General features: G+C 61.9%; 52 protein-coding genes (2 of these 52 only partly in view). 36 read left to right on the forward strand and 16 right to left on the reverse strand.

The window, feature by feature from the left end:
- On the reverse strand, window positions 1–925 hold the 5' portion of the coding sequence (locus AC1DTQ_RS18060; RefSeq protein ID WP_477851372.1) for a Glu/Leu/Phe/Val family dehydrogenase. 176 nt of this gene lie to the left of the window's left edge; 925 of the gene's 1,101 nt are visible here — the first part of the coding sequence; the start codon lies at window positions 923–925; its stop codon lies beyond the left edge, outside the window.
- 409 nt (window positions 926–1,334) lie between these two features.
- On the opposite strand from AC1DTQ_RS18060, the gene AC1DTQ_RS18065 reads away from it, so the two are divergent.
- The 3 genes from AC1DTQ_RS18065 (at window position 1,335) to AC1DTQ_RS18075 (ending at window position 6,546) form a co-directional block, all read left to right on the forward strand.
- Complete coding sequence (locus AC1DTQ_RS18065; protein ID WP_477851373.1) at window positions 1,335–1,934, forward strand: TetR/AcrR family transcriptional regulator; 600 nt, start codon at window positions 1,335–1,337, stop codon at window positions 1,932–1,934.
- 50 nt (window positions 1,935–1,984) lie between these two features.
- Window positions 1,985–2,926, forward strand: a complete 942-nt coding sequence (locus AC1DTQ_RS18070) for an alpha/beta hydrolase (RefSeq protein WP_477851375.1) — start codon at window positions 1,985–1,987, stop codon at window positions 2,924–2,926.
- Window positions 2,927–3,045: 119 nt separating this feature from the next.
- Window positions 3,046–6,546 (forward strand): methylmalonyl-CoA mutase family protein, encoded by a 3,501-nt coding sequence (locus AC1DTQ_RS18075; RefSeq protein ID WP_477851376.1) that lies wholly within the window; start codon window positions 3,046–3,048, stop codon window positions 6,544–6,546.
- 119 nt (window positions 6,547–6,665) lie between these two features.
- On the opposite strand, the gene AC1DTQ_RS18080 is transcribed toward AC1DTQ_RS18075, so the two are convergent.
- Window positions 6,666–7,679, reverse strand: a complete 1,014-nt coding sequence (locus tag AC1DTQ_RS18080) for a hypothetical protein (RefSeq protein ID WP_477851377.1) — start codon at window positions 7,677–7,679, stop codon at window positions 6,666–6,668.
- Between the two features lie 97 nt (window positions 7,680–7,776).
- Window positions 7,777–9,060: a S8 family serine peptidase gene (locus tag AC1DTQ_RS18085; protein WP_477851378.1), complete on the reverse strand. Its 1,284-nt coding sequence runs from the start codon at window positions 9,058–9,060 to the stop codon at window positions 7,777–7,779.
- A 124-nt stretch (window positions 9,061–9,184) separates the two neighbouring features.
- Between AC1DTQ_RS18085 and AC1DTQ_RS18090 the strand changes: the two genes are divergently transcribed.
- The 4 genes from AC1DTQ_RS18090 (at window position 9,185) to AC1DTQ_RS18105 (ending at window position 12,471) form a co-directional block, all read left to right on the forward strand.
- Window positions 9,185–9,712 (forward strand): RNA polymerase sigma factor, encoded by a 528-nt coding sequence (locus AC1DTQ_RS18090; RefSeq protein ID WP_477851380.1) that lies wholly within the window; start codon window positions 9,185–9,187, stop codon window positions 9,710–9,712.
- Complete coding sequence (locus AC1DTQ_RS18095; RefSeq protein ID WP_477851381.1) at window positions 9,709–10,446, forward strand: zf-HC2 domain-containing protein; 738 nt, start codon at window positions 9,709–9,711, stop codon at window positions 10,444–10,446. The genes AC1DTQ_RS18090 and AC1DTQ_RS18095 overlap by 4 nt, the downstream gene beginning before the upstream one ends.
- Window positions 10,447–10,634: 188 nt before the next feature.
- Window positions 10,635–11,867, forward strand: a complete 1,233-nt coding sequence (locus AC1DTQ_RS18100; RefSeq protein WP_477851382.1) for a vanadium-dependent haloperoxidase — start codon at window positions 10,635–10,637, stop codon at window positions 11,865–11,867.
- A 64-nt stretch (window positions 11,868–11,931) separates the two neighbouring features.
- On the forward strand, window positions 11,932–12,471 hold the full coding sequence (locus tag AC1DTQ_RS18105) for a DUF2058 domain-containing protein (protein ID WP_477851384.1): 540 nt from the start codon (window positions 11,932–11,934) through the stop codon (window positions 12,469–12,471).
- Window positions 12,472–12,641: 170 nt separating this feature from the next.
- Here AC1DTQ_RS18105 and AC1DTQ_RS18110 read toward each other — a convergent pair whose 3' ends face one another.
- Window positions 12,642–14,015: a PA2928 family protein gene (locus AC1DTQ_RS18110; RefSeq protein WP_477851386.1), complete on the reverse strand. Its 1,374-nt coding sequence runs from the start codon at window positions 14,013–14,015 to the stop codon at window positions 12,642–12,644.
- A gap of 148 nt (window positions 14,016–14,163) precedes the next feature.
- On the opposite strand from AC1DTQ_RS18110, the gene AC1DTQ_RS18115 reads away from it, so the two are divergent.
- The 5 genes from AC1DTQ_RS18115 to AC1DTQ_RS18135 all read left to right on the forward strand — a co-directional run bounded on the left by AC1DTQ_RS18115 (window position 14,164) and on the right by AC1DTQ_RS18135 (window position 18,695).
- A complete protein-coding gene (locus AC1DTQ_RS18115; RefSeq protein WP_477851387.1) occupies window positions 14,164–14,685 on the forward strand; it encodes a Pvc16 family protein in 522 nt (173 codons plus the stop codon).
- Window positions 14,686–14,774: 89 nt separating this feature from the next.
- A complete protein-coding gene (locus AC1DTQ_RS18120) occupies window positions 14,775–15,365 on the forward strand; it encodes a DUF6151 family protein (RefSeq protein WP_477851388.1) in 591 nt (196 codons plus the stop codon).
- A gap of 345 nt (window positions 15,366–15,710) precedes the next feature.
- A complete protein-coding gene (locus AC1DTQ_RS18125) occupies window positions 15,711–16,649 on the forward strand; it encodes a retron St85 family effector protein (RefSeq protein ID WP_477851389.1) in 939 nt (312 codons plus the stop codon).
- Entirely contained in the window at window positions 16,639–17,589 is a 951-nt protein-coding gene (locus tag AC1DTQ_RS18130; RefSeq protein WP_477851391.1) for a retron St85 family RNA-directed DNA polymerase, read from the forward strand. The genes AC1DTQ_RS18125 and AC1DTQ_RS18130 overlap by 11 nt, the downstream gene beginning before the upstream one ends.
- Window positions 17,590–17,705: 116 nt before the next feature.
- Window positions 17,706–18,695 (forward strand): HNH endonuclease, encoded by a 990-nt coding sequence (locus AC1DTQ_RS18135; RefSeq protein WP_477851392.1) that lies wholly within the window; start codon window positions 17,706–17,708, stop codon window positions 18,693–18,695.
- A 13-nt stretch (window positions 18,696–18,708) separates the two neighbouring features.
- Here AC1DTQ_RS18135 and AC1DTQ_RS18140 read toward each other — a convergent pair whose 3' ends face one another.
- Both AC1DTQ_RS18140 and AC1DTQ_RS18145 read right to left on the reverse strand, forming a co-directional pair.
- Window positions 18,709–19,113, reverse strand: coding sequence for a hypothetical protein (locus AC1DTQ_RS18140; RefSeq protein WP_477851393.1), 405 nt, complete (start codon window positions 19,111–19,113; stop codon window positions 18,709–18,711).
- Window positions 19,110–21,008 carry an ATP-dependent nuclease gene (locus AC1DTQ_RS18145; protein WP_477851394.1) on the reverse strand — a complete coding sequence of 633 codons (1,899 nt, stop codon included), beginning with the start codon at window positions 21,006–21,008 and terminating at the stop codon, window positions 19,110–19,112. Before AC1DTQ_RS18145 ends, AC1DTQ_RS18140 begins: the two co-directional genes overlap by 4 nt.
- Window positions 21,009–21,372: 364 nt before the next feature.
- Between AC1DTQ_RS18145 and AC1DTQ_RS18150 the strand changes: the two genes are divergently transcribed.
- The 10 genes from AC1DTQ_RS18150 to AC1DTQ_RS18195 all read left to right on the forward strand — a co-directional run bounded on the left by AC1DTQ_RS18150 (window position 21,373) and on the right by AC1DTQ_RS18195 (window position 34,068).
- Complete coding sequence (locus tag AC1DTQ_RS18150) at window positions 21,373–21,807, forward strand: hypothetical protein (protein WP_477851396.1); 435 nt, start codon at window positions 21,373–21,375, stop codon at window positions 21,805–21,807.
- Window positions 21,808–21,964: 157 nt separating this feature from the next.
- Window positions 21,965–22,435: a hypothetical protein gene (locus AC1DTQ_RS18155; RefSeq protein ID WP_477851398.1), complete on the forward strand. Its 471-nt coding sequence runs from the start codon at window positions 21,965–21,967 to the stop codon at window positions 22,433–22,435.
- Window positions 22,436–22,879: 444 nt separating this feature from the next.
- Window positions 22,880–23,221: a ribonuclease E inhibitor RraB gene (locus tag AC1DTQ_RS18160; protein ID WP_477851399.1), complete on the forward strand. Its 342-nt coding sequence runs from the start codon at window positions 22,880–22,882 to the stop codon at window positions 23,219–23,221.
- 123 nt (window positions 23,222–23,344) lie between these two features.
- The gene (locus AC1DTQ_RS18165) at window positions 23,345–23,776 is read left to right on the forward strand and encodes a hypothetical protein (protein ID WP_477851400.1); all 432 of its coding nucleotides are present in this window, start codon (window positions 23,345–23,347) and stop codon (window positions 23,774–23,776) included.
- Window positions 23,777–24,228: 452 nt separating this feature from the next.
- Window positions 24,229–25,680: a nucleoside hydrolase-like domain-containing protein gene (locus AC1DTQ_RS18170; protein ID WP_477851401.1), complete on the forward strand. Its 1,452-nt coding sequence runs from the start codon at window positions 24,229–24,231 to the stop codon at window positions 25,678–25,680.
- Window positions 25,681–26,562: 882 nt separating this feature from the next.
- Window positions 26,563–28,551 (forward strand): family 43 glycosylhydrolase, encoded by a 1,989-nt coding sequence (locus tag AC1DTQ_RS18175; RefSeq protein ID WP_477851402.1) that lies wholly within the window; start codon window positions 26,563–26,565, stop codon window positions 28,549–28,551.
- A gap of 130 nt (window positions 28,552–28,681) precedes the next feature.
- Window positions 28,682–29,911, forward strand: a complete 1,230-nt coding sequence (locus AC1DTQ_RS18180) for a glycoside hydrolase family 27 protein (RefSeq protein ID WP_477851403.1) — start codon at window positions 28,682–28,684, stop codon at window positions 29,909–29,911.
- Between the two features lie 75 nt (window positions 29,912–29,986).
- Window positions 29,987–31,576 carry a glycoside hydrolase family 43 protein gene (locus tag AC1DTQ_RS18185; RefSeq protein ID WP_477851404.1) on the forward strand — a complete coding sequence of 530 codons (1,590 nt, stop codon included), beginning with the start codon at window positions 29,987–29,989 and terminating at the stop codon, window positions 31,574–31,576.
- A 121-nt stretch (window positions 31,577–31,697) separates the two neighbouring features.
- Window positions 31,698–33,221 carry an alpha-N-arabinofuranosidase gene (locus AC1DTQ_RS18190; RefSeq protein ID WP_477851406.1) on the forward strand — a complete coding sequence of 508 codons (1,524 nt, stop codon included), beginning with the start codon at window positions 31,698–31,700 and terminating at the stop codon, window positions 33,219–33,221.
- A gap of 484 nt (window positions 33,222–33,705) precedes the next feature.
- Window positions 33,706–34,068, forward strand: a complete 363-nt coding sequence (locus AC1DTQ_RS18195; protein ID WP_477851407.1) for a YciI family protein — start codon at window positions 33,706–33,708, stop codon at window positions 34,066–34,068.
- 280 nt (window positions 34,069–34,348) lie between these two features.
- Here AC1DTQ_RS18195 and AC1DTQ_RS18200 read toward each other — a convergent pair whose 3' ends face one another.
- Window positions 34,349–34,621: a hypothetical protein gene (locus AC1DTQ_RS18200; protein WP_477851408.1), complete on the reverse strand. Its 273-nt coding sequence runs from the start codon at window positions 34,619–34,621 to the stop codon at window positions 34,349–34,351.
- A gap of 117 nt (window positions 34,622–34,738) precedes the next feature.
- Between AC1DTQ_RS18200 and AC1DTQ_RS18205 the strand changes: the two genes are divergently transcribed.
- Window positions 34,739–36,352, forward strand: a complete 1,614-nt coding sequence (locus AC1DTQ_RS18205) for a cellulase family glycosylhydrolase (RefSeq protein ID WP_477851409.1) — start codon at window positions 34,739–34,741, stop codon at window positions 36,350–36,352.
- A 179-nt stretch (window positions 36,353–36,531) separates the two neighbouring features.
- Here AC1DTQ_RS18205 and AC1DTQ_RS18210 read toward each other — a convergent pair whose 3' ends face one another.
- Window positions 36,532–37,140 (reverse strand): DUF1579 domain-containing protein, encoded by a 609-nt coding sequence (locus AC1DTQ_RS18210; RefSeq protein ID WP_477851410.1) that lies wholly within the window; start codon window positions 37,138–37,140, stop codon window positions 36,532–36,534.
- 97 nt (window positions 37,141–37,237) lie between these two features.
- Here AC1DTQ_RS18210 and AC1DTQ_RS18215 point away from each other — a divergent pair, with 97 nt between their 5' ends.
- Both AC1DTQ_RS18215 and AC1DTQ_RS18220 read left to right on the forward strand, forming a co-directional pair.
- Window positions 37,238–37,363: a hypothetical protein gene (locus AC1DTQ_RS18215; protein WP_477851411.1), complete on the forward strand. Its 126-nt coding sequence runs from the start codon at window positions 37,238–37,240 to the stop codon at window positions 37,361–37,363.
- 80 nt (window positions 37,364–37,443) lie between these two features.
- Window positions 37,444–37,884, forward strand: a complete 441-nt coding sequence (locus tag AC1DTQ_RS18220; RefSeq protein ID WP_477851412.1) for a hypothetical protein — start codon at window positions 37,444–37,446, stop codon at window positions 37,882–37,884.
- A gap of 71 nt (window positions 37,885–37,955) precedes the next feature.
- Here the strand turns inward: AC1DTQ_RS18220 and AC1DTQ_RS18225 are convergent, their stop codons facing one another.
- Both AC1DTQ_RS18225 and AC1DTQ_RS18230 read right to left on the reverse strand, forming a co-directional pair.
- Window positions 37,956–38,369, reverse strand: coding sequence for a GFA family protein (locus AC1DTQ_RS18225; protein WP_477851413.1), 414 nt, complete (start codon window positions 38,367–38,369; stop codon window positions 37,956–37,958).
- Between the two features lie 118 nt (window positions 38,370–38,487).
- Window positions 38,488–38,715: a hypothetical protein gene (locus AC1DTQ_RS18230; RefSeq protein ID WP_477851415.1), complete on the reverse strand. Its 228-nt coding sequence runs from the start codon at window positions 38,713–38,715 to the stop codon at window positions 38,488–38,490.
- A 285-nt stretch (window positions 38,716–39,000) separates the two neighbouring features.
- Here AC1DTQ_RS18230 and AC1DTQ_RS18235 point away from each other — a divergent pair, with 285 nt between their 5' ends.
- Window positions 39,001–40,383 carry an SPFH domain-containing protein gene (locus AC1DTQ_RS18235; RefSeq protein ID WP_477851416.1) on the forward strand — a complete coding sequence of 461 codons (1,383 nt, stop codon included), beginning with the start codon at window positions 39,001–39,003 and terminating at the stop codon, window positions 40,381–40,383.
- 486 nt (window positions 40,384–40,869) lie between these two features.
- Window positions 40,870–41,784 (forward strand): VOC family protein, encoded by a 915-nt coding sequence (locus tag AC1DTQ_RS18240; protein WP_477851418.1) that lies wholly within the window; start codon window positions 40,870–40,872, stop codon window positions 41,782–41,784.
- Window positions 41,785–41,829: 45 nt separating this feature from the next.
- On the opposite strand, the gene AC1DTQ_RS18245 is transcribed toward AC1DTQ_RS18240, so the two are convergent.
- Window positions 41,830–42,129, reverse strand: coding sequence for a hypothetical protein (locus tag AC1DTQ_RS18245; RefSeq protein WP_477851419.1), 300 nt, complete (start codon window positions 42,127–42,129; stop codon window positions 41,830–41,832).
- A 535-nt stretch (window positions 42,130–42,664) separates the two neighbouring features.
- The gene (locus AC1DTQ_RS18250) at window positions 42,665–42,880 is read right to left on the reverse strand and encodes a hypothetical protein (RefSeq protein WP_477851420.1); all 216 of its coding nucleotides are present in this window, start codon (window positions 42,878–42,880) and stop codon (window positions 42,665–42,667) included.
- 291 nt (window positions 42,881–43,171) lie between these two features.
- On the opposite strand from AC1DTQ_RS18250, the gene AC1DTQ_RS18255 reads away from it, so the two are divergent.
- On the forward strand, window positions 43,172–43,420 hold the full coding sequence (locus tag AC1DTQ_RS18255; protein ID WP_477851421.1) for a hypothetical protein: 249 nt from the start codon (window positions 43,172–43,174) through the stop codon (window positions 43,418–43,420).
- 127 nt (window positions 43,421–43,547) lie between these two features.
- Here AC1DTQ_RS18255 and AC1DTQ_RS18260 read toward each other — a convergent pair whose 3' ends face one another.
- From AC1DTQ_RS18260 to AC1DTQ_RS18270, 3 genes are all read right to left on the reverse strand, one after another.
- Window positions 43,548–43,826 (reverse strand): hypothetical protein, encoded by a 279-nt coding sequence (locus AC1DTQ_RS18260; RefSeq protein WP_477851423.1) that lies wholly within the window; start codon window positions 43,824–43,826, stop codon window positions 43,548–43,550.
- Between the two features lie 259 nt (window positions 43,827–44,085).
- Complete coding sequence (locus AC1DTQ_RS18265; RefSeq protein ID WP_477851424.1) at window positions 44,086–44,436, reverse strand: hypothetical protein; 351 nt, start codon at window positions 44,434–44,436, stop codon at window positions 44,086–44,088.
- Window positions 44,437–44,517: 81 nt separating this feature from the next.
- The gene (locus tag AC1DTQ_RS18270) at window positions 44,518–44,748 is read right to left on the reverse strand and encodes a DUF4287 domain-containing protein (protein WP_477851426.1); all 231 of its coding nucleotides are present in this window, start codon (window positions 44,746–44,748) and stop codon (window positions 44,518–44,520) included.
- A gap of 211 nt (window positions 44,749–44,959) precedes the next feature.
- Between AC1DTQ_RS18270 and AC1DTQ_RS18275 the strand changes: the two genes are divergently transcribed.
- From AC1DTQ_RS18275 to AC1DTQ_RS18290, 4 genes are all read left to right on the forward strand, one after another.
- The gene (locus AC1DTQ_RS18275; protein WP_477851427.1) at window positions 44,960–45,880 is read left to right on the forward strand and encodes a M14 family metallopeptidase; all 921 of its coding nucleotides are present in this window, start codon (window positions 44,960–44,962) and stop codon (window positions 45,878–45,880) included.
- Window positions 45,881–45,957: 77 nt separating this feature from the next.
- Window positions 45,958–46,863, forward strand: coding sequence for a bifunctional helix-turn-helix transcriptional regulator/GNAT family N-acetyltransferase (locus AC1DTQ_RS18280; protein WP_477851428.1), 906 nt, complete (start codon window positions 45,958–45,960; stop codon window positions 46,861–46,863).
- A 140-nt stretch (window positions 46,864–47,003) separates the two neighbouring features.
- Entirely contained in the window at window positions 47,004–47,657 is a 654-nt protein-coding gene (locus AC1DTQ_RS18285) for a Crp/Fnr family transcriptional regulator (protein WP_477851429.1), read from the forward strand.
- A gap of 110 nt (window positions 47,658–47,767) precedes the next feature.
- Window positions 47,768–49,084: an aminotransferase class V-fold PLP-dependent enzyme gene (locus AC1DTQ_RS18290; RefSeq protein ID WP_477851430.1), complete on the forward strand. Its 1,317-nt coding sequence runs from the start codon at window positions 47,768–47,770 to the stop codon at window positions 49,082–49,084.
- A 152-nt stretch (window positions 49,085–49,236) separates the two neighbouring features.
- Here the strand turns inward: AC1DTQ_RS18290 and AC1DTQ_RS18295 are convergent, their stop codons facing one another.
- Window positions 49,237–52,137: an EAL domain-containing protein gene (locus AC1DTQ_RS18295; RefSeq protein WP_477851432.1), complete on the reverse strand. Its 2,901-nt coding sequence runs from the start codon at window positions 52,135–52,137 to the stop codon at window positions 49,237–49,239.
- Window positions 52,138–52,547: 410 nt separating this feature from the next.
- On the opposite strand from AC1DTQ_RS18295, the gene AC1DTQ_RS18300 reads away from it, so the two are divergent.
- The 4 genes from AC1DTQ_RS18300 to AC1DTQ_RS18315 all read left to right on the forward strand — a co-directional run.
- Complete coding sequence (locus AC1DTQ_RS18300; protein WP_477851434.1) at window positions 52,548–53,129, forward strand: TetR/AcrR family transcriptional regulator; 582 nt, start codon at window positions 52,548–52,550, stop codon at window positions 53,127–53,129.
- A 136-nt stretch (window positions 53,130–53,265) separates the two neighbouring features.
- Entirely contained in the window at window positions 53,266–54,132 is an 867-nt protein-coding gene (locus AC1DTQ_RS18305; protein ID WP_477851435.1) for an oxidoreductase, read from the forward strand.
- Complete coding sequence (locus AC1DTQ_RS18310) at window positions 54,129–55,130, forward strand: NADP-dependent oxidoreductase (RefSeq protein ID WP_477851436.1); 1,002 nt, start codon at window positions 54,129–54,131, stop codon at window positions 55,128–55,130. The genes AC1DTQ_RS18305 and AC1DTQ_RS18310 overlap by 4 nt, the downstream gene beginning before the upstream one ends.
- 89 nt (window positions 55,131–55,219) lie before the next feature.
- Window positions 55,220–56,023 carry the 5' portion of an alpha/beta fold hydrolase gene (locus AC1DTQ_RS18315; protein ID WP_477851438.1) on the forward strand. It continues 72 nt past the right edge of the window, so only the first 804 of its 876 coding nucleotides appear in the window; its start codon is at window positions 55,220–55,222; the stop codon falls past the right edge of the window.

A 56,023-nucleotide genomic window follows, 5' to 3' on the forward strand; every position in this document is an offset into this window, starting at 1 on the left:
GCATCAGGCGCATCGCGCGTTCGCGGTTGTAGCCGTCGATCTCCAGCGACACGTTCATCACCCCGCCGGCGTTCACCGCGTAGTCCGGCGCATACAGGATGCCGCGCTTGGCGGCTTCGTTGCCGGTGAGGTGCGACATCTGGTTATTGGCAGTGCCGCAGATGATCTTGGCCTTGAGGCGCGGCAGGGTTTCGGCGTTGATCGCGTATTCCATGGCGCAGGGCGAGAACACGTCTACCGGCAGGTCGTAGATCTCGTCGGGCTTGACCGCCTCGGCGCCGTATTCTTCGACCGCGCGTTCCACCAGCGCGGAATTCAGGTCGGCCACGAAGAGTTTGGCGCCGCGTTCCTTCAACAGCTTCAGGAACTCCATGCCGATGTGGCCCAGGCCCTGCACGGCATAGCTGTACTTGCCGATTTCCTCGTTGCCGAACTTCTTGTTCAAGGTCGCCATCAAGCCCTGCAACGCGCCATAAGCGGTGAACGGAGCCGGATCGCCGGAACCGCCATGCACCTGGTGCACGCCGACCACGTACTCGGTCTCTCGGTACACGTTTTCCATGTCGTTGACGTCGGTGCCCATGTCTTCGGCAGTGATGTAGCGCCCGCCCAGCGAATCGACGTAGCGGCCGAAGCCGCGGAATGCGGTCTCGGTCTTGTCCTTGGCCGGGTCGCCGATCAGGATTGCCTTGCCGCCGCCGACATTCAGGCCAGCCAACGCGTTCTTATAGGTCATGGTGCGGCTGAGCCGCAGCGCATCGGTCAGCGCGGCCTGGGTGTCGGCGTAAGGACGCATGCGCACGCCGCCCAGCGCAGGACCCAACACGGTGCTATGGATGGCGATGATCGCCTTCAGTCCCGCGTCCTTGTTGTTGCAGAACACCACCTGTTCGTGGCCGGATATATCAAGGGTTTCGAAAATCATGGGGAGGGCTCCGAATTGCGCTGCCGGTTGGCTGCTGCAAGTTGCCAGGAACTGTGCCTAAAGGATTGACTGGAAACAAAAAAGCGACGTTGCCGAAAGCGGGCAAGGGCGTCGCATGCGCACAGTCTAATCCAATCGTCGCGACAGGGCCGTCAGCAGCTGGGCGCAGAAGGCTGGCTTCTTGCAAGGCGGCGATGCGTCGCTTCCGGTGGCGGAGAAGGTGGTCGTGTATGTACGCGCGGGGTTTTTGCTTTGCCCCCTTTGGCAAAGGGGGGCTACGGGGGATTTGCTCTTGATCTTGCTTCAAAGCAAGAGCAAATCCCCCTCAATCCCTCTTTGCCAAAGGGGAGGCAAAGTCCGCCGACCAACGGCATTGAATAACACGAACGGTCGTGCTATTTATTGCGCCATGACTCCTGTTGCCACCACTTCCAAGGGCACCGCCACCCGTGAGCTGATCGTCGAGCGCGCCTTCGGCATCGCTCGGCGTAACGGGTTGGAAGGCCTGTCCATCGGCGAGCTGGCCACCGCGGTCGGCATGTCCAAGAGTGGGGTATTCGCCCATTTCGGTTCCCGCGAGGACCTGCAGCTCAGCGTGCTGGAATGGACCGCACAGCGTTTCACCGAAACCGTAGTGCGTCCCGCACTGGCGCAGCCGCGTGGTTTGCAGCGTCTGCGTGCCATCGTTTCGGGCTGGTTCGACTGGGTGCTGGCCAGCGAGGAGGGCTGCGTGATCCTGGCCGCTGCCGGCGAATACGACGGCCGCCCGGGCCCGATGCGCGACCGGATCGTGGGCTGGCTGAGCCAGTGGGATGCTCAGCTGACCAAGGCGGTGACCCACTGCATCGAATCCGGCGAGCTAGCCGCCGATACCGATCCCCAACTCATGGCCTTCGAACTGGCGGCGCTGGTCGATGGCATGCACAACACCCGCCTGCACGACCCAGCCCGCGCCGAAGCCCTGGCGCGGCGCTCGTTCGAACGTCTGATCCGCTCTTACTCCCCCTAAGCCACTACTCCCACAATCCATCCCGACTGAAACCTACGGAGGGCATCGTCATGGCTGCCATCGCTAAATCTGGAAATAGCACGATCGTTCTAAAATCGCTGGTGACATCGTTACGTTTCGCGGTGATGCGCGCCGGTTTCGCTATCGGTGGATGGCTGATGCCCAAGGCGACCCTGCATCGCGCGTTCGGCTTGTTCGGCACGCCCATGCCGGGTGCACGGGAGCGGGCGTTGGCCGCCGACACTCTGGGCGCACGCATCGAGTTGTTGGAGCACGGCGAGCACCGTGTCGCCACCTATCTATGGGGCGATCCCACGCGTCAGCCGCTGGTATTGCTGGCGCATGGCTGGTCCAGCTTCGGCCTGCGTTTCGCGCCCTGGGTGCGCGCGCTGCGCCAAGCAGGCTACGCGGTGGTTACCTTCGATCAACTCGCCCATGGCCGCAGTAGCGGCCGCCGCGCCACGTTGCCTTCCTTCGCCGAAACTCTGTTCCAGGTCGCCAAGCACTATGGGTCGCTGGCCGCGGTAGTCGGCCATTCGCTAGGCGGCGCGGCCACCATGCTCGCGCTGTCCAAAGGTATGCAAGCCGAGCGCACCGTGCTGATCGCGCCGGCTGCCGATCCCATGGCCGCCGCCGACCGTTTCGGCCGCGCGGTGGGGCTGGCGCAATCGCTGCGCGATCATCTTTTCGACGAGTGGGAGAAGCGTTTCCAAATCCCGGTCGCCGGCTTGCAGGTGCACGTCAATGCGCCTTTCATCGCGCGTCCGGCCTTGGTCGTGCACGACCTCGAAGACCGTGAAGTGCCGTGGGCGGAAGGCGAGCGCTATGCGCGCTACTGGCCGCAGGCCCGTCTGCTCACCACCACTGGGCTGGGGCACCACCGCATTGCCGCGGAACCGCAAGTGATCGCCGAAGCCTTGCGTTTCCTCCAGGGCGAAACCATCGGCGAACGCGTCGTCTCCTCTCCTAATCTGCCGTTCGGCATCGCCTGACCCTCCTAGCAGGCGATGCATACGGGTGGGCATGGAGGCCCACCCACCTTTAATCGCATAGGGAGATAACGCTGCGACGGCTACAATCGGCGCTTGTTCAAATGCACGTGAGGGCGCGCATGAGCACGCCGGCTTCGAATCTTCCCGCCACGCAGAGCGATAACACGCCGCTGCGCTTCGTCACCGCCGCCAGCCTGTTCGACGGGCATGACGCGGCGATCAACATCATGCGCCGCCTGATCCAGGGGCAGGGCGCCGAAGTGGTCCACCTGGGCCATAACCGCAGCGTCGAGGACGTCGTGCGCGCGGCCTTGCAGGAAGATGCCGACGCCATCGCCTTGTCGTCCTACCAGGGCGGGCATGTCGAATATTTCAAGTACATGGTCGACATGCTGGCCGAGCGCGGCGCCTCGCATATCCGCGTATTCGGCGGCGGCGGCGGCACCATCACTCCCGAGGAAATCCGCGAGTTGCAGTCCTACGGCGTGGAGCGCATCTACCACCCCAACGACGGCATGAAGATGGGACTAGTGGAGATGATCGAGGACGTGGTGGAACGCGCCACCCATCATCGCCTGCCCACCGACAAGCCTGCGCACATCGCCATCGACGACGAGATTTCCATCGGCCGCATGCTCAGCGCCATCGAGGAAGGCGCGCTGGACGACTCCGAACTCGCACGCCTGCGCAAGCAGTGGCAGCTGGCCGGCAGCAAGACGCCCGTGGTCGGCATCACCGGCACCGGCGGCGCCGGCAAGTCATCGGTCACCGACGAATTGTTGAACCGCTTCCTGGCCAGCTTTCCGCAGATGCGCATCGCGGTGATCTCGGTCGATCCCACTCGCCGCCGCACCGGTGGCGCGTTGCTGGGCGACCGCATCCGCATGAACTCGCTGCGCAGCCACCGCGTGTACATGCGTTCCATGGCCACGCGCCGCCAGCATGCGGCCACTAATACGGTTTTGAAGGACTGCATAGGTTTCCTCAAGGGCCTGGGCTACGACCTGGTCATCGTCGAGACCGCGGGCATCGGCCAGAGCGATTCGGAAATCGTCGACCTGGTCGACTTCCCCATGTACGTGATGACCAGCGAATACGGTGCGGCCAGCCAGTTGGAGAAGATCGACATGCTCGACTTCGCCGAGCTCATCGTGCTCAACAAATACGACAAGCGCGGCGCCGAAGACGCCCTGCGCGACGTGCGCAAGCAATGGAAGCGCAACCGCGTCGCGTTCCAGACCGCCGACGAAGACGTGCCCGCGTATCCCACCATCGCCAGCCAGTTCAACGATCCCGGCATCAGCTGGATGTTCGTCAACTTGTGCCGCCTGCTGCGCGAAAAACTCTCGCTGCCCGCGCAGAAGTGGACGCCGCAGCTGGACACCTCGCTGAAGGAGCCGCGCGCCACCGTGCTGATTCCGGGCGCGCGCGTGCGTTACCTGGCCGAGATCGCCGAGCAGGGCCGGGCCCTCAACCACACCATCGAGAAACAGGCCGAAACCGCCAGCCGCGCCCAGCACTACTGGGAATCGCTGCGCGATATCGACGATGCGAAACTGCCGAAGGCACTGGATCTTTTCGCCGCGGACGACCTGACCGGCGGCGGCGACCGATCACTGCTGACCCTCCGCCAGCGCTACCAAGATGCCGTCCAATCCCTCACCAACGAAAACCTCAAGCTCCTGCGCGAATGGCCGCAGCGTCTGAAGTCGATCACCGACGAACACTTCACCTACGAAGTGCGCGGCAAGGCCGTCACCGGCGAGAACTATCGCCAATCGCTCAGCCATCAGCCCATCCCCAAGATCGCCGCGCCCACTTATAAATCCTGGGGCGAATTGCTGACCTTCCTGGGCAAGGAAAACCTGCCGGGCAGCTATCCCTACACCGGCGGCGTGTATCCGTACCGTCGCACCGGCGAAGACCCCATCCGCATGTTCGCCGGCGAAGGTACGCCGGAGCGAACCAACCGCCGCTTCCACTATCTGTCGGTCGGCCAGCCCGCCGCGCGTCTGTCCACCGCTTTCGACAGCGTGACGCTGTACGGCGAAGATCCCGCGCCGCGCCCGGACATCTACGGCAAGATCGGCAACTCCGGCGTCAACATTCCCACCCTGGACGACATGAAGAAGCTGTACTCCGGCTTCGACCTGTGTTCGCCTACCACCTCGGTGTCGATGACCATCAACGGCCCGGCGCCGATGATCCTGGCCATGTTCATGAATACCGCCATCGACCAGCAGGTCGAGCGCTATCTGAAGGAAGATCCACAGCGCTGGGCCGAGGCGCAGAAGACCATCGACAAGCTGTTCGAAGGCCGCCGCCGTCCGCAGTACCACGGCGAACTGCCGCCCACCAATAACGGTCTGGGTCTGGGTTTGCTTGGCGTCACCGGCGAACAGGTGGTCGATGCCGACACCTATGCGCGGATCAAGGCGCAGACGCTCAAGACCGTGCGCGGCACGGTGCAGGCCGACATCCTGAAAGAAGACCAGGCGCAGAACACCTGCATCTTCAGCACTGAGTTCGCCCTGCGCATGATGGGCGATATCCAGCAGTACTTCGTCGACAACGGCGTGCGCAATTTCTATTCGGTGTCCATCTCCGGCTACCACATCGCCGAGGCCGGAGCGAACCCGATCTCGCAACTCGCCTTCACTCTGAGCAACGGTTTCACCATCGTCGAGTACTACCTGGCGCGCGGCATGAAGGTGGACGACTTCGCCGCCAACCTGTCGTTCTTCTTCAGCAACGGCATGGATCCGGAATACACGGTCATCGGCCGCGTCGCCCGCCGCATCTGGGCAAGAGCGATGCGCGAGCGCTACGGCGCCAACGAGCGCAGCCAGATGATGAAGTACCACATCCAGACTTCGGGCCGTTCGCTGCACGCGCAGGAAATCCAGTTCAACGACATCCGCACCACGCTGCAGGCGTTGTACGCGCTATTTGACAACTGCAACTCGCTGCACACCAACGCCTACGACGAAGCCATCACCACGCCGACGGAAGAGAGCGTGCGCCGCGCGGTCGCCATCCAGATGATCATCAACAAAGAACTGGGCCTCAACTTCATCGAGAATCCGTGGCAGGGCAGCTTCGCCGTGGACTACCTGACCGATCTGGTCGAAGAAGCCGTGTACAAGGAGTTCGAGGCCATCAGCGAACGCGGCGGCGTGCTGGGCGCGATGGATACGATGTACCAGCGCGGCAAGATCCAGGAAGAGTCGCTGTACTACGAGCACAAGAAGCACGACGGCAGTCTGCCGCTAGTGGGCGTCAACACCTTCCTGCCGCGCGAGCACGGCGGCGAGGTGACCACCGAGATCGAGCTGATCCGCTCCACCGAGGAAGAAAAGGGTCAGCAAATCGCCAACGTGCTGGGCTGGCAGCAGTCGCGCAACGCGCTGGCGCCGGATGGCGAGACTTCGCACGGGCATGTGGTCGATTCGGAGGACGTGGAAGTTCACGACGGCCACGGTCTAGGCTATCTGCAACAGGCCGCGCGCGACCGCCGCAATGTCTTCGAGGCGCTGGTCGAAGCGGTGAAGACGCACAGCCTGGGGCAGATCAGTCATGCGCTTTACGATGTGGGTGGGGAGTACCGCCGCAATATGTAGCGGCGCAGCGCCGGATGCCGGTGGTGTGTCCAGGCTCTGCGGCAGCGACGCGAGTCGCGGCCGCGGACAGAAAAAAAGCGGGAGCCGATGGGCTCCCGCTTTGTATCGCACTCGATCGCTCAGTCTTCGACCGAGCCCTCGGCCCCTACCGAGCCGGCGGCGCTTGCCGACGCGCCGCGTCGCGACGCGCTAGCGTTCGCATTGGCGTTGGCATTTCCGCTGGTGCGCGCTCGCGGTGCCTGGCGCGGCGGCGGCGCGTCGGTCCGACCTTCCTCACTGTTGCCAGCGTTGCGCTCGCCAGCCGATGGCGAGCCATCCGCAGTGGATCCGCCGGCACCGTGGAGCGCGCCCGTTCCGCGCGCGATCGCGCTGCCTGCAGCGGAGAGTGGCGTAGCGGCCGCGCTGCCGTCGCCGGTGTCGCGCTCATCCGTGCGTCCGCCGTTGGCCATGGCCTGTCCGGCCAGCGATCCGGCGCCCTCTGTCGAGGCCGAGCGTCCAGCGGCGCCGGCAACTCCATTCGCGCTGCCGGCAGCCGAACCCACAGCAGAACCCCGCGCCGCAGCGGCGGCGTTGGACGCCAACTTCGCAGTGTCCTGGGCACGCGCCGTGGCGTCGCCTGCAAGCTGTCCGGCGTTCGGAACAAGACCAGCAGCTTGGCTCCCTGCCGCGCGCGCCTCTTCAGCGCCAGACGCACCGGCGCCGGAGGCCGGTGCGGTGGCAAGACCACCGACCAGGTTGCCACCGATCACTCCCGAGCCCTGTGCCGACCCATTGTCGTCGCCGGCGACGAGGCCGCCTTGCGCCTGCCCATCGGCGGCGCCGGCCGCTTCCGCGTTCAGCCGATCAAGCCGCGCCTGTTCGCGTGCGGCGCGCTTGGCTTCGCGCAGCGCGGCACGCTGTTCGGCTGCGGCTTGGCGGGCGCTGTTGGTGGTATCGCGCAAGGTGCCGCCCAAATCCGCGCCCGTGCCCGCGCCGCCGAGCAGTCCACCTCTGCCCGGGTCGATGCCCACGGCGCCGCCCAGTCCTCCGCCGATGTTGCCGCCGCCGCCCAGCAGCCCTTGCGCATTGGCTCCAGGCGCAGCGGCGGCCAGGAGGGCCGCGAAGACAGCGGCAGTCAGAGTCTTGTTGTTCATCGTCATCTCCATCGCAGCGGACGATCCGCGGCTTCATGGAGTCCTACGAATGCCGGCGCCGGTTTCTTCCTTCGCGGCCGCAGGCTTCACCTTTCGTTCATCGCTGCGACCAGCGCGCCTGTTCGTCGGCCGCCAGCACTCCGTCGCCATAACGGTCGTCGCGGCCCTTCGGACCGGCGTCCAGCGCTTCGCGCTCCAGCATCGCCATGACCGAGGCCGACAAACCCGCGGCAGGTGCGCGGGCCGACTCGGCAGCGCGGCGTGCCACCAGCGGCGCGGCGAAGGAGGTGCCGCGCACGGACTTGAAACCTGCCCCGGCGTTTGCGGCATCGAGGCCGGAACCGGGGGCGGCGAAGTCCACCTGCGGTCCGCGCGCGGCTTCGGGCAGGGTGCGTCCGTGTGCGTCGATGGCAGTCACGCCGATCACGCCCGCGTAGGCAGCAGGGTAGAGCGGCGGTGCGGCGGGTCCGTCGTTGCCGACGGCTGCGACCAGTACATGGCCCCGCCGCAGCATCGAATCCACCAGACGCTCCAGCACGGCATTGGGCGGTCCCACCAGGCTCAGATTGATCACCGCCACCCGCTCGCGCGAAAGCCACGCCAGTGCCTGCGCCAACTCGGTGACGGCGCCGCCGGTGGGCGCGCCGCAATAGATGTCGGCAGCAAAGAGTTCGCTGCGGGTGCCGGCTTGCTGTTGTCGGCCGGCCGTCGCCGGCGCACCGGCCAACAGCGACGCCACGGCCGTGCCATGCGCGTTCGGATGCGCAATACCCCCGCAGCCCCAGGTGCGAACGTCGGTTCCGATTAGGGAAGGATGGGACGCGTCCACGCCGCCGTCGACCAGGCCAACGCGAACTGCAGTTCCTGGCGCGGAGGATCCCGCAGCAGCAACGGCATACGATCCGACCTTCGTTGCCGTGGGTGCGGCATCGGCGCCCAGGTAGATATGGTCGTAATCGTAGTGGCCCGACGGGTCGAGCCGCTGCAGCTTGCTCAGAGCGCTACGCGTGCGCATGCCCTCGGGGACCGCCAGTACCACCAGATGCAGGCCCAGTTCCGACAGTTCGCTCTCGCGTTCGACCGAGAAGCCCGCGTCGCGCGCGCGCGATATCGCCTCCGGCGATGGATCCAGCGCCACTATCCTGCTCCTTACCACCGGTGCGCCGTTGCGGTCGGTATCGAGTTCGCGTCGGTGCTGACGCAGCAGCCGGTCGATATTCACCTGCCGCAGGGTTCCCAAAGTCTGGCCAAGCGGCGCCGTCACGACTTCGCCGACGGGCGAGGGCAGACTTGGTAGGCGCGCGGGCAACAGCTGCGCTGCGGCCGATCCAGGCGCTGCGCAAGCGCAGAGCAGCAGCAATCGGGAAAGTGTCGGCTTCATCTAGGACCTTACGTTCGGGAGCTTCCAATCCATCCCTGGGCCGTGCGGCGCGCATGCTAGCATCCGGCCCGCCCGGCCCCGCGTACGGCGTAAGGGAATAAAACAGCCCTGTGAAACGTATTCCATGAAGTCGAGTGCGATGAAGTCGAATGCGATCGATGCGGAGATGGCGGACGCGCTGTGCGAAATGCTGCCGCGCCTGCGACGCTTCGCGCGCACTCTGGCCCGGCATCCTGCCGACGCCGACGATCTGCTGCAGGTGGCGCTGGAGCGGGTATTGGCGCGGTCTGGTCAGTGGCGCCGCGACACGCGGCTGGACGCGTGGGTGTTCGGCATCATCCGCAACGCCTGGATCGACGAAGTGCGGGCACGCCAGCGCGGACAGAAGATATTCGCGCCGGAAGAACAGGGGGCCCACGTCGGCGAGTCGCCGATCGAGGGACGCGAACTGGCGATGACGGTGCAGGCCGCCATGCAGCAACTACCTGAGGAACAGCGAATGGCCATTGCACTGGTGTTGATCGAAGGGCTTTCGTATCGCGAAGCCGCCGAAGCCCTGGCGGTGCCGATCGGGACGCTCACCAGCCGTTTGGCGCGCGGCCGCGAGGCGCTGCAGGCGCTGCTGGGCGGCGTGGAAGAAACAGGAGCATGAGCGTGGATGCCGAACTGCTGATGGCTTATGTGGATGGCGAGCTGACGCCCGCGCAGGCCGCGCAGGTGGAAGCTGCCATCGCAGCCGATCCGGCGATAGCCGAGGCGGTGGCCCGCCAGTTCGCGCTGCGCCGTTCGCTGGGCGACGCCTATGCGCAGGTGCTGGACGAACCGGTGCCCGAGGCGCTCACGCGGATGCTGCGCCCGTCGCCTGCAGAGTCCGGAAACGTGGTCCCGCTGCCGTCGCGTGCGACGCCGGCGCCGCGGTCGCGATGGGGTGTGCCGCAGTGGGCGGCGATGGCCGCGTCGCTGCTGCTCGGCGTCGCGGTTTCGCAGTGGGTTTCGAAGCCCGATACGGCTCTCCTGTCTGCTGGAGAAGGTGGCGCGCTGGTGGCCGGCGCCGACCTCGCCAGTAGCCTGGAGCGGCAACTGGCCAGCGCCCCGGAACCAGGCGGAGCAGTGGCTGTCGGCCTGACCTTCCGCGATGCGGCGGGCCACTATTGCCGCAGTTTTGCGGTCGAAGGTTCGCAACCGCTGGCGGGGCTGGCCTGTCGCGAGAGCAGCGGCCACTGGAAGGTTCCGGTGGTCGTCGAATCGACCGCGCAAGCCGGGGAGCTGCGCCAGGCGTCCACCGCCCTACCAGCGGCGGTGCTGGCCGAAGCGACCGCCAGGATGAGCGGCGATCCTTTGGATGCTGCCGAGGAGCGCCGGGCCCGCGACGCAGGCTGGCGCTGAGTCCACGAAAGTTTTGTGGACTTCGAAAGAGTCGATGCGGAATGGGAGCGATCGTCTGTCCGCAAGGATCGCGCACATTGGAAGCGGCAATAGATAACGCGACGATGGGCCGGCCAGCACGATGGCCCACTGTCCTGGCATGACCCGCTTCCTCGTTTCCTAAGGCAGGCAATGCCCGGGGTGCGTCCATGAACAGCTTGTCTCGCCTTCACGCTGCGATGTGGCTGGTCCTCGTCGGTTTCGCGGTCAGTCCACAGGTCCGGGCCGACGTGGTGACCGACTGGAACCGCACCGTTACCCAAATCACCGCCGACGCCAAGCTGCCGCCGCCGCTCTCCAATCGCGCCATCGCACTGGTGCAGACCTCCGTCTACCTCGCGACCAATGCCATCACCCATCAGTACGCGCCCAGTGACGTTGCGCTGTCCGCACCTGCGGGCGCCTCGGTGGACGCCGCCGTTGCCGCAGCCAACCGCGCCGTCCTGCTCAAGCTGATGAGCGCGCAGCAGGCCGCCATCGACGCCGCCTACGCCGCCGCATTGGCGAAGATTCCCGAAGGGCAAGCCAAGCGCGATGGCATCGCCGTGGGCGAACAAGCCGCGGCCGCGGTTCTGGCTTCGCGCGCGCAGGATGTCGTTGCGCCGGTCGAAAGCTACCGACCGCTCACCCAGGCCGGCGCCTACGTGCCCACCACGTTGCCGGCGGTGCCGCAGTGGCCGCAGCGCACGCCGTGGCTGATGCGCGAAGCGGCGCAGTTCCGTCCGGGTCCGCCGCCGGCGCTTTCCAGCCAGACTTGGGTGCGCGACTACAACGAAATCAAAGCGGTCGGCGGCAAGACCGGTTCGCGTCGCACCGCCGCGCAAACCGACATGGCGCGCTTCTGGGAAGCCACCCTGCCCATCATCTATTACGGCGTGGTGCGGTCGGTGGCCGACCAGAACGGGCGCGATGTCACTCGCAACGCGCGCCTGCTGATGGCGGTGTCGCAGGCGGTGGACGACGCGCTGATCGCGGTCTTCGATGCCAAGTACCACTACAACTTCTGGCGTCCCATCACCGCCATCCGCAATGGCGACCTGGACGGCAACGACGCGACCGAGCGCGAGGCGTCCTGGGTTCCTTTCATCGACACGCCCCTGCATCCGGAGTATCCGTGCGCGCATTGCATCGTGTCCTCGGCCCTAGGCACGGTGTTGAAGGGGGAGCTGGGCACGGGAGCTGTTCCGGTGCTGGCCACCACCAGCTATACCGCCGACGGCGCCCGTCGCGAATGGACCACCGTCGACGACTTCATCCAGGAAGTCTCCGAGGCGCGCATCTACGACGGCGTGCATTTCCGCAACTCCACCGAGGTGGGCGTGGCGATGGGCAGGCAGATAGGGGCCTTGTCGGTGGCGAAGTATCTGCAGCCCGGGCAATAGATCGGCGCTGCCGTAGACGGCGGTTATCATGACCGCGGTCTCTTCGGTCCACGGTTCCATCTCCATGCGTAACCCCCTGCAAGAACAACTGCTCAAAGCCGGCCTGGTCAAGAAGTCCAAGGTCGCCGAGGTGGCGCGCGAGCAGGCCAAGCAGCGCCACGGCAAGGCGCCGCCCGCGCCCAGCGCGGAGCAGGCCGAGGCCGAACGGTTGCGCCAGGAAAAAGCCGAACGCGACCGCGCCCTGGCCGCCGAGCGCAACGCGCAGACGCGCTTGCACGAACAGCGCGCGCAGGCGCGGCAGATCGTCGAACAGAACAAGCTGAAACTCGTCGGCGAGATCGTCTATGGTTTCACCGACGAAGGCGTCATCAAGAACCTGCTGGTCGACGAAACCGTGCGCAAGCAACTGGCCAGCGGCGCGCTGGTGATCGTCCGCCACGACCCCGGTTATGCGGTGATCCCGCGTGCCGCCGCCGACAAGGTCTACGCCCGCGAGGCGGCGATGGTCGTGCTCGACCACGGCAAGCCAGGCGATCGAAGCGGCGACGGCGCGGACGACGATTACTACAGCCAATTCAAAGTGCCGGACGATTTGATCTGGTAACAGTTGTAGACGCGCGCCCCGCCTTTGTAGGAGCGACGCGAGTCGCGAAGCCCTCACCGCTTCAGAACCCTCGCCGTATCCCGCCACGGATTGTCAGGTTGCGGCATGCGAGGGAGGTTGAATTTTTCAGAGCTTCGCGACTCGCGTCGCTCCTACAACGCACAACGCTCCTACAAGAGGCTTTCCGCCGTCAAATCCAGCACAGTGATCTTGCCGCTGATCACCTCCACCCGCACCGCTTTCAAATGCGGTCCTTCCTCTTGGCTTTTTTCATCCGTCGCCGCGGGCGGTTCGCTGCCCAGCAGCAACACGTCGTTGTCTTTGCGCATCACCGAGTGCAGCTGATCCATCGGCAGCGCGGCGCTCCACACCGGTTTGCCGGCGGGTCCGGAGACGCGGGTCAGTCGCAGGCGGCCTTGCTGGCCCAGTTGGTCGGTGTGCAGCACCAGCACGCTGTCCGGTTGCCGGTACCACAGCGCTTGTTCCGGTTCGCTGCCGTCGTGCAGCAGGCCGGCGCGCAGGAATTGCGGCGATTCGGGCAGCACGCGGTAGTCGCTGAACTGCGGCCGCTTGCCCCAGTGGTCCGGCAGTTGGCGGGGCCAGTCCGACGGTGCGGCCGACACCTGGATCACGCGCGCACCCCACAGCCGGTATTGCTGCGGCAGCGGTTCGTTGAGCGGGGCGGGCACGTGGTTCTCTTCCAGGAACTGCTGCATCACGCCGGGGCGTTCGTTGGGATCGCGTCCGGGGATGACGGGTTTGTTGCCGTAGAAGTCGGCTTCCTTGTCGGTCATCACTCCCAACCAGCGTTCGCCGATGGGCAGGGCGCGGGTGAGGAAGGTGGAAGAAGATCCGCTGCCGCGTTTGGCCGGCGGCACGATGCCGTTCGGGTCGCGGACCGGCGTATCGCGCGGGGCGGCGCTCAGGTCGCTGGCGTCGATGCGCCATTGGCTGGCGTCGTTCAAGGTCAGTTGCAGGCCATGCCGGCCGAAGGCGATATAGCCCGCTTCGTCGACGCGCTTGCCGGCCATCGCGGGATTCCTGGCATCGATGCGCGCGCCGTCGGCGACCACGCTGCCGTCGGCCAATGACACGCCCAGCGGTCCGTCGACGGTCAGCCACAAGGTCTTGCCGTCGGCGCCCAGCAGGTCGAAGCCGCGTAAATCGCGGCTGGCGCGTTGTTCGCCTTCGTAGGTGCGCAGGCGTTTGCGCCAGGCCAGGGTGCCGGTGGCGGCGTCGATGGCCCACAGGTCCACGTGCAGCAGGTCGCGGCGGGGGCGGCTGCTGGTGCGGCGGCCGAAGGAGAGTTGGGTAATGGTTTCGGATTGGACGCTGAGCAGGTAGACGCGGTCGGCGCCGCCCTGGTCGGTGCGCAGCGGGGCGGATTGGAACAGGGCGGGTTGCAGTTCGCGGACTTCGCCGGTGGTGAGCAGTTGGTGCAGGTCGTCGCGGCCGCCTTCGCGCAGGGTCCACAGGCCGGCCACGCCCAGCAGTAGCAACAGGAACAGGGCCAACGAGGCGAACGCTTTGCCGAGGTGGTTCATGCGGGTGACCTGCGGTGGTCGGGCGAGGGGTGTGGGTGGGCGTAGGTCATCTGCGAAAAGAACGTGGGCGCCGGGGGCCAGAGGCCAGGTTTGCAATGAGGGGGTGGCTTGGGCTTAATGCAGGCGGGCAACGATGGGGGAAGGCGCTATGTCATCCGATCAGTTGATTGCGGTCGCTACCGATGCTTTGCGTGGGTTGGTGCAGGCGGCGGTGCCGTCGGGCACGCCGGTGTTGGTGGGGCCGCCTTCGCCAGAGGGCGAGGAGTTGTCGGGGTTGTCGGTGCATTTGTTCCGGGTGGGGGTGCTGCCTTTGGTACGGGCGGTGCCGACGATCGGGGCGGATGGGCGGCGGGTGCGGCCGGAGTTGGGCTTGCAACTGGATTATCTGATCAGCGGGCTGGGTGGGGAGGCGCTGCAGGAGTTGGGGTTGTTGGGGACGGCGTTGCAGGCGTTGGTGGATACGCCGGTGCGGGAGCGTCAGTCGATGGCGGCTTTGTTGTCGCAACCGGATCGGTTGTCGGCGATGGCGGCGGGTTCGGTGACGGTGCAGTGGCGGATGTTGGATCTGCCGATGGATCAGGTGTCGGGGGTTTGGTTGGCCAGTGGCATGCGCCAGCGCGGCGGGGTGTTCGTCAGGGCCGAGGCGGTTTGGCAGGTGGCGCCGGCCTGACGCGGGTTCGGTCTGTCTTTGTCGCCTTCACGTCTTCGTACGTGTGCGGCCGTTAACAAGCGTGTTCCGGATCAGGCAAGGACGTTGCCATGGCGTTGTCGTTGCGCTGCGAGTGCGGGCGGGTGCAGGGCAGGGTGGAAACGGACCAGGTCTATGTGCGGGCCAAGTGTTATTGCCGGGATTGCCAGGCGTATGCGCGTTGGTTGGACCGGCCCGGCGTCGTCGATGCGCAGGGGGGCACGGACATCGTGGCGATGAATCCGGCGGCGGTGCACTTCACTTCCGGTAGCGAGCAGATCGCGTGCATGTCGCTCAGCGAGAAAGGGCTGTTGCGCTGGTATGCGGTCTGTTGCCGTACGCCGCTGGGCAATACGCCGCGCGATGCGAAGGTTTCTTATGTGGGGGTCATCACTACGGGGCTGTCGCCGGCCTGGGAAGTGGATCAGGCGTTTGGGGCGCAGGGGGAGGTGGTGATCAATGCGGGGTCGGCGGCGGGGAAGGTGAAGGCGACGCCGTTGGGGTTTGTGGTGGGTGGGTTGCGGATCTTGCGCAATATTGTGGGGGCGCGGTTGCGGAAGCAGGGGCCTACGTTGTTTTTCGATGGGGAGGGGCAGCCCATTCGAAAGGTAGAGGTGTTGAGTGCGGCTGAGCGTGCGGCGTTGGGTGGCAACGGCGCTTAGTCAGAACATATCGAGAGACTCCTCGTCGCCGGGTTCGGTGACGGTGTAGTGGCGCGCTGGATCAGGTGTCCGAGGGTTGGCTAGCGAGCGGGGATGCGACAGCGGAGTGGGGTGTTCTGCGCGACGTGTGACTTTTTTACATTGACGTAGCGCCGCAATAGCCGAACAATCAACCCGCTCTTTACGCGAATGGCTAGTGAGTAGCCCGGATTGATCGGCGTTGCGCCGGATCTGTATCACATTGACCTCATTTATCGCCCCATGCGGCTGGCCTCGCTTCACCGCCAAAAGCACGCGGTAAATCGAGGCCAGCCGCATGGGGCGTTCTCTTGGTAATGAGCGCATATGGATCCGCGGATTGACTTCATCTCTAGCGTGGAAAGTAAGTCCACAAGAGTGAAGTCATTTCGCGGATTTATTTTTCTTTGTGGGGGTCCCCATGATATTAGAGCGGGCGCACAATCTCTTCGAAGCTTAATAATTCGCGAGATGAGCTCGGGCGGCCACCCCGGACTCGCCGACCGAATTAAGCTGGCGGAAGAGATACAGGACTGGTTTCGGGATGAGGCGTACTCAGACTTGGTTAGTCTGGAAGAGCATTTGGCGAGCCTTTCATCGCTCATTGTTCTGGTCGTCGAAAGTCGTGGTGCAATCGCTGAGTTAGGAGTTTTTTCCACGGTGACGCGCTTCAGCGACCGAATGCTTACGTTGGTCGCCAACGTGCACTATGAGCAAGACTCATTCATTCGGCTCGGTCCAGTGCAGAGGCTCGAGAATATTGCTGATGATCGAGTTCTGATATATGACTGGATCGCACTTGACGACAGGGGTCGCGAAATAATGCGGCTGGATGATCTCGATGCTGACGTGGTTGAGGTCGTAAAAAAGATCTCAGAAATACTATCGGTTCCTTTGTCGGAGGCGATTCTTAAAAAAGATGATCCACTTCATATCATGCTAATGATTTGCGAGCTCTGCGATCTATTTGGGGCTCTTCTAATCACAGAGATAGAAACTTATCTAACGACTCTAGGTTTTGAAATATCTTCTAAGGAGCTGAAGCAGTACGCATTTTTGCTGACGCACTGTCAAATGCTCGGCGTCAAAAAGAAAGGTCACGCAAAATATCATTACTCAATTAAATGGGATTCACACATTTCCTTTGCTCTAGGAGGAAAGCCTATCGATCGAATCAGATTGCAAGTCGACACGGTTGAGTACTACAAAACACATGATCCGAGACGAGCATCGGTAATTAGATGGGTGCGCTCAAATGTCGGTTAACTTAGTTTCCTACTGCTCATCAGAGATTGGGGTCTCTGCTCAAGTCGTTAGAAGAATCGCGACAGGTGCCCCCTATATGTATAAGAAGTTTCGACTTAAGAAACGAGGTCGAGATGAATACAGGTGGGTTGCTCAGCCTGCTCGTGAAGTGAAAGCTCTACAGCGGGCAATTGTGAAATTCTTTCACGCGAAACTTCCCATCCATGCGCGAGCAACTGCATATATTGATGGGGCTTCAGTTGCAAAAAATGCTTCTCTTCACCGAAATGCAAGTTATTTACTAAAAATGGATTTCTCTGATTTCTTTGGGTCAATTCAGATCGGTGACATACGGGCTTTTGTTAAGGCGGCGCTAGGTGGTCAGGCGAGCGATGTTGAGCTTGATTTGATTGCAAAGGCCGTTACGTGGCACATGGAAGGCGGAAAGCCACTGGCGTTATGTATCGGCGCACCAAGCTCTCCGTTTTTCTCAAACGCAATCATGTATGGGTTTGATGAGTTTATTGACGTCCAATGTCAGCGAATCGGTATCTGTTATAGCCGTTATTCAGATGATCTCACCTTTACTGCGGACAGCCGCGAAAAATTGCTCGAAGTTGAGTCTCTAGTTAGGCGGTATTTGTCAGAGAATACGAGCCCTAGACTTCTAGTTAATGAAAGAAAACGAGTTCTGGTGGGCAGAACATCATCCATGCGGATAACTGGAGTGCATCTGTCGACGCAGGGTGACGTCACGGTTGGGAGGATTCGTAAGCGTGGCGTTCGTGCTGGTGTGGATAGATTTGTGTCCGGTGACCTCAACGCCGCTGCCGTGTTGAAGCTGAGAGGTGAGATTGCATTCGCTTTGGATGTGGAGCCAGGGTTCGCCGCATTGTTGTACCAATGGTATGGTGATGCCGTCTCACCCTTGATACCAAAGGCGAAACGCGCGCGCCCGTAGGCTGGGTTAGTTCTACCGATTTGGTACCCTTCAATCGATGGGAAGCTGAGTTGACGATGCCAGCCCAAGGTATGAGTTCAGATCTTGTTCTTCGATTGACATCGCCTTGGATTGAAATGGCATCTGACGACAGATTCAAACAGGCGGTAATCACAACGCTGGCTAAGCGAGCGGCGAACCGTTGTTCCAACCCTGATTGTGGCGCGATAACTAGCGGCCCTACCGATGATCCGCACGATTCTGTGAACGTGGGCGAGGCCGCTCATATCTTTGGGGCGCATCCGGGCTCGGCACGCTATGACTCAAGTATGTCGCCATCTGAGCGTAGTGCTATTTCTAACGCGATCTGGTTGTGCAGTAATTGCCACAAGATAATCGATGACGACGCTAACAAATATCCAGCTGGTTTGTTATTTGAATGGCAACAAGACCATGAACGCCGCATTGCCGCACAAGTCGGAAAAGTTTCTGCTGAAATTAGATTTCGCTACGAAAAACGACATCTCGAAGAGTTTGGGCGACTTAGTCATCTCTCGGAACGACTAATACTGGAGAAGGGAGATTCTTGGGAGTACCTGCTCACCGCAGAAGTATTGCGCTTTGAGATGGCTCCCATCATTAGGCGATGGACTGCGCTAGATCGTGGGTTATATATAAAGCCAAATGTGAGAATTGAAAAAAGAGATTTCACGCAATGGTCTTTAAGCCGACTTGATGAGATAAGTGCGATGACTTCTGCCCTATCTCAACTGATCAATGTTGAGTTCTCACGAGTATGGGGGGAGCCGGGTGTGCCGGGAAATGATGTTGAGATAGTCACTACGTGCCGATTATTTAGCGAGCTATGTCAAAGGGCATTAGACTGGGAAGAAACCGTGAGGTTTGTATCCACAGACGAATTGTTTAGCGAACTCCATCATTTGTACGTCGGAGTCGCCGGTCACATTATCGACGAGGCTGCTAAAGTTCCGAGGTTTATGTCTGAAACATTCGCAAGTGGGTCCGCAACTGGAACCCACGAACTCAAATTAAAGCTTGCCTTGCCGGATGGTTGGATCGAGGAGGTGAGCGCAGCAACAAAACGCGCAAAACGTGCAATGGCGTAAAGCCTACGTGTGCTTATCCCTCGCTCGAATTTTTTCTGGCTAAAGCAGATACGGAAGCGCTGTTGGCCGATATGGTGCCCAAAATAAGACCGGCAAGAACGGGGGCGATAAGATTAGTTATCGCTCCAAGCCACGGATGAAGCATGGAAGCCCAAGATGCCACGGGCCTGAGCATCACGATCAAGAATAGGCAAATCAAGAGCAGCACTAATCGGCTAGCAAGATATGCTGCGAAAGCAGAAGGTTGCTGGAGGAATATTTCTGTAGTCCGACGGTCCTTGTCTGCCCATCTCTTAGCTGCCGTGCTGCTTACGCGGAACACCTTGATAAAGAAGCCTTTTATTTGCGTATATGCGGAAATGAAGCTCAGGAGAAATCCCGCAACGCTTAGCCAAAGACCTAAGCTTTCAGTGCTCATAAGCTACCTTTATATCTAGGGTTTTCTTGCTGTCCATTCGCAGTCGCCCACGCCGTCAGGGGTGTGCGAATAACCTCGAGGTAGTTTGTTCCGTCGCCAATCTCTTCATCTGTGAATGGCTCATGCTGACCCCCATCTATAAGTTCATTCAACAGAGTCTGAACTTTCTGGCAGAGTTCATCGTCGTCAGTAATGCGTTGATACGCATTCAAGGGCTTATCTTTCGATTCTTCTTCTGCACCAAGGAAGCGTTCAAAATCTGGGATGCTCACCCTATGGCGGATGGCTAGACCCGTTGCGCGGGCAGTGACAATAGCGTCGCGAATCTTTCTGTTCTCTGTCCACATTCCATTATTCGTTCCGTTTTTTGTGAACGGCGGGTCGCAATCGTGGACGACTCCGAAATCAATCTTGAAGTGTTGCATGACGGAGATCAGGGGTGCGAGAACCGCTTTTCCGTGTGCGCGGACAATGGTGATGCGCTCGATCAAATCATGCTGCTTCTCTACGATAGCGGCCATGAATGCAGCATGCTCAGTGTCTCCTTCTACCAAGATCGGATAAGAGCCAAAGAATATCTCCGCCAAGCTCGGATCGATTTTCTGTAGAGCCTGTAGACGCTTTTTATCGTCGGGAGCGAACTCAATTGAGTCGGAGCGGTATGTCTTGGGCACAATTGGTCCGTCATCTTCGCCGGCAGCTCGCTCCAAGCGAACAATCGTCGTGTGATCTTCGAGTGGATTGATAAAGTACGGAGAATGAGTGGTCATCATCACCTGCCAGTCTGAACTTTCAGCAAGCTTGTAGAGGTGCCTTTGAGCGGCTCTCGCAGCCATAGGGTGGAGTGCGTTCTCTGGCTCATCTATTAGCAGCAGGTGGCCAGGAAAGGCGGGGTCTTCGGCATCTTGAGGAATGGGTCCGCCAGCATCATGGGCAGCTAGCGCAGCATTGAGCTCGGCACTTCTTGCTGCCGGCGTAGTCTTCTTTTTAAGCTCGGTTTCGATCGCCTTGCGATAGGTGTCTCTAACGTCTCTCTCCCTCTTCAATTCGTTGTGGACTTGCAGCATCGCCCAAAAGAGTGCCCGCCGAGCACCTGTTCCTTGCTGAAAGAGAGTTGTATCCGCTTTGCCATCCTTAACCCGCAGGCCTGATCCTTCCTTGACTAATGCTCCAATTTTTGGTGCGAAAGGACCCGTGCTCACGCTAAGTCGTACATCCAATTTTGGGAATACGCCTTTGAACCCTTCAGTTACTTTTACAGCGATCTTATTGAAGTGATCTTCATGTGCGGCACTAATCTCATCTACCCGCGTAATGACGGAGGCGAGGGCAACTGATAAAGCTGACTCATCAGATTTTCGTTCGCTCTCGATCATTGCAATGAGCGGTTCAAGTGCGAGAGTAAGCAACGTGCTCTCTGTTTCTGCTGCATCTTGTAGAGAGCCTATTCGCAGCGGTTTCGGAAGGCGAGATTTGAAGACGTTATCCGCACCGCCGGCTTTATCCTCTGCTGCCCAATCATTTAGTTCAGGATCCCAGGTTGCTCTGTTTTTTTTGTAGTCTGGGCCTACCCACTGCCATCGACTGCGCACGATTAATAAGTCGCCTTCAGCTTTCTTCCATTTTTCGTCTACATTTCCAATTCCTGCTGGGATATGAACTTCAAGCTCGACCTCGGAAGATGCGTCTTCCGGGCACCATTGGCAGCGGTCATGAGAAACAGTGAAGATTTCCGTTCCCAAGGCAAGTTCGTAGGCGCGGAGAACAGTCGACTTGCCTGCGTTGTTCTTTCCGACCAAACAAACGATGTTGTCCAAATCAACGGATAGTCCTTCATCGCCTACACAACCAATGTTTCTGAGCTTGATTCGTACAAGTTTCGAGATGTTTGGCACGTTCCCTCCCCAGGGATACGCAATTGGAGCGCATAAGCCGGATACTCGCGGGCGCGGAATGGAATGTCAAAGCCCGCGTGGCGGACTAGGGGTGTAAATAATTCACACGCTCCGGCGACCTATTTAAGGCGAGCCCGCGTAGGGCGGAACCCGCATAGCGGATTCCGCCGCATGTCCCGCGGAAGAATTTGGTCTGTGGACATCCAATCCATATCTGGTTTTCAGATATCCGGAAAGCACGGGTAGGGTTACGTAATTCGTAGTATCCGACTCGCTCAGCGTCCGGTATCTATGGATGGACCTTGTATGGATTAGCCATACAGCAAGCGCCCCGCGCGCATCACAGACCAAGGAAGCCGTCGCCATGACAAACCCACACTCGCGCCAAACCGCCAGCAACCCCGCCGCACTTACCTTCGCCGACATCCCGCCCAGCCTGGCCGAAGGCCCAACCTCACTGGAAACCGTACTGAGCCTCCTGCAAGGCGAGGGCGATCGCCTCCTGGCCGACCGCGGCATCGCCGCCTACGACCCCCACATCCTCGACCGCATCAGCGCCAACGCCGAACTCGAATCCGACGACTGCCTGGACCGTATGCACTGCCTGCTGGAACTCCTGGACGCCACCCTGGCCACCGACCCACCCACACTGGCCCACGCCACCGTGATCGGCACCGTCCGCCACCTCACCCGCTTCCTGGCCGACCACCAACGCTGGCACGCCCTGGCCGATAACGCCGCCTACTACCGCGACCACCCCGACATCGCCCACCAAGTGGCCGCCCGCCAAACACCCTAGACCGGCAAGCACCCAGGGCGAGTCCTACACCGCCTAAGGATTCCCCTACGCATCGTCACGCCTTTTGCCGAGTGCAGCACACGACCGCCTTCCTTGACACTCTCCACGCCCCGCATCCGCGCGGGCAACACCACCTGCAACGCAAAAGGAGATTGCCGTGTCGCAGAACCTCATCACCCTTACCCTGACCGACGAACAACTGGCCGCCGCCGACCAAGCCCTGACCACCCTGGAAGCCACCTTCGCAGGATTGATCGCACTCGACGGCGACGAACGCAAAGGACTCAACCGCATGGGCGGCAAATCCGAACAGTTCTGCCGCCAGACCCTCAACGTACTGGGCCAGAACCCGCAGATCGTCCCCGCCAGCATCGGCCTGGCCGCCGCCCAGGAAGACCTGACCACCCTGGACCGCCTGCGTCCCCGCCTGCAGCGTTTGCTGAAACTCGCCGAACGCGCCCAGGATTCCGAAACCGCACTGGGCAGCGACGTCATGTCGCTGGCGCTGGAAGGCTACGCCCTGCTGAAAGTCGCCGGCCGCAACCAAGGCCTGGAAGCGCTGCGCAAAGAACTCTCCGGCCGTTTCAACAAGACCCGCGCCCCGGAACCGGCCCCCGCCGCGACCTGACCGCCGCCTCCCGCGTCATGCTTCACCCGGAAAGCCGCTCCCCAGCGGCTTTCCGCGTTTCCGCTGGCACAACTTGCGCTTCCCTCGTCGCCTGCCGCGCCGCCACCGGCACAAAAAGCGCCACGCGAATCGCTTTCCAGGCATAGATCAATCTGCAAAAGCGCCACCGCCGCCACTTCCCGCGCCTCCCTCGCCACACAACGCCCCGCCGCTGGCGCTTTTTTCGCCAACACCGGCACTTTTAGAGCTCACCCATGACTCCACTTCGGCATCGGTAATCGCTTTTTGCGCCGACCGAAGCGCGCAAACCGCTACACGGAGGGTCGCACGCGCCAAGCGAGGCCCGCCTGGACTCAGCTTATCAACGCGGTGCTGCGCTCCACCCAGGCTACGATGCAACATCGACAGTCAAGGCCGTTATCCCGAGAACGCCGAGGTAAAGAAATGAAAGACATCGATCAATTTCCAGCCGATGAAAATGGGGAAGTGCTACGGCAGATGGCTGAAAGTGGGGACGATCTATCGAAGCCGAGAAACATCGACTTCACCTTGGTATTGCCTAGCGAAGCTGCGGCTCGAAAGTTCGCCGCTCACTTCACAAGTTCTGGCTATCAGGTCAGCGTGGATGAAACGGGCACTGTTCCTGAACTGCCATGGGATGTTGTGGTTGTGAGACTCATGCTTCCCACTCACGGGGGAATCACTGGGTTTGAAGAAGAGCTGGAGGCGGCAGCGGCTTCGTTAGGAGGGCGTAACGATGGGTGGGGGTGTTTTGAGGTCGCGTAGGGCGGAACCCGCGCAGCGGATGACCCGCTTCGCTGCTGAAAGCCCGCCGCAGGTCCTTCCGCCGCGGAGTCGGTATGATCGGGGAACGCGGACGCGGTCCGCTTGTGGGGAGGGTCCGCGCCTATGTCCGTCACCTTGTTCCGACAGCTTCTATCTTTCTATCTTTGTTTGCTTGTATTGAGCTTTGCGCTGGCATTTTTCCCGCCCGAATACCCTGCCGACCTGCAGGAAGCGTATGACGCGTTGCCCGACGGCTGGCTTACCAAAAATCTGTGGCTTTCAGTGTGCCTGCTATCTGCGTTTTTAATCGCGTTAGTGACAGGCATCATCGGCCTATTTAGGCTAAAGAAGTGGGGACGCACTCTGTGCCTGGTTGTGACAGTGGTTGAAGTCTTGTTCAATTTTGGGCTGTCTCCAGCCCTTTCATCTCCATTGGAAATGGCGCTGTCTGAAGCGCTGGGACTATTTTGGGGAGCTTTATTGGCCGCTACGTACTGGTCGCCACTGAGCGATCAATTTAACCCGCGTAGCTCGCGTAGGGCGGAACCCGCGTAGCGGATTCCGCCGCATGTCTCTCCGCGAAGAAGGTCTCTGGTGTCGCCGAATGTCTAAACTTCGCTTGTACAGTCGAGCGTAGTCGAAGCGCCCCAATCCACTGGATACCTGCTTCTGTCGACGAACTGCGGAAACTGGAATGCGGCCAATCGTTCGGCCGCGCCGCAATCCTTTGACGAAGGGTTTCCCTGTTGCCTTGGTAATGCGAGCGATGAAAGACATGCGGCGGAATCGCCTTCGGCGGTTCCGCCCTACGTGGTCTACGTGGACTGAAACGGCACGGGCATGCTGATACAGTGCCGCATTCAAAAAAAGATATGGCGCGCACCCAACAATTCATTGGATATGCCACGACGCGCTGCCTATGCTTGGCCTCGAATTCGATCCATGAAAGTTCGTGACACAACGGCAGCAGCCGGCAGCGTGAAGCCCCCACTTCGATACAAGAAAAGATGCGATCACTTTCAATCACGGCGATGCTGGCGGCCACACTGGCTTGCGTGCCGGCCGTTGGCTTCGCCGAACCCAAACAACGCCTGATTGTTCTCAGCGATATCGAGGCCGATCCCGATGACAGCCAGTCGCTCGTGCGCTTGCTTCTGTACGCGAACCAGATCGATATCGAAGGCATCGTCGCCACGACCTCCACGCATCAGAAGTCGCGTATCGCACCGGAATCCCTGCAGGCCATCATCGATGCCTACGGCCGGGTACAACCCAATCTGTTGAAACACGAACCGGGTTTTCCGCAAGCGGAGGCGCTGAAAGCGATGGTGCGCTCCGGCTCGCAGCTGTACGGCATGCAAGGTGTCGGCGACGGTAAGGACTCGCCGGGATCGGACGCCATCATCAAGGCCCTGGAGAAGAACGAGTCGCGGCCCCTATGGGTTGCAGTCTGGGGCGGCGCCAATACGCTTGCGCAAGCGTTGTATCGGATTAGACACGACAAGACGCCGGAGCAGGCCGCTCGCCTGGTCAGCAAATTGCGCGTCTACACGATCTCCGATCAGGACGATTCCGGGTTCTGGATACGCACCCAGTTTCCCGAACTGTTTTACATCGTCAGCCCCGGCGGCTATGGCAATGGCACTTGGACGGGCATCCACACGGCCGAGCCGGGCTTCGACAGCACGGAAGTGAGCAACCAATGGATCGCCGCAAATATTCAACAGGGGCATGGACCGCTGGGCGCGATGTATCCGGATGTCTCTTTTGGCATGGAGGGCGATACGCCCTCCTTCCTGTCCTTGATACCTAACGGCCTGAACGCACCCGAGCACCCGGACTGGGGCGGCTGGGGTGGGCGCTACGAGTGGTACACGCCAGCGTTGGAGACTACCAATCCGGAAGGCTTCACCGGCAACGTACCTGTCTTGCAAGAACCTCGTGCCATCTGGACCAACGCCGTGGATAGTTACCGGCCGATGGTCTACAACGGCTATGGCCGCAGCGTGCGCGCCCACGATAAGGTCAGCACTGGGTACAGGACCACGATCTGGCGCTGGCGCAAAGAATTCCAGAACGATTTCGCTGCTCGCATGGAGTGGAGCACCCAGCCCTACGAGGGGGCGAATCATCCGCCAGTGGTAAAGCTCGGCCCTAGCGATCGGCTGACCGTCAAATCCGGCGAAGGCTTCATGATGAGCGCCGCCGGTAGCTCCGACCCCGATGGAGATAGCTTGAGCTACCTGTGGTTTCAGTATCCCGAAGCGGGCAGCTACAAGAAGGAGATCAAGCTGGGGTATGCGGAAAATCACCATACCGTTTGGGGGCAGGCGCCAGTGGTAAGCAAAGAGGAGACCGCCCACTTCATTGTTCAGGTGACCGACAAGGGCAGTCCGGCGCTGACGCGCTACCAACGCGTCATCGTCACTTTTACTACGGGGGCGGAGGGAATTAAGTGACGTAGCCCGGGTAGAGCGCAGCGAAACCCGGGGTGTTGGATCAGGCGTGCAAGTGCGCCGTCTGATTAATCGCTTCAGCAATATCTCTGCAACGGTGATTGTTCCCACATCGGCATCCCGGGTTGACCAGCTTTGCTGTTGGAAGCCGCTGCGCTCTACCCAGGCTACGATGCTCATGTGGAATAGGGCGGAACCAAGCCAATAATCAGGTCGTCATCCCGGCGCATGCCGGGACCCAAGCCCGCACGCGCGTTGAGTTGGGTCCCGGCATGCGCCGGGATGACGACTTTGAGGGGGGGGGCGACGTCAATCGGCTGCCCGGCGCTCACGGTCCGCGCGCACGCGTGTCGATCACGCGCGTTGAGTTGGATCCCAGCTTCCGGGTTGGCGTGCCGGAGTGTAGGAGCGACGCAAGTCGCGAAGCTCCCAATGTCGGAACAATGGCCAGCTTCGCGACTCGCGTCGCTCCTACGGCGCTGTGGGGCAGGATTCGTTCATGGCAGGTCGGTTTTCCTGGTGTGGATTGAAACGGCACCGGCATGCTGGTGCGGTGCCGCATTCAAAAAAAGATATGGCGCGCGCCCAACAATTCATTGGATATGACACGACGCGCTGCCTATGCTCGCCTGAGAAGTAGGACGTGAGCTCAATCGACACGACACCCGCATTTCATTAGTCATTAGTGTCGATACAAACCAGACCGCGTAAGTCAGAACTGCCGCAGGCGATCCCGCCCTAGGCGAACCGGTCAATCTGAAAGGTAAGCGCATGCGGCCTGGATCCAAATCGCCCGGAGTTGTCATCGCCGGGCTGCTGTTAGGCGTGGCCTTGACGTTGACTGCATGCGCGGCCCCGATATCTGCGATGGATCGGGAGGGTGCGGTGACGAGCGCGCCCAAAGGCCTGTCGACCGCGACCTGGACGCCCGACAACGGCAACGGCACCTTCACCAATCCTTTGTTCTATGACGAGTTCTCGGACCCGGACCTGATCCGCGTCGGCGACTGGTTCTACCTGACCGGTACCACCATGCACGCCATGCCGGGCGTGCCGATCCTGCGCTCGAAGGATCTGGTCAACTGGGAGTTCGTCGCCTATGCCCTGGACAAGCTCGACCTGGGCCCGGCCTACCGGCTGGAGGGCGGCCGCAACATCTACGGCAAGGGTATCTGGGCGCCGTCCTTCCGCTATCACGCAGGCAAGTTCTACATCTTCTCGAACGTCAACGACCAGATGACCCAGATGTTCACGGCCACCGATCCGAAGGGGCCGTGGACGCGTACGCCGATGAAGCGCAGCTTCCACGACCTGTCAGTCCTGTTCGACGACGATGGCAAGGCCTATGTCGTCTGGGATCACCAGACGATGCACCTGGCCCAACTGACGGACGACCTGACCGACCTCGTTCCGGGCACCGAGCGCATCCTGTTCACCAAAGACGCCGGCATGGGCGAGGGCGCGCATTTCTACAAGATCGACGGCAAGTACTACATCATCAGCGCCAATTACGCTGGTGGTTTTCGCATGCCGGCGGCGCGGGCGGATCATGTGCTGGGCCCCTACGAGGTCAATCAGGCGATCAGCTTGCACGAAGACTTCGGCATGGCCTCGAGCAAGCGCACGGGGTCGCCCAAGCCGCCGTTCACGTTCTGGGGACCTGACCCCGCCGCCAAACATAGCCTGGCGATGCATCAGGGAGGCATCGTGCTGACGCCTGCGGGTGAGTGGTGGGGTTTCTCGATGATGGATTTCAATTCCGTCGGTCGCCTGCTCAGCTTGTCTCCGATCACCTGGAAGGACGGCTGGCCTTATTTCGGACTCCCGGGCAACCTGACGCGCACGCCGCGCACGTGGGTGAAGCCGAAGACCGCCACGCCGCAGCCAGTAAGCGTGCCCTTTCAGCGTAGCGATGATTTTTCGGCGCAGCATCTCCAGCCTCTATGGCAGTGGAATCATGTCCCGGTCGACGACAAGTGGTCGTTGTCGGAACGGCCGGGTTTCCTACGGCTTCACGCGCTGCCGGCGAACTCGTTCTACGACGCGCGCAATACACTGACGCAGCGGGCGATCGGGCCGATGTCGACGCCGACCGTCCTGCTGGATGCGTCGAACTTGAAGCCTGGCGACACGGCCGGACTAGGTCTGCTCAATCTTCCTTATGCGACGTTGGCCGTCGAAAAACTCGCCGACGAGCTCAACGTCGTTTTTTACGACCAGCGTCTGGACCAGTGGGTGCGGGTGAAGATGAGCGGGACGCGCCTCTGGCTTCGCGCGGACTGCGACTTCCTCACCGAACGGGCGCGCTTCAGCTATTCGTTCGACGGCATCGCCTTTACCCCTATCGGCAACGAGGTCGCGCTGTTCTACCAGACCTTCACCTTCCAGGGCGTTCGCTATGGATTGTTCAACTACAACACGACCGGCGCCGAGGGCGGCTTCGCCGATTTCGACAGTATCGACATCTATCAACCGCATACCCATGGACTGATGCGGCCCATTCCCTATGGTCGATCGATTCGGCTGGCGTCGTTTCGCGCGACGACCGGACTGGCGGCAAGCGAGGGGCGCTTGGCTTCGGGTGTGCCGACGCGGTTCGAGATCGTCGACCGCCAATTAGGCCGCGTCGCGCTGCGATCAGGCACACGCTATGTCACGGTCGATAAGGACGGAGCGGTGACACTTGCAGCCGGCCAGTCCGGCACTGCGCAAAACTTCCAATGGATCGAAACACCGACGGGCGAATTGGCGCTGATGTCATTGGCCAGCGATCGTTTCTTGCGCATCGATCCGCAGACCAAGGAAATCCGCGCCGACAGTCCTGGCCCGATGCCGGACGACAGCGACGGCGCGCGCTTTATCTGGTCGGAATAAAAAAAGGCGCGCCGGCGAATTCGGGGATTCAGCGGCGCATCCCAGTCTCTCAAAACCACTCCGCAACAACGTCAGCGGAATCTTCCAAATCGTAGAGGACCGCCAGCATTCACATGATCAAGGATTCGAAATGAACACCCAACGCATAGCGCAGCTCGTATTGGGCATCTTTCTGGGTGCCGCCGCCTGCGGCAATAGCTGGGCTCAAAAGGCTGAAGGCCTGGCCGAAACTCCGCAAATGGGCTGGAACAGCTGGAACAAATTTGCCTGCGAAATCGACGAGCGCCTGATCCGCGAGACCGCCGATGCCATGGTCGAGCAGGGCTTGAAGGACGCAGGCTACCAGTACGTGAACATTGACGATTGCTGGCAGGGCGAGCGCGACGCCGACGGCAACATCCATCCCGACCCTAAGCGCTTCCCCTCCGGCATGAAGGCGCTGGCGGACTATGTGCATGGCAAGGGACTCAAGCTGGGCATCTACTCGGACGCCGGCGCGACCACCTGCGGCGGCCGTCCCGGCAGCCGCGGCCATGAGTATCAGGATGCGCGGAGCTATGCGAGCTGGGGCATCGATTACGTCAAGTACGACTGGTGCAACGTCCAAAGTCTAAACGCCGAAGCGGCTTACACCACGATGCGCGACGCGATCGCCAAGGCGGGCCGTCCGATGCTTTTCAGCCTATGCGAATGGGGCATCAACAAGCCGTGGGAATGGGCCGGCCAGGTCGGCCATTCCTGGCGCACCACGCCCGATATCTACAATTGCTTCGACTGTGAATTCAGTCCCGGTTTGTCGACGGGTCTGGGCGTGCTGCGCATCCTCGACAGGCAGGCAGGCCTGCGCAAGTTCGCAGGGCCCGGCCACTGGAACGATATGGACATGCTCGAAGTGGGCAACGGCATGAGCGAGGATGAAGACCGCGCCCATCTGTCGATCTGGGCGATGATGGCCTCGCCCCTCATCCTGGGCAACGACCTGCGTTCCATGTCCGAGTCGACCCGCCGCATCCTGACCAACCCCGGCGTGATCGCGGTGAGCCAGGACAAGCTGGGTATACAGGCGCTGCGCGTCCTGGCCGACGGTCCGCTGGAGGTCTACGCCAAGCCGCTCGACGGCGGCCAATGGGCACTGATGTTCTTGAACCGCTCCAACCAGCCTGCCGACGTTCACCATGACTGGAAGAAGCAAGTCCTGACCGATGACCTGAGCAAGCGGTCGGTCGATTTCAAGCAGACCGTCTACGGCTGGTCCGACCTGTGGAGCAAGAAGACGGGCGACACCAGCAGCACACTGGAAGCGCGGCTGGCGCCGCATAGCGTGCTGATGCTGCTCCTGACCGGCCCTGCGAAACCATAGGGCAGGTGAGGAAGATGGGCGGAAAACCACTCGTGCGAACACCCGCGACAACTCTATGAAGGTTCACAACTAGCCATGCGCCTCCTCAACCTGCTGCACCGTATTGCCCTCTGCTGGGCGGCCCTCGCTTGTGGGGCCGCGCTGGCCGCCGAGCCGGCGCCTGGCGCCAATCCGGTGCTGCGCGACCGTTTCACTGCCGACCCCGCGCCGCTGATCGTGGGCGATACGGTCTACCTCTACGTCGGCCATGACGAGGCCAAGGGCGACGACTTCTTCCTCATGAAAGAGTGGCTGAGCTATTCGTCCAAGGACCTGCGCCACTGGACCGCCCACGGCGCCTTCATGAAGCCCACCGACTTCAAGTGGGCGGTGAGCGATGCCTGGGCCGCGCAGGTGGTGCAGCGCAATGGCCGCTTCTACTTCTACGCCACCGTGCAACATGACGACACCCATCCAGGCAAAGCCATTGGCGTGGCGGTGGCCGACAACCCGCTGGGTCCGTTCAAGGATGCGCGCGGCTCGGCGCTGGTCACCGACGCCACGACGCCCGGCCCCTACAACTGGAACGACATCGATCCCACCGTCTTCATCGACGACGACGGCACTGCCTGGCTGGCCTGGGGCAACCCGGTGCTCTACCTGGCTCGGCTCAAGCCGAACATGACCGAGCTGGACGGCCCCATCGAGAAGATCGCGCTGCCCAATTACACCGAGGGGCCGTGGCTGTCCAAGCGCAAGGGGACGTACTACCTGACTTACGCCTCCATGGCGCACCAAAATGTCTGGGAGCACTTGTCCTATGCCACCGCGCCCAGCCCGCGTGGGCCCTGGACCTACCAGGGCGTGCTGACCGGCCGGACACGCAATAGCTACACCATCCACGCGGGCGTCATCGACGATTTCAAGGGCCAGTCCTATCTGGTCTATCACAACGGCGAGTTGACCCTGCCCGATGGCCAGACCGGCGCCGGTGCCCGCCGCTCGGTCACCATGGAGTACCTCTACTACGACGCCGACGGCCGCATGTGGCCCGTTACGCAAACCGAGGCCGGCATCAGCACGCCGCCCCGGCCGCCCACCGGCAAGGTGCCTGCCCCGGCGGACCCTGGGCGTTCCGACCCCCGCGTGGCTGTCGAGCAGTTCGCCCAGGGCTATCCCGAAACCTGGCCGGGCCACCCGGCGCTGGCTTCGGTCACTCGGCCTTTCGAGCAGGCGCCCGAACCCGTGGGTTTCAACCGCGAGGGCGGCGGCGCCAGCCGCCTGGTGCAGACCTTCGTGCCGCGCGCCGACATCGCACTGGGCCGGCTCAGCCTGTACGCCGGCGACGGCCACGGCACGGACGCCACGCATCCGCTGCGGCTGTCGCTACGCGACGTGGAAGCCGGCACCGAATTGCTCGGGGCGGGCGAGGGCCTGGCCATCGCCTACCGCTCGCAAGGAGCGGGTCTGCTGAGCTTCGACTTCAGCGCCCATCCGCCCGTCGTGCTGCAGGCCGGTCGCCGCTATGCGCTGGCGCTGCAGGGGCAGAAAGACGCGTTGACTTTCTATCTGCGCGCCAGCCGCGACGACGTCTATGCCGACGGCGAAGCCAGCCTCGACGACCGGCCGCTGAAGGACAAGGACGGTCGCCCCGCGGACTTCGCGTTCGCGCTCTATGCGCGCTGATCCGGCCAGATGAGTCGGCCAGAATCGGGCGCGTGGGAGCGGCGTCCCGCCGCGAGCTTTTGCGACCGGTAAAAATAAATGCGCCGGACAACGGCGCGATGATCTACAAGAGAGACTAACAATGCGCCTTCTGATTTCCGCGGCCGCGATCGCTACTGCTCTGATGCTGCCTGTCGCGGTTCATGCCGCCGATGCGCCGGTTCAAGTAACACTCGATGCGTCCAAGCCCGGCGCAGTGATCGACCGCCATCTCTTCGGCCAGTTCGCCGAGCACCTGGGCAGCGGTATCTATGGCGGCATCTGGGTCGGCAAGGATTCCAAGATCCCAAACACGCGCGGCATCCGCAACGATGTCGTAGCGGCCTTGAGGGCGCTCAAGGTTCCCAACGTCCGCTGGCCGGGCGGCTGCTTCGCCGACCAATACAACTGGCGTCGCGGCGTCGGCCCTGAGCGCAAGCCGGCCGTCGGCGAACCCAACACCTTCGGCACCGACGAATTCATGGACTTCGCCCAGCAGATCGGAACCGAAGCCTATATCTCGGTCAATCTCGGCTCCAGCACCGCGCAGGATGCGTCCGAATGGCTCGAGTACATGACGTCTTCGACCGACAGCGCCCTGGGCGCCGAGCGCGCCAAAAACGGTCATCCGGAGCCGTACAAGGTCCCCATACTCGGTCTCGGCAATGAATCCTACGACTGCGGCGGCCCCATGTCGGCGGATTTTTACATCCACGAAATGAAGCGCTTTTCGCACTTCGTGCGTAATTACAATGCCGCCCAGCCGATGAAGCGCGTGGCCGTCGGCCACGACACCTATACCGACGCGGTCATGAAGGCGTGGAAGGACCGTTCCTGGTCCTGGGACATCGAAGCTCTGTCACTGCATTTCTACGCGACGGGCGGGTGGCCGCCGCATTTGCCGAGCACGGGCTTTGACGAAAAGGACTATGCCGCCCTGGTGAAAGACGCGATCGCCATGGACGACGCGATCAAGACCTATTCGGCGATCATGGACAAATATGACCCCGACAAGAAGGTCGCCCTGGCCGTCGACGAATGGGGTGCGTGGCTGGCGCCGACGCCGGGATCGAACCCCGGCGCTCTGGTGCAGCAGGTCAGCCAGCGCGACGCCGTGCTGGCCGCGCTCAGCATCAACGTCTTCGCGCGCCACGCCGACCGCGTCCGCATGGCCAATATCGCGCAGATGGTCAACGTCCTGCAGGCGATGATCCTGACCGACAAGGACAAGATGCTGCTGACGCCGACCTATCACGTCTTTCATATGTACGTGCCGTTCCAGGATGCGACCTTCGTACCGCTGACCTTCGACGCCGGCACCTATACGACCAACGGCATCACCCTGCCGCGCGTCGACGCCGTCGCGGCCAGGGACAAAACCGGCAAGGTTTGGATTGCCGTCACCAATCTCGACGCGAAGTCGCCCGCGACCTTCAGCGTGTCACTTGCCGGTGTGAAAGCCACGAAGGCGTCGGGCCAAACCCTTTCGGCGCCGAAGGTCGACAGCGTCAACACCTTCGACGCACCCGATACCGTCGCCCCCAAGGCATTGTCGGCCAAGGTCGCGGGCAGCGAACTCACCATCACCGTCGCGCCAGCATCGGTGACGGTGCTCGGCCTGGAATAGCCGGGCAAAACGGGACAGGCAGTCACCGTGGTGAAAAGTTCGAGTACCAATTCCATTCCCACGTTCGGCCTTCATCGGCGGAAAACGCACGGCTGTAAATCGGAGCTTTCGGGTTGCGCTTATCCCAGTGGAATTTCAGGATAACGTCTTTGTCGGCAACGACCTCACCGCTGAAGTTGACCCTGGCGGGTGTGGCTGGCGTTTTCGATCCAAGATGTCGAGGACAGGCGGAAATCTCGTGATCGCCGAAGCAACCGACCCACCATCAGGTCGTCATCCCGGCGCATGCCGGGACCCAACTCAACGCGCGCGCCGGCTCGGGTCCCGGCATGCGCCGGATGACGACTCTCGGTGTGACGTCGATTGGCGGTTGGTGCTCGCGGTCCAGGCGCACGTGTGTCGATTCCGCCCTTCGCCATTCGACGTCTGGAGAGAGAAGCGCGAAGGTCGCGCGGCTCGCGTACCCACAACAGGAGGCTAGACCATGCGATTCCTTTCCATGATCCGGGTGAACGAGAACACCGGGCTGGTTCCCAGCGAGCAGCTCATGGCCGACATGGACAAGTTGATGCAAGAGATGACCCAGGCCGGCGTGCTGCTGGACACCGCCGGCCTGCGTCCCACTTCGGAAGGCGTGCGCATTCGCCTCAGCGGCGGCAAACTCAGTGTGACCGACGGCCCGTTTACCGAGAGCAAAGAAGTGATCGGCGGGTATTGCTTGTTCCAGGCCAAGACCCGGGAAGAAGCGGTCGAATGGGGCAAGCGCTTCCTGAAGATCCATGGCGACGGCTGGGACATCGAGTGCGAGGTGAGGCAAGTGGATGAGGAAGCGTGCCAGCCGGGGTAGGGCGGAAAACCTTGCCGAAGCTCGTAGGGCGGAACCGCCGAAGGCGTTTCCGCCGCATGTCTAACCGTCACTCGTCCAATCGAGCGTAGTCGAAGCGTCCCAATCCACTGAATACCTGCCTCTGTCGGCAAAACTGCGGAAACTGGAATGCGGCCAATCGTTCGGCCGCGTCGCATACGATGAAAGACATGCGGCGGGTTTTCAACAGCGAGGCTGGTCATCGCCTTCGGCGGTTCCGCCCTGCGTGGTCTCCTACGACTTTGTGTGAAAACGGTTTCGCTCAGATGACGACATTTTTTTCTGAAAATGTCGGAAGCATTCGCGAGAAGCGGTTATGTGATGCGGGTTCTGTTGGTGCGATGCCGCATTCAAAAACGATATAGCTCGCTCCCAACAATTCATTGGATATGACACGGCGCGCCTGCCTATGCTCGCCTCGAAGTTGATCCATGACAGTTCGTGACACAACGGCAGCAGCCGGCAACACGAAGCCCTGGAACGCCAACTGATGGCGTAGCGGAACCGGAACAAAAAATGCCGGAACCGATTTCATCGGGGCAGCAGCACGCAAGCGCCTGAGAAAGCTACTCCTTGCGACGGGACGTGAGCTCAATCGACACGCCCCCAGCATTTCATTCGCCACTAGTGTTGGTCCAAATCAGGAGGATTTATGTCCAATCGCACCCCTTTCGCTGCGACCTGGCAGAAGTCGCGCGCGCTTCTCGCGTCACCGATTTCTTGCATTCGCTCGATCCGATCCAGAGTGATTCAACAATTGTCGATGTTTGCTGCTATGGGATTCCTGCTTGTAGGACCCGCCTTCGCCCAGCTTCCACCGGCCCAGCAAGTCGCGGACCAGATCCGGATCGGCTGGAACGTGGGCAATACCATGGAAGCCATCTGCGGCGAGACCGCCTGGGGCAATCCCGCGATCACGCAGCAACTCATCACCTCGGTGAAAGCTGCTGGCTTCAACGCCATCCGCATCCCGGCGGCTTGGGACTGTCACGCCAACCAGGCGACACAAACCATCGACGCCGCCTGGATGGCGCGCGTCAAGCAGGTGGTGGACTACGCGTACAACCAGGACATGTATGTGGTTCTGAACATCCATTGGGATGGCGGCTGGCTCGAAGAGCATCCTCTTTACTCGTACCAGGTCTCGAATAATCAGAAGCAGCGCGCCTATTGGACCCAGATCGCCAACACCTTCCGCAACTACGACCAGCGCGTGCTGTTCGCCGGCACCAACGAAGTCCACGCCAATTACGACACGCCTACCACCGAGAACAACACCGTTCAACAGTCGTACAACCAGAGCTTCGTCGATGCCGTGCGCGCCACCGGCGGCAACAATGCGTCGCGCACGCTTATCGTGCAGACGTACAACACCAACATGCAGCACGGCATCAACTTCTTGAACATGCCGTCGGACTCGATCGCCAACCGGCTCATGGTCGAGGTCCATTTCTACGATCCGTACACCTACACGCTGGATCCGGCCGGGAGCTGTTTGTATTGGGGTTCGCCGTATCCGCCGCAGAGCGCCTGCTCCTGGGCCCAGGAGAGCTATGTCGACAGTCTCTTCGCCCAGGTTCGGTCCAAGTGGGTCAACAACGGCATTCCGGTCGTCATCGGCGAATACGGAGTGGCGTTTCGCTCGGGCATGAGCCGGCCGTCGCGCGAGTATTATTTGGAATACATCAATCGCGCGGCCCGTGTGAATGGCTTGAAGACCTTCTACTGGGACAACGGCGTGGCCGAATTCGCGTTGTTCAACCGCTCCAACGGCGCGGTCGTCGATTGGGGCGCCATCGACGCGATCAAGCGAGGCGCCGATCCCGGCCAGATCATCGCGAACGGCACGTATAAGGTGATTGCCCGACACAGCAGCAAGGCGCTCGACGTGAGCGGCGGCAATACCGCCGACGGTGCCAACGTCGTGCAGTGGACGTATGGCGGCGGCAACAACCAACGCTGGACGTTCACTCACCTCGGCAACAACACCTACCGGATCACCGGCGTGCAAAGCGGAAAGGCTTTGGAGGTGGCGAGTACCTCGACGGCGAATGGAACCAACGTGGACATTCGCACCTATACCGGCGCCAATAATCAGCGCTGGACAATCTCGGCGACGAGCGGAGGCTTCTATCGGCTGTCTCCGGTCAGCAGCACCGGCTCCGCGCTGGATGTCGCAGGCGTCTCCACGGCCAATGGCGCAAACGTGCATCAGTGGGCTTGGACGGGTGGCAACAATCAACAGTGGGCGATCCAAGCCCCCTGAGCCCTGGCGTACGCGGAGACCTCGTAGGGTGGGCCTTGGCCCACCCGCTTTTTGGTTTCCGACGCTAATGCAATCCGATCTATGGCAATAGTGGGCCAAGGCCCACCCTACGAGCTAGGCGACGGGGCAATTAATTAGCGTCAATTGCCTCCGTCCCTGTAATTCGCCTTGAATCCGTCCTACTGCGTGCGCTTCTTGTAGGTGATCTCCATCATCTTGGCTTCCTTGCCGTCCGGGCCGGGGCCGTACATCTCGAATACCTCGGTGGTCGCATCGGTCCAGCGCGTGGTCATGCGCGTGGTCTGCGGCTTCTTGCTGACCGGATCGTTGTAGGTGCCGGTGAAGGTGCAGGCCCCTTTGGCGTCGCAGGTGCCTTCGCTGACCATCAGGCCGGTGCTCATGCTGTCGTTCCACGTCGACCAATACTTGCCGGTGACGTTCTCGAAGCCCTGCAGCCCCTGGCCGCTGAAGGGCTGGCCCATCATCTGCGAAGTCATTTCCTCCACCAGGACGCGGTCGCCGAGGATCATCTTGCGCGTGGCGGTGCCGGCGTCGGTGGTGGGTGGCTTGCCGGGCTCATGCCAGGCCTTGACCGTGAGGTCGTAGGTGCCAGCCGTCGCCGCCATTTTCTTGTGTTCGGCGCCGGGCGTGCCGGCCTTCTGGTAGGCCTCCATCATCGCCTGCATCTCGGGGGTCATCGCCGGCGGCGCGGCGGCTTCCTGCGCAGCGAGCGGGGCGGAACACAGCAGGGCGAGGGCGGTCATCGAAAGAGCGTGCTTGCGGATCATGTTGAACCTCCTTGGGTGGGTGGGTGGAATCGACAGTGGCGCACAGTGGCGCCATGTTCACCGCTGCCTGCTCAGTTGGCGTGAAGGTGTGAGGGGCGTGCCAATCGACACGGCGCCGCAACGGTATCGGGTGCAGCGACGGCGCGATGTGCTGCGCTTGCACATAACGTCGCCCGCTTTCGGTTACGGCTTGCTGGCCGCTTCCGTCGCCACGCCACGTTGAGCCACGTGCGACCAGCCGGAACAGGGGCGACCGGTCACGCCATGCGGGTGTCCGCATGGCCCGTCCACCGGGAGCTTTCCATGAACCGTCTGTACGCAAGCCTGTTGTGCCTGTTGCTCGCCGTCGCCGCCGCGCCGGCCATTGCGCAGGAGAAGCCTTATGCCGATGGTCCCGTCATCGTCGTCAACGCCATCAAGATCGTCGATGGCCAGTTCGAAAATTACATGGCTTATTTGAACGGCACGTGGCGGAAGGTACAGGAGGCATCCAAGGAAGCGGGCCTCGTCACCGAATACCACGTCTACAGCGCGACGGCGCACAATCCGAACGAAGCCGACCTGTATTTGGTCACCACCTATCCGAACATGGCCGCGTTCGACGGCATCGACGAAAAGATGGATCCGATCATGGCCCAGGTCACTAAGTTGAATTACAAGCAAGCCGACGAGGCCTCCGGTAAGCGCACCGTGATGCGCACTTTGCTGGGCCAGGAACTGTTGCGCGAACTGGTATTCAAGTAAGCCCTGAGGCGCGTTCGCAAGGGCGGATCCGCGTAGCCGGCCCTCGACTGCCGTGGTTCCGCCCTGCGTTGCTAGAACCACATTTCCCGCACGCATCGCCCATCGCGGGGCAGATCATCGAAGCTATCCAGGCCGTCGAAATGGTCGATCGCCAGGTGCGCGACCGCATCGGGCGTTGCCAGCCGGACATTGACTGCAATGCGGCGCCGACCCGCCTCATCCACCTCCCTGCCGAGCCAATGGGTGACGCAGCCGCAAGTCGCGCAGAAATGGATCTCCAGCGACGGCTTGGACTTGCCCCTGCGCGTGTAGACGCGCGTGGGTCCGATGACCGCAATGCGTTCGTTCTCGTAGTCGTAAGCCCAGAGCGCCCCGTAGCGCCGGCATAGCGTGCAGTTGCAGGCGGTGATCGAGCCGGGATCGCCAATGAGCGTCCACCCGGTATCGCCGCAGTGGCAGGAACCTGAAAGTGTCCGCTCGCTCATGGCGTTCCTCAATTCCGTACCGGTGCCCGGACGGAAAGCATACGAACTGGCGGGGAAGGGCTCCAGCTCGCAGGTTTAAACGTCGCTCGTCCAGTCGAACGTAACCGAGGCGCCCGGATCAGGCTGCGGCGACGTGACGCGCCTGCGGACGCCAGCCAAGCAGGCGGGCAGGCAGGAACAACAGCGCCTGCAGGAACGCGAACAGGGCGGTGAAGGTGATGCCCACCAGCCGGAACGGCAAGGCGAGCAACCAGGCCAGCGGCCAGAGCACCAGGACCAGCAGGGCGAGCGGCCAGCACAGGACGAAGAGGATGCACCAGGCAACCACGGCAATCAGTGTCTTCAACTCAGAGCTCCTAGACGCGTCATACGCGCTACCGAAGGTGGCAGCGGAGAGGAGAGTGCAACCCTCGGCGCAGGGCTGGCAACCGGCGTACGACAAAAACGCCCTGGCGGCCGACCAAGCCGAAAATAGGGCGACGAAAACGCGTTCCTATGGGCATCGTAGGGGGGCCTTGGCCCACGTCTTGGTGCCAACGCCAATGCAATCTGATCCATGGCAATGGTGGGTCAAGACCCACCCTACGACACCCCTATACTGGCCGTCCTTGCACACCTCTCAGGATCTTCCATGCTCGGCACCACCCTTATGCTGGCGGCCATTGCCGTGGCCGCCCTTATCGGCATCTCCCTGTTCTTCTGGACCATCGCCCTGCGCCGCGTGGTGCCCGTCAACGAAGTCCACATCGTGCAGACCCGCAAGAACACCGTTTCCTACGGCAAGGGCTTCGCCAGCAATACCTACTACGAATGGCCCTCGCGGATTCCGATGATCGGCCTGGTGCGGGTGACGCTGCCGGTTTCCAACTTCTCCATCGACCTGCCGGATTACGCCGCCTACGACAAAGAGCGCGTACCGTTCCTGGTGCATGTCATGGCCTTCTTCCGCATCAGCGATTCCAACACCGCCGCCCAGCGCGTGGCCTCGTTCGAGGAACTCAAGGAACAGCTGACCGCCATCGTGCAGGGCTCCGTACGCACCGTGCTGGCCGCGCACGAGATAGACCAGATCATGCTGGACCGCAGCCGCTTCGGCGAAGCCTTCACCAAGGAAGTGACGCCGCAGCTGGGCGGGTGGGGCGTGGAGGCGATCAAGAACATCGAGCTGATGGACATCCGCGACTCCAAGGAAAGCGAAGTCATCCAGAACATCATGGCCAAGCGCACCTCGGGCATCGAGCGCGAATCGCGGCTGGTGGTGGCCGATAACACTCGCCAGGCCGAGATGGCGGAGATCGCCGCCAAGCGCGAGATCGAGATGTCGCGCCAGCAGGCCTCCGAGCAGGTGGGCCTGCGCACCGCCGAGAAGGAGAAGAACGTCGGCGTGGCCAACGAGCAGTCCTCGCAGCAGGTGAAGGTGCAGCAGCGCGAAACCGCGGCCAAGGAAATGGACGTGGTGCAGGTGAAGAACGTGCGCGGCGCCGAAATCAATCGCGAAGTAGCGGTGATCACCGCGGCGCAGGCCAAGGAAGTGGCGATCGTGCAGGCCGATGCGGCCAAACAGGTGGCCATCGTCTCGGCCGAGGGCAGCAAGCAGCAGACCGTGCTCACCGCCGAGGGCAAGCTGGAAGCGGCCAAGCGCAACGCCGAGGGCATCGCGGTGGAAGGCAACGCCAAGGGTTCGGCGGAAACTGCGATCTTGATGGCGCCGGTGGACGCGCAGATCAAGCTGGCCGAGAAGATCGGCAGCGACCAGGGTTACCAGACCTATCTGCTGGGCATCCGCAACATCGAAGCCGCGCAGGCGGTGGGTACGGCCCAGGCCGAAGCGCTGAAATCGGCCGACGTGAAGGTAATCTCCAATGCCGGCACCCCCAGCAAAGGATTGTCCAGCGTGATGGACCTGTTCTCCGCCGACGGCGGCACGGCGATCGCCAGCATGCTGGAAGGACTGGCGCAGTCGCCGGAGGGCAAGAAGCTGTTGCAGAAGTTCGCGGACAAGAAGCCGGAGTGAACCTCCGAACCGCGTAGGCGAAACAATGGGTCGTCGTAGGAGCGACGTAAGTCGCGAATGAAACATGTCGGACCACTTGAATCGTTCCGGTTCGATCTATTCGCGACTTACGTCGCTCCTACGGCATTGTCGGCGCCGATGTTGTTTACGACGAGAACCGTGGGACGGTTCGGGCGACATGGTTTTCACCAACCGAGCTGGCCACCATTGCCTGGGTGGAAAGAGACAACACAGTGACCGACCCATTCTCAGGCCGTCATCCCGGCGAATGCCGGGACCCAACTTTACGCGCGCGCGGGCTTGGGTCCCGGCATACGCCGGGATGACGGTCGTAATTTTTGAGGGATGTTGGGAAGCATTTGTGAAGGGAAGGATTCACATGCGAACCCGGCACCGCGAAGCTCGGATTCACCTCTAGGGAACCGCTGTCGATTTACGGTGCCCAGGATCGTCGTAGAGACGTGACCCCCAGCCAAGGAACTTCGCATGTCCCTGCCCAAGCGCATCACCCCGCACCTGTGGTTCGACACCCAGGCCAAAGAAGCCGCCGAGTTCTATTGCTCGGTGTTTCCGGACTCCCGCATCCAGTCCGTGGTCCAGATCCGCGATACCCCGTCGGGCGACTGCGATGTGGTGTCCTTCGAACTGCACGGCCAGCCCTTCATGTCCATCAGCGCCGGGCCGCACTTCAAGTTCAACCCCTCGGTGTCGTTCTTCGTCCACTTCGATCCCTCGCGCGATGCGGACGCGGTCGCGCGCTTGGATCGCACTTGGGCCGCGCTCATCGACGGCGGCCAGGCATTGATGCCACTGGATGCGTATCCCTTCAGCCCGCGCTTTGGTTGGGTGCAGGATCGCTACGGCCTGTCCTGGCAGTTGTTCCAGACCGATCCCACCGCCGAGCCGCGACCGGCGATCGTGCCGGCACTGATGTTCACCGGCGAGGTCTGCGGCAAGGCCGAAGAAGCGGGCGAGTTCTATCGCTCGGTGTTCGAGGACTCGCAAGCCGGACAACTCGTGCGCTATGCCGAAGGCGCGGCGCCGAACAAGGCCAGCACGGTCATGTTTTCGGATTTCCGGCTGGGCGAGGCCTGGTTCATCGCCATGGACAGCGCGTATCCGCACGGCTTCACCTTCAACGAGGCCATCTCTTTCATGGTCCATTGCCGCGACCAGGCCGAGCTGGATCGCCATTGGGCGCAGCTGTCCAGCGTGCCGGAGGCCGAGCAATGCGGGTGGTGCAAAGATCGCTACGGTCTGTCCTGGCAGATAGCACCGGTGGTGATGGAAGAATTCATGACTTCCGGCGACCGCGAGACTATCGACCGGGTGATGCGCGCCTTCCTCGAGATGAAGAAGGTGGACGTTGCGAAGATAGAAGCGGCGGGACGGGGCAGTTAGTTTCGCTGACCGGGTCGGCTTCGCAATCCAGCATGCAACTAATAGTCAGCGTCGGGATCGGTCGTCGTCGGCCAGAGAGTTGTACGACTCCTGGTCTTGCGTGCGAAGCTGCTCCTTCACCAGGTCTGCGATTCTGAGCTTGACCTCGCGCTTGCGCTCGTCAGTCGGCAGGCAACGCTGCGCCGAGTCGGCTTCTCCATTGAGCCATTGCCAGAATTCGAGGGCGCTGCATTCTCTGCGCATGCGGGGCAGATGCGCCTCCAATTCTTCCAGAACCTGTTCGGCCCAGGCGGTCGAATAAGCGGGAGAACTGCGTTCGCTGAAGTCTCGGCCAAGAATCTCCATGCGGATATTCTGCGCGGCATGACGTTAAGCGACAGCGTTTATCGGCGCGAAAGGTCTGCACATCAGACGAACAAAAATGCTCTATGGAGTGTGACCGGCGCCCATTCTTTGCCACGCGGCGCTTACGATCAGCGTCGCGTCTTTCCATCTCAGCTGTTCGTTCCTAGGCTGTTCGCGGTAAAGAATCTCAAGTTTCGGCAATAGTTCGACCAACCTCTCTCTGTAATGCAGAAGATAGGAGTCGTACCCGAACTTGAAGGTGGGTATGTAGGCCTTGAAAGGAAGACGGCTGCGGTAGAAGCTGCAGTGGGGATAGCAGCTTTCCCAGTAGGCGAGTTCAGCGACGATGTCCAGCAATACAGTCGGCGCCAAGCGGTGTATGCGTTGGGCGGAAAACATGGGATACGACCTGTGGCTTGGACCACGCACGCCGCTCTAACTGTCAGCGGCTGGCTCCGTTGTACTCCTAATTGGTGGTGGCCGCCGATTGCGTGAAAGTAAGCGACTAAAGGTAGGCGTTTCTGACCGCTCTTGCTCATAGACGCTCGGCGACGCCGGCTTGCTGCAGCATCCTATTCAGCTGGTTCCGAACGTAACGGCCGTCTTCACGGCTGAGGGCGCCGTCTTCGATCAGATCCGCCTCGTCGGCGAACGCTGGCCAGAAATCTTCTTCGTCTTCGGCATCGGCCAACATGCTGGGCAAGTCGGCCCGGAGTTTCTGCAGCCGTGCGTCTATCTCGTTTCTGTCCATCGTCGTCTCCAGTAGTGGAAGACGGCAGGATTGAGCGTCGCGATCTCTTGGGCTGCGACTAGGTTTGACTGACGCGATCGGCCTGGGTGTTGCGGACAACTTCGATGGCGTAGGTGCACGAATGAAGTCCGAGCAGATGCAAAAAACGGCGCATCGGCGAATAACGGGATCAGTTTCACAATATAAAGATTGGGAATCGCTTCTTTACAGTCTGCTTACTCGATTTTCACGGCTCCGTCTGTAGGCCTCGTGTTCGACTTAACACGTTCGGATCAATATCGGGAGAGGAAAATGAAAAAGTATTCCATCGCTATGGCTTTGGCGCTGCTATTGCCCATCGGCTCGGCCATGGCCGCCACGGTGTATGTCAGCGGCAGCGGCCAGAGTTACGACCCCGGCATAGCGCTGGAGAATGCCCGCGCCGATGCCGTCGCCAAATGCACGGCGCAAGCGGGCACCCCTATCGAAGAGGTGTACAACCACCTGACCCGGGCCAATCTCTGGATCGCGTCTTCTATCTGGACATGCGAAGTGCCCTGAGACGCGCGAAATGCCCGCAGCAGGTTTGAGCTAGCCGCAGCCTGGGCTGCGATAGTGACGGTAGCGCGGCGAGGCGACCCACACGTTGTCGCGCTGCAGCTGAAAGAATTTTTGGGCGACCTTTCGTTCAACACCGCCACTGGAAGGTCGGCGGAGGTTGCGGCAATCCCGCGCGCGAAAGCGCGGCCAGCAAGCGTGCGTGAAGCCGGCTTCTCTCTTTGATATCCGCCGAATTCCTCGACACCGACTGAACCTCGCCGCAGAACCAGCGCCAGAAATCGTCTTCCGACGGAGAACGCGTCCACATCCTGGGTATATGGCTGGCGATCTCGTTGGTCATCGCGCCCACGTCGTGCTGCCGACGCGGGGTTCTTCTCTTGGAGTGCTCGCGGGCCATGGCTTTCATCGATCTATCTTGCGGCAGGCGCCGTTAGAGGGAGATACGCGAGCCGGCGATCGACGGATGCACGGACTTAACACCCCATTTTCTGTCGGTTCACGCTTGCCGCTTCATCTTCCTGACTCTAGCGACGGGCACGACGAAAAGGCGCGTGCCGGCGCGACCCGTACCGGCGCTTTGTCACTGTTCGAACAGCGCAGCGAGAGGACTCATGTCGCTGTCAGTGCCGGCATGTCCTTGGCAGGAGAGGAGCGTGCGGACGGCGCTACATTTCCGGCATCGGCAAACATTCCATGACTTCCACGCCATCGCCGGGGAAGATCGAGAAATGCGGGTGGTTCTGGAATATCTTGGCGGCGGCTTCGTGCGATTCGGCCTGGACCACGGTGTAGGCGGCCATCGCGTTGCGGATATCGGCGATGCCTTCTGCTGTGATGCGCTTGGTCTTACCCAGCGGCGCACCTTGGTCCACGATGCTCTTGGCATTGCTGGTGGCCCAGTTCTGCCAGGCCTGCATGCCCGCCTGCTCGCGCTCCTCGCGCGTCTTGGCGTCGAGCGATTTCCATTGCTCCATCGCGGCGGGGGAACCGGTAAAGATCGCTAGGAAGTTCTTCATGATTGTCTCCATGGATGGTGTGAGGTTCGTCGGATTCAGTGGCTGGTGTTTCCGGCAGATGGGTGGAGAATCGCTTCGCCGTTATCGATCGCCCTCCTTCTTTGTCCCTTTCAATAGCGCCACGATAGCCATCGAATGGCCGTGGCCCAGTCCGAAGTCCTGTTTAAGCCACGCCAGAATATCGCCCGCCTTGACCCCGGGCAGCAGACCCTTGGAATTGGCATAACCCTTTTGGGCGGCGAGGGCGCGGAGATCGGCGGGGCTTTTGCCGGTCTTGGTCTGGATATTGTCTAGATAGGCTTGGAAGGACATGAAGGCGGCTCGTTGAAGGGAAGGGCGAGCAGGCGGACCAGGGGAGGAAAGCGATGCTCTTGCTGACGACGAACTAGCGGGAGCGGAATCGACAAGATCGCCGTTGGAGCGGCTTCCGGACCTGCGCTGCATGGGCACGTAAGGCTGTAGCGGTCGCGATGGTAAAATCCCTCGCATTCTTCCGGCCGATACCAACAGAGCGAGCAATTAGATGACGACCCAGGCTTTCTATCCCATCGGCACGCCCGGTCAACCCTGGGGCTCGGCCGACGTGGCGGACTGGCGGTCGCGGCAGAGCCGCCAGCGCAGCTATGGGGCGGATGTATTGCGCGTGGTGGAAGGGCTGCGCTCGCGTTTCGACGTGGTGGAGTACGGTCGCCTGGACTACGGTGCCGATGTCTATCCGCTGTTCGCGATCAAGAGTCGCGAGTGGCGGGACGAACTTCCCTGCGCGCTGGTGACCGGCGGCGTGCATGGTTATGAAACCAGTGGCGTGCACGGCGCATTGCAGTTCGTCGATGCGCATGCGTCGCGCTATGCGGGCCGGGTCAACCTGATCGTCGTTCCCTGCGTCAGCCCGTGGGCCTACGAACGCATTCACCGTTGGAACCCGGATGCGGTGGACCCGAACCGTTCCTTCCGCGCCGATAGCCCGGCGCAGGAATCGGCCGCGCTCATGCGCCTGATCGCGCCGCTCCGCGATCGCATCGGCCTGCATATCGATCTTCACGAGACCACCGATACCGACGAATCCGAGTTCCGCCCGGCGTTAGCCGCCCGCGACGGCGTGGCGTACGAGCCCGGTGAAATCCCCGATGGCTTCTATCTGTGCGCCGATAGCGAGAACCCGCAACCGGAGTTCCAGCAGGCGGTGATCGCGGCGGTGGCCAAGGTTACCCATATCGCCCCGGCCGACAGCGAAGGCCAGATCATCGGCTCGCCGGTGGTCGCCCCGGGCGTCATCAACTACGCGTTCAAGCGGCTGGGCCTATGCGCGGGCATTACCGACGCCCGCTACACCACCACCACCGAGGTCTATCCCGACAGCCCCCGCGCCACGCCCGAGCAATGCAATGCCGCGCAAGTGGCGACGGTATGCGCGGCGATTGATTTCATGTTGACGCACGCCTGATCCGCGAATTTCCGGTCTCGCAGCCAGGGTAGGTTCGGATGTTGACACAGTCCATTTATCTGATTAAAGTCAGATAAATGGACGAACAGCAAATCCAGCAAGTCCGCAGCTTCAACCGGGCCGTTACCCAACGGATCGGAGTGCTGTCGGACGACTACCTCAGCCGCGGCCGTCCGCTGGGCGAATCGCGGCTGTTGTTCGAGATCGGCAGGGGTGGTGCGGACCTGCGTGATTTGCGCGCACGGCTGTCGTTGGACTCGGGATATCTCAGCCGGATGCTGCGTTCGCTGGAGGCGCAGGGCCTGGTGAATTCGCAACGCGCCGCCGAAGATGGCCGGGTGCGCCGGGCGGTGCTGACCCGGAAAGGGCTGCGGGAATTCGACGCGCTCGATCGCCATTCGCAGGATTTCGCGACTTCGTTGCTGGCTTCGCTAGGTGCGGCGCAGCGCGAGCGCATGATCGCGGCGATGGCGGAGGTGGAGCGGCTGATGCGCGCATCGGCGGTGACGATAGAACCCGCCGATCCCGCCAGCGCGGACGCCCGTGCGTGCTTCGAGGCGTATTTCCACGAACTGGAAGAACGCTTCGAGACGGGATTCGATCCGGCGCGCACGGTGTCGGCCAATCCCGAAGAACTGCTGCCGCCCGCGGGGCTATTCCTGATCGCGCAACTGGATGGGCGTCCGCTCGGTTGCGGCGCACTGAAAGTGACCGCGCCCAGGGTTGGCGAGATCAAGCGCATGTGGGTGGCGCCCGATGCTCGAGGCCTGGGCATCGCCCAGCGCTTGCTCGATGCGCTAGAGCGGCATGCGGGACAGATGGGTCTGGATACGCTGCAACTGGACACCAACCGCGCCCTGAAGGAGGCCCACGCGCTATACACCCGCAACGGCTACCGCGAAATTCCCCGATACAACGACAATCCCTACGCCGACCATTGGTTCGAGAAGCGGGAACTGAAGCGGCACGCTGAATCGGCGTAGAAAGTCGCAGGAGCGCTCGCCGAGAGGGCTCGCAACGTAAATATTTCACAGCCCGACGAGCCAGCCGTATGGGTCCCGGGACGTGGAAACGAGGCGTCGTCCGACTTGAGCTATGCTTCCAGCCCCGGGGAACGGAGCAGATGGCAGCGCGCGCCATGCAAGAAGACAGCTCCAACAATCTTTCGCCAGAACTACTCTCACAGCTGGCGCTGTGCGGGGATGCCAAGTGGTATGGCCGAAACGAGCTGCTGATCGAGGAAGGCGCAGTCTCCGACGCGCTCTACATTCTTATCGCCGGCCAGCTCAAAGTCTTCACCCAGGACGACAAAGGTCGTGAGTTGGTCTACAACATCCTCCACCCCGGAGAGTTCTTCGGAGAGCTTTTCCTCGATGGCGGGCTCAGGTCGGCATCGGTGAAAGCCGTCGTCAATTCGCAATGCATCGTGGTCGATCACCTGGCGATCCGCGGTTTCATGAAGACCTATCCGGAGTTCGCGGAATGCCTGGTCTACAAACTGATAGCGCGATTGCGTCATGCCACCCAGCTGAGCAAGAGCCTAGCGCTGCATGACGTTTACGAACGTACGGTCGACCTGCTGAATCAGGTTGCATTGAACGAGGGGGATATCCGCGTGGTGCCGGTAACCCTGACCCAGCAGGAGATCGCAGATCGAGTGGGCGCCACACGGGAGATGATCAACCACATTCTTCGCGACCTGATACGCGGAGGATTCTTGGCGAGAGATGAACAGAAACGGCTCGTTTTTTCCAAGATGCTGCCGAAGCGCTGGTAGGCCAGAAGGCGGGAGCGGCCCGCAATCTCTCTTTTCGATGTCCGTTGCCCCCACGCCAGCGCGTTGGAGTTCTTGATGGCCGTCCCAGCCAATCTGTGGAGATCTTCGACATGGGCCTTACCCGACGCAGTTTCCTTACCGCACCCACGGCGCTGGCCGCCACTTCGCTGCTTCCGGCCGGACTGCTGTCCGCACTCGCTGCCGAAACTCCTGCCTCGCCGGACCTCTCCGATTGGGACAAGGTGCGCGCGCAGTTCGTGCTGGACCCGGCCTATCTGCACTTCGCCAGCTTCTTCATCGCCAGCCATCCGGCGCCGGTGCGCGAAGCGATCGAAGGCTATCGCCGCGCCATCGATGCCAATCCCTTCCTGGTGATCGAGCGCGGACTGTTCGAAGACGACGCGCACAACGTGCCATTGCAAGTACGGACCGAGATCGCTGGTTACCTGGGCGGCCGCGCGGAGGACGTGTGCTTGACCCCCAACACCACCACCGGCCTGGCCCTGGTTTACCACGGCCTGCCACTCAAGCCCGGCGATGAAGTGCTGTGCACCACGCATGATCATTATTCGCACCACGAATCCATCCGCCTGGCCACCGAACGCACTGGCGCCAGCATGCGCAAGATTCCCTTGTTCACCGATGCGGCCAGCGCCACCACCGATTCGCTGATCGCCGCCTTGTTGGCAGGGATCGGCCCGAAGACGCGCGTGATCGGCCTGACCTGGGTGCATTCCAGCAGCGGCATCCGCCTGCCCATCCGCGAGATCTCCGCCGGTTTGCGCGCACGCAACGGTGCACCGCTGCTGCTGGTGGTGGATGGCGTGCACGGCCTGGGCAGTACCGACGAAACCATCGCCACCATGGGTTGCGATTATTTCTGCGCGGGCACGCACAAGTGGATGTTCGCCCCGCGCGGCACCGGGTTGGTTTGGGCCAGCGCCGACAACTGGGCGCGGCTGCATTCGATGATTCCCAGCTTCAGCGATTTGGACCAGTACACGGCGTGGGAGAAGGGCGAGAAACCCGCGTCGCCCAACAACGCCAGCCGCATGAGCCCGGGCGGCTTCGTCGCTTACGATCATCAATGGGCGACCGCCGCGGCGTTCCGCATGCACCAGCAGATGGGACCGGCGCGAGTGGCGGCGCGCATCCGCAGCCTCAACGACCAGTGCAAAGCCGGCCTTGCCGAGAATCCGCGGGTGAAGATCCACACACCGAAATCCGGCGATCTTTCCGCTGGTTTGGTCTCCTTCGAAGTGGAAGGCGTCAAACCCGCCGACGTGGTGAAGCAGCTGCTGGCCCGCAACATCGTCGCCAGCACCAGTCCCTACGCCATCACCTACGCGCGGCTTGCGCCGAGTCTAGTAAATACGCCCGAAGAAGTAGAGCGCGCGGTGCGGGCGGTACGCGAGATCTCGGGGTGAGCGGAGCCGATTCCGCTTTCTAAGCAGGATTCGGACAGCTTGAAGGGTCCGCTGGGACGGTGTCCGCCTCGATGCAGAAATTCGGTCCCCGGCAGCCGGCGTCTTGAGCCGGGCGGGGAAGGGCGCGTGGTCGGGCGCGCCGCAGCATCAAGTCATTGCTCGTCCAGCCAATGGAGCACCGGTTGCGGCCGCCCGAACAAATAGCCCTGGCCGTAGTCGCATCCCATCGCCGTCAACACCTCGCGCTGATGCTGGGTCTCTATGCCTTCGGCCACGATCTCTACGCCCAGCGCGTGGCCCAGGGCCAGGATCGCCCCGATCACCGCCGAACTGCGCGGAGATACCCCGTCCGCGAACGGAGCGATGAAGCTGCGGTCGATCTTGATCATCTTCAGCGGGAAACGATGCACGTGCCCGAGCGAGGAGTAGCCGGTGCCGAAATCGTCCAGCGCCGCTTCTATGTTGGCCTCGCGCAACCGCCTCAGCACCGCCACCATGGCTTCGGGATCCCCGAGCAAAGTGCCTTCGGTCACTTCCAGCCGCAAGCGCTTGGGATCGAATCCGATCTCCAGGGTCAGGTCGAGCAATTGCCGGTCGAAGTCTCCCTGTTGGAACAGGCGCGGGGAGACGTTGAGGGTGATGTAGGCGCCCTCGCGCACCAGGTCGCGGCTGCATTCCAGGGCCAACCGGAACATGCGCCAGTCGATCGCTTCGATCAGCCCGCTGTCCTCGGCCACCTGCAGGAACTCGCCGGGCGCCAACACCCCGCGTTGCGGATGTTGCCAGCGCAGCAGCGCCTCGTAACCGACCACGACGTCATCCGCCAGACGCACTAACGGCTGGAAGTAGGGCATGAACTCGTCGTTGAGCAGCGCATCGCGCAGCGCCTGCTCCAGATCCAGCACCCCCATCGCGGGGTGCTGCATGGCGTCGTCGAACAGCACGAAGCGGTTGCGCCCCGCGGCCTTGGCGCGATACAGGGCGAGGTCGGCGTCGTGCAGGATGCGGTCGGCGGAGTCGTAGCTGTCGTCGATGATCGCGATGCCGACGCTGATGGAAACCTGCAGCTCCCGGTCGCCTGCGGTCATCGTCGCCCGCATCGACTGCAGCACGCGCTGCGCGATCTTGGACGCCGTTTCCGGCAGTTGCACCTGCTCGATCAGAATCGCGAACTCGTCGCCGGCCAGGCGCGCGACCATGTCCGGCTCGCGCACGCAACCCGCCAGGCGCCGGGCGACTTCCACCAGTACTTCGTCGCCGGCAAGGTGCCCCAGACTGTCGTTGACCACTTTGAAGCGGTCGACATCGATATACAGCAGCCCCAGGCGTTGGTCCGGGTCGCGGCGCAGACGGGCGATGCCGCGTTCGAGGCGGTCCCGCATGTAGATGCGGTTCGGCAATCCGGTCAGCGCGTCGTGCATGACCTGATGCTGCAATTGCGCCTCGACCTGTTCGCGCACGGCGATCTGTTCGCGCAACTCGCCGGTCCGTTTCTCCACCCGCTGTTCCAGCGAGGCGTTGGCCTCCTTCAAGGCATCGGCGGCCATGCGGCGCTGGATGCTATTGGCGAGCTGGTAGGACACGAAGGTCAGCAGTTCCGCGTCGCGTTCGTCGAAATCCACCTCGGCGTCGTAACTCTGCACCGCGACCACACCGATCGGGCCGTCCGCGCCCAGCAAGGGGGCGCCCAGCCACATGAGCGTTGGTTTGGTCGTCATCTCGGGTTCGATTTCGCCGGCTTCGATCAGGGCCTGCACGCGGGCGACGTCGACCAGCTGCGGTTTGCCGGTGCGCAGGACGTACTCGGTCAGGCCGCGCCTGTGCGAGCGTGCGCTCCAATCGTTCTCCTGCTGGTCTTCCGCATAAGGGAACGACACGGTATTGCCGTCCTCGGAGGCCAGCGCAATATAGAAGTTTCTGGCATTGATGAGTTCGCCGACGATAGCGTGCACATGCTGGTAGAAATGCGTGCTGGTGTCCTCGGCATTGGTAAGCGCGGCGATCTGGTACAGCGCTGCCTGCAGGCGTTCGCCGCGTTCGCGTTCGATCACCTCGCGCCGGAGTTCGAAATTGGTTTCGGCCAGCTGCCGCGTGCGTTCCTCGACCCGGCGTTCCAGCTCTGCCTGTGAGGCCTTGCGTTCCAGCGCGGTGAGGACGTGCTCGGCGACGAACGCCAGCAGGCTCATTTCCGCCGTGGTGTATTGCGTTCCCTCCAGGTAGCTCTGCACGACCAGCGCCCCGCGCACGCGCCCTTCGCGCATCATCGGCACCCCGAGCCAGTCGTTGCTGTCGGCGCCGTGCAAGCGCAACGGGCCGGAGACCTGTGTGCTCAGCTGCTCGGCCGAACCCATCAACGGCTTGCGGTCGCGGACCAGGTACCAGGTCAGGCCGCGTTCGATCTGCGCCAGCGGAATTTCCTGGTCGGGATTGAGTTCCTGGGTGTCGACCACATCGGCGAAATACAGGAAGCGCAGACTGTCGCGCTCGCTGTCGTACAGGGCGATATAGAAATTCTCCGCGTACATCAGGTCGGAAACGATGCGGTGCAAGCCACGCAGCATGTCCGGCATGTCCAGGTCGGAGCCGGCCATGTCGGCGATCGCATACAGCGAGCGTTGCAACATTTCTGCCTGTTCCAGCAGCGACACGCTTTGCTGCATCCCCAATATCGTCAGCACTTCGCCGAGGCGGCGCGCGATCGGCTCTAGCCGGTCGGGACAACCGGCTGGGCAGTGCAGCACCGCCACCATCTGGTCGCCGTCGTCGTGGAGGACGCGCAGGTAGGACGGCAACAGGCCGCCGGCCCGAGCCTTGACCACTAGCTCGACCGTCTCGGCCAGGGTGACATCGTCGAGCGCTGCCGGGTGGCAGGCGATATCGCGCGGCCAGCGCGTCGACCACAGTACGGTAGCGTGGCGATCGGTTCGCAGCAGCACTTCTGCGACCTCGGCGGGCGTGGAGGCGTGCAGCAGTCGGCTGGCCTCCTCCTCGATACAGGCGGAAACGGCAGCGGCGTCCGCGGCTTCCGCCATCCCCGACCTCAGCCTGGTCATCCGAACGCCTCCTCCTCGCTTGATGGAACTGTCGCTGTTTTCGTCGCCGATAGGGGGAGGAACGGCGCTGGATTTCATGGCGGGCAAGGGATCGGGCAGATTGCAGTCAGCGTACGGGGAGCCGGCCTCGCATACCGTGACGGCAATCGCCTTCATCGCCGGGGCTGGGGTAAAGAGTGAGGACTGCCAGCCGCGTAAGCGTTTACACGCCACGGGATGGGGGTGGGTTACGGATCGCGGGATCCTGGTGCAATCCCGCCGCGCGTCGGTGTCGGCAGTGGGTCTGAGCATTTGCCTGATCAAGGTTCGACATCGGCCAAAAATCGGACTTTGGCCCCCCGCAACGGCCTCTCTGGATCGCAACAAATGCACTTGCACAGTGTGTGGAAATACAATATGATAGCCATCATATGAAACGCACAACCATCAGGTCCAAGGAAGCTACCCACGATCGCATCGTCGACGCCGCTGCACGTGCCATCCGGCGCAGCGGCTACAACGGTACGGGCGTCGCCGACATCATGAAGGCCGCTGGCCTGACCCACGGCGGCTTCTACGCCCATTTCCCGTCGCGTGAGGCGATGCTCGCCGAAGCCGCCGACCGAGCCGGCGGTGAAAGCGTGGAGATGATGGAGCGCATCGCCGCCAGCGTGCCGCCGCCGCAGGTACTTCCGGCCATGATGCAGGCCTATCTCTCTAAGGAGCATCTCGAGGAGATTGAGACGGGCTGTGCTACCGCCGCGCTTGGATCCGAGATGCCACGTCAGGCGCCCGAGGTTAGGCGCGCCGCCACGCGCCGGATCAAGGAGATGATCGACCTCGTCGCCCGCCAGTCACCTGACTGGGGACAGCCGGGCGCACACGAGCGCGCGCTCTTCATTGTCTCGACGATGGTTGGCGCATTGGTGCTGGCGCGCGCCGTCGACGAACCCAAGCTTTCCGATGCGCTGCGCGAGGCGGCGCTGAAACAGCTCGCCCCGATCCAGGATTAATTCCGCATTGGAACCCGCCTATGCGTTCGATCTTTAATATGACGGTCATCATAAAAAATACAGGGATGCATCTTCCTTCCGCTCCGACTGTCGCCATCGCACCGGCGTTCGTTACCAATCCACTAAAGGCACTCCCATGAAAACCAAAACATCCATCGCCCTCGTAACTGGCGCCTCATCCGGCATCGGCGAAGCTACGGCTAAGCGGCTCGCAATGGCGGGTTACAAGGTCTATGGCACTAGTAGACGCGGCACCTCATCGGATCAGGGGTCTTTCGCAATGCTGCCGCTCGACGTGACCAGTGATGAATCGGTCGAAGCCGCCGTCACCCAGCTGATTCGTTTGGAAGGCCGCATCGACCTGCTCGTGAACAACGCCGGCTTCGGCGTCGCGCCCGGCGGTGCGGAAGAGAGTTCGATCGAGCAGGCTAAGGCGATTTTCGAGACCAACTTCTTCGGGCTTATCCGTGTGACCCGTGCCGTCGTGCCGCACATGCGGCGCCAGGGCAACGGCCGCATCATCAACATCGGTTCGGTACTCGGTTTACTCCCGATGCCCTACGGGGCCCTCTATTCCGCCACCAAGCATGCGGTTGAAGGCTATTCGGAGTCGCTCGATCACGAGTTGCGCACACGGGGCATCCGGGTCTCGGTGATCGAGCCCGCCTACACGAAGACGCAGTTCGACGCGAACTTTCTGGCTCCCGACTCGAAGCTCGATGAGTACCGCGAAGCTCGCGCGCTCCTGGACAAGGTGTTGAAGGAGGTGATGGCGGCTGCCGACGATCCGGTGGTGGTGGCGGATGTCGTACTGAAGGCAGCTAGCGCCGTGCACCCGAAGCTTCGATATACGGCCGGCAAGCTCGCCGGGCGCTTGCGACTGCTTCGCAGGTTTGCGCCTGCCTCTGTGGTGGACGACGGGATCAGAAAGAGCCTGCGACTTGGTAGCGGGCATGATGCAGACACGCACAAGCTTCAGCAGACGTCAGAGAAAACATCATGAAAGCATTCATTATTGATCGCTACGGCAAGAAGGATCCGATGCGGCTCGGCGAAATGCCGGAGCCTGCGCTTCGTGACGACGATGTTCTGATTGAGGTCCACGCGGCAGGTCTGAACGTGCTGGATTCCAAAATAAAAAGTGGCGAGTTCAAACTGATCCTGCCTTACCGCATGCCGCTGGTGCTGGGCCATGACGTGGCCGGGGTCGTGATTCGAGTTGGGTCGCGAGTTCGGCAATTCAAAGTGGGAGACGAAGTCTATTCGCGCCCACCCGATCACCGCATCGGCACGCTTGCGGAGTTCATTGCCGTGAATGAAAACGATGTCGCGCTTAAACCCAACAACATCTCCATGGAAGAAGCGGCGTCGATCCCCTTGGTGGCCTTGACAGCCTGGCAGGTACTGGTGGAGAAGGCGAACCTAAAGAAGGGTCAGAAGTTCTTCATCCAGGCCGGTTCGGGTGGCGTGGGCACAGTCGCCATCCAGTTGGCTAAACATCTGGGCGCAACGGTCGCCACGACGACGAGCGCCGCCAACATCGCGCTGGTGAAGAGACTGGGTGCGGATACCGTCATCGACTACAAGACGCAAGACTTCGAGAATGCCTTGCGCGACTACGACGTGGTGCTGAACAGCCAGGATGGCAAGACGCTCGAAAAATCCCTGCGCGTACTCAAGCGCGGCGGGAAGCTGATCTCCATTTCCGGGCCGCCCGACCCCGAATTCGGCAAGGAAATCGCGGCGCCCGGATTCGTGAAACTGGTTCTGCGGCTGTTGAGCTCCGGGGTCAGGCGAAAGGCGCGGGGCCGAGGCGTCGGCTACTCGTTTCTCTTCATGAAGGCGAGCGGGAGCCAGCTGCGCGAAATCACTCAGCTCATCGAAGCGGGTGCCATCCGTCCCGTGATCGACAAGGTCTTCTCCTTCGAGTCCACCAACGAGGCTCTGGCCTACGTCGAGGCAGGTCGCGCGAAGGGCAAGGTCGTCGTCAAGATCAAGTGAGCCGCTGCGGACGATGCCGGCGATCAGGTCGGCGTAGCGAAACCAGGCCGGCCAAGCGATCCATAGAAGCAACGCCAAGGTAGAGCAACATGAACGCAACACAGAAACTGAAAGTCACCTGGAAGGATGTTCCAACGCGGACGATCACCGCAGGTGGCGTGGAGTTCGTCTACCGGGAACTCGGGACGGAAAACTCCGGCACGCCGGCGGTGTTCCTCATCCATCTGGCAGCCGTTCTGGACAACTGGGATCCTCGAATCGTCGACGGATTCGCAGCGAAGCATCGTGTGATCACCTTCGACAATCGAGGCATTGGCGCGTCGAGCGGTGCCCCGGCGACCTCCATAGAGGAAATGGCCAAGGACGCCATTACCTTCATTAAGGCCATGGGTCTCGATCAGGTCGACCTCGTCGGGTTTTCGATGGGCGGGATGATCGCCCAGGAGATCGTGTTGATGCAGCCACAGCTCGTGCGCAAGATGATACTCACCGGGACAGGCCCCGCTGGTGGCGAAGGCATAAGCAAAGTGGCCCGCGTGACCTACCTCGACATGATCCGGGGCTGGCTCACCCGCCAGGACCCGAAGCAGTTCCTATTCTTCACCAGGACACCCACCGGAATCCGTGCGGGCAAAGCGTTCCTGCAGCGTTTGAAAGAGCGCACCGAAAACCGCGACAAGGAAATCACTGTGACCGCGCTGCAAGCCCAGTTGAAAGCGCTGCGTCGGTGGGGCGCGAAGAAGCCTGCGGACCTATCAAGGATTCAACAGCCCGTCCTCGTCGCGAACGGTGACAGCGATCGCATGGTTCCAAGCAAGAACACTTATGATCTGGCGCAGCGCCTTCCGAACAGCGAACTCATCATCTATCCCGATTCCGGACACGGCGCGATG

This window comes from Pseudoxanthomonas sp. P4_B2 (assembly GCF_056402315.1).

Excerpts from the sequence above, each read along its gene's own strand:
- AC1DTQ_RS18180 (WP_477851403.1), top strand. The coding sequence starts at position 28,682 with ATGAACACCCAACGCATAGCGCAGCTCGTATTGGGCATCTTTCTGGGT.
- AC1DTQ_RS18170 (WP_477851401.1), top strand. The coding sequence starts at position 24,229 with ATGCGATCACTTTCAATCACGGCGATGCTGGCGGCCACACTGGCTTGC.
- AC1DTQ_RS18270 (WP_477851426.1), bottom strand. The coding sequence starts at position 44,748 with ATGTCCTTCCAAGCCTATCTAGACAATATCCAGACCAAGACCGGCAAA.
- AC1DTQ_RS18310 (WP_477851436.1), top strand. The coding sequence starts at position 54,129 with ATGAAAGCATTCATTATTGATCGCTACGGCAAGAAGGATCCGATGCGG.
- AC1DTQ_RS18240 (WP_477851418.1), top strand. The coding sequence starts at position 40,870 with ATGTCCCTGCCCAAGCGCATCACCCCGCACCTGTGGTTCGACACCCAG.
- AC1DTQ_RS18070 (WP_477851375.1), top strand. The coding sequence starts at position 1,985 with ATGGCTGCCATCGCTAAATCTGGAAATAGCACGATCGTTCTAAAATCG.
- AC1DTQ_RS18130 (WP_477851391.1), top strand. The coding sequence starts at position 16,639 with ATGTCGGTTAACTTAGTTTCCTACTGCTCATCAGAGATTGGGGTCTCT.
- AC1DTQ_RS18255 (WP_477851421.1), top strand. The coding sequence starts at position 43,172 with ATGAAAAAGTATTCCATCGCTATGGCTTTGGCGCTGCTATTGCCCATC.
- AC1DTQ_RS18300 (WP_477851434.1), top strand. The coding sequence starts at position 52,548 with ATGAAACGCACAACCATCAGGTCCAAGGAAGCTACCCACGATCGCATC.
- AC1DTQ_RS18135 (WP_477851392.1), top strand. The coding sequence starts at position 17,706 with ATGGCATCTGACGACAGATTCAAACAGGCGGTAATCACAACGCTGGCT.
- AC1DTQ_RS18075 (WP_477851376.1), top strand. The coding sequence starts at position 3,046 with ATGAGCACGCCGGCTTCGAATCTTCCCGCCACGCAGAGCGATAACACG.
- AC1DTQ_RS18260 (WP_477851423.1), bottom strand. The coding sequence starts at position 43,826 with ATGAAAGCCATGGCCCGCGAGCACTCCAAGAGAAGAACCCCGCGTCGG.
- AC1DTQ_RS18090 (WP_477851380.1), top strand. The coding sequence starts at position 9,185 with ATGAAGTCGAGTGCGATGAAGTCGAATGCGATCGATGCGGAGATGGCG.
- AC1DTQ_RS18200 (WP_477851408.1), bottom strand. The coding sequence starts at position 34,621 with ATGAAATCGGTTCCGGCATTTTTTGTTCCGGTTCCGCTACGCCATCAG.
- AC1DTQ_RS18265 (WP_477851424.1), bottom strand. The coding sequence starts at position 44,436 with ATGAAGAACTTCCTAGCGATCTTTACCGGTTCCCCCGCCGCGATGGAG.
- AC1DTQ_RS18080 (WP_477851377.1), bottom strand. The coding sequence starts at position 7,679 with ATGAACAACAAGACTCTGACTGCCGCTGTCTTCGCGGCCCTCCTGGCC.
- AC1DTQ_RS18160 (WP_477851399.1), top strand. The coding sequence starts at position 22,880 with ATGAAAGACATCGATCAATTTCCAGCCGATGAAAATGGGGAAGTGCTA.
- AC1DTQ_RS18225 (WP_477851413.1), bottom strand. The coding sequence starts at position 38,369 with ATGAGCGAGCGGACACTTTCAGGTTCCTGCCACTGCGGCGATACCGGG.
- AC1DTQ_RS18195 (WP_477851407.1), top strand. The coding sequence starts at position 33,706 with ATGCGATTCCTTTCCATGATCCGGGTGAACGAGAACACCGGGCTGGTT.
- AC1DTQ_RS18280 (WP_477851428.1), top strand. The coding sequence starts at position 45,958 with ATGGACGAACAGCAAATCCAGCAAGTCCGCAGCTTCAACCGGGCCGTT.
- AC1DTQ_RS18125 (WP_477851389.1), top strand. The coding sequence starts at position 15,711 with ATGGATCCGCGGATTGACTTCATCTCTAGCGTGGAAAGTAAGTCCACA.
- AC1DTQ_RS18185 (WP_477851404.1), top strand. The coding sequence starts at position 29,987 with ATGCGCCTCCTCAACCTGCTGCACCGTATTGCCCTCTGCTGGGCGGCC.
- AC1DTQ_RS18295 (WP_477851432.1), bottom strand. The coding sequence starts at position 52,137 with ATGACCAGGCTGAGGTCGGGGATGGCGGAAGCCGCGGACGCCGCTGCC.
- AC1DTQ_RS18105 (WP_477851384.1), top strand. The coding sequence starts at position 11,932 with ATGCGTAACCCCCTGCAAGAACAACTGCTCAAAGCCGGCCTGGTCAAG.
- AC1DTQ_RS18065 (WP_477851373.1), top strand. The coding sequence starts at position 1,335 with ATGACTCCTGTTGCCACCACTTCCAAGGGCACCGCCACCCGTGAGCTG.
- AC1DTQ_RS18210 (WP_477851410.1), bottom strand. The coding sequence starts at position 37,140 with ATGATCCGCAAGCACGCTCTTTCGATGACCGCCCTCGCCCTGCTGTGT.
- AC1DTQ_RS18120 (WP_477851388.1), top strand. The coding sequence starts at position 14,775 with ATGGCGTTGTCGTTGCGCTGCGAGTGCGGGCGGGTGCAGGGCAGGGTG.
- AC1DTQ_RS18150 (WP_477851396.1), top strand. The coding sequence starts at position 21,373 with ATGACAAACCCACACTCGCGCCAAACCGCCAGCAACCCCGCCGCACTT.
- AC1DTQ_RS18110 (WP_477851386.1), bottom strand. The coding sequence starts at position 14,015 with ATGAACCACCTCGGCAAAGCGTTCGCCTCGTTGGCCCTGTTCCTGTTG.
- AC1DTQ_RS18285 (WP_477851429.1), top strand. The coding sequence starts at position 47,004 with ATGGCAGCGCGCGCCATGCAAGAAGACAGCTCCAACAATCTTTCGCCA.
- AC1DTQ_RS18305 (WP_477851435.1), top strand. The coding sequence starts at position 53,266 with ATGAAAACCAAAACATCCATCGCCCTCGTAACTGGCGCCTCATCCGGC.
- AC1DTQ_RS18220 (WP_477851412.1), top strand. The coding sequence starts at position 37,444 with ATGAACCGTCTGTACGCAAGCCTGTTGTGCCTGTTGCTCGCCGTCGCC.
- AC1DTQ_RS18245 (WP_477851419.1), bottom strand. The coding sequence starts at position 42,129 with ATGGAGATTCTTGGCCGAGACTTCAGCGAACGCAGTTCTCCCGCTTAT.
- AC1DTQ_RS18250 (WP_477851420.1), bottom strand. The coding sequence starts at position 42,880 with ATGGACAGAAACGAGATAGACGCACGGCTGCAGAAACTCCGGGCCGAC.
- AC1DTQ_RS18190 (WP_477851406.1), top strand. The coding sequence starts at position 31,698 with ATGCGCCTTCTGATTTCCGCGGCCGCGATCGCTACTGCTCTGATGCTG.
- AC1DTQ_RS18085 (WP_477851378.1), bottom strand. The coding sequence starts at position 9,060 with ATGAAGCCGACACTTTCCCGATTGCTGCTGCTCTGCGCTTGCGCAGCG.
- AC1DTQ_RS18140 (WP_477851393.1), bottom strand. The coding sequence starts at position 19,113 with ATGAGCACTGAAAGCTTAGGTCTTTGGCTAAGCGTTGCGGGATTTCTC.
- AC1DTQ_RS18235 (WP_477851416.1), top strand. The coding sequence starts at position 39,001 with ATGCTCGGCACCACCCTTATGCTGGCGGCCATTGCCGTGGCCGCCCTT.
- AC1DTQ_RS18290 (WP_477851430.1), top strand. The coding sequence starts at position 47,768 with ATGGGCCTTACCCGACGCAGTTTCCTTACCGCACCCACGGCGCTGGCC.
- AC1DTQ_RS18115 (WP_477851387.1), top strand. The coding sequence starts at position 14,164 with ATGTCATCCGATCAGTTGATTGCGGTCGCTACCGATGCTTTGCGTGGG.
- AC1DTQ_RS18165 (WP_477851400.1), top strand. The coding sequence starts at position 23,345 with ATGTCCGTCACCTTGTTCCGACAGCTTCTATCTTTCTATCTTTGTTTG.
- AC1DTQ_RS18100 (WP_477851382.1), top strand. The coding sequence starts at position 10,635 with ATGAACAGCTTGTCTCGCCTTCACGCTGCGATGTGGCTGGTCCTCGTC.
- AC1DTQ_RS18205 (WP_477851409.1), top strand. The coding sequence starts at position 34,739 with ATGTCCAATCGCACCCCTTTCGCTGCGACCTGGCAGAAGTCGCGCGCG.
- AC1DTQ_RS18275 (WP_477851427.1), top strand. The coding sequence starts at position 44,960 with ATGACGACCCAGGCTTTCTATCCCATCGGCACGCCCGGTCAACCCTGG.
- AC1DTQ_RS18095 (WP_477851381.1), top strand. The coding sequence starts at position 9,709 with ATGAGCGTGGATGCCGAACTGCTGATGGCTTATGTGGATGGCGAGCTG.